This window comes from Xanthomonas sp. BRIP62409, from assembly GCF_003992965.1.
Lineage (GTDB): Bacteria > Pseudomonadota > Gammaproteobacteria > Xanthomonadales > Xanthomonadaceae > Xanthomonas > Xanthomonas euroxanthea.
In genome coordinates this window covers 1-57,385 of record NZ_QEZJ01000007.1, presented here as the reverse complement: position 1 = coordinate 57,385, position 57,385 = coordinate 1, and the positions used below count along the sequence as shown (strand labels likewise).

52 protein-coding genes (1 of these 52 cut by a window edge) are annotated in these 57,385 nt (G+C 66.4%); 28 read left to right on the top strand and 24 right to left on the bottom strand.

From position 1 onward, the window contains the following. Window positions 1–825 carry the 3' portion of a hemolysin family protein gene (locus EO170_RS00790; RefSeq protein WP_104582877.1) on the top strand. 516 nt of this gene lie to the left of the window's left edge, so 825 of the gene's 1,341 nt are visible here — the last part of the coding sequence; the start codon falls outside the window, past its left edge; the stop codon is at window positions 823–825. Next, the gene (locus tag EO170_RS00785) at window positions 809–1,480 is read left to right on the top strand and encodes an exopolysaccharide biosynthesis protein (RefSeq protein ID WP_164740856.1); all 672 of its coding nucleotides are present in this window, start codon (window positions 809–811) and stop codon (window positions 1,478–1,480) included. Before EO170_RS00790 ends, EO170_RS00785 begins: the two co-directional genes overlap by 17 nt. Window positions 1,481–1,512: 32 nt before the next feature. On the opposite strand, the gene EO170_RS00780 is transcribed toward EO170_RS00785, so the two are convergent. Both EO170_RS00780 and EO170_RS00775 read right to left on the bottom strand, forming a co-directional pair. Further along, complete coding sequence (locus EO170_RS00780; RefSeq protein WP_126941815.1) at window positions 1,513–2,013, bottom strand: pyridoxamine 5'-phosphate oxidase family protein; 501 nt, start codon at window positions 2,011–2,013, stop codon at window positions 1,513–1,515. A gap of 60 nt (window positions 2,014–2,073) precedes the next feature. After that, a complete protein-coding gene (locus tag EO170_RS00775) occupies window positions 2,074–3,075 on the bottom strand; it encodes an LLM class flavin-dependent oxidoreductase (protein ID WP_104582876.1) in 1,002 nt (333 codons plus the stop codon). Between the two features lie 367 nt (window positions 3,076–3,442). On the opposite strand from EO170_RS00775, the gene EO170_RS00770 reads away from it, so the two are divergent. Next, the gene (locus EO170_RS00770; protein ID WP_164740855.1) at window positions 3,443–4,852 is read left to right on the top strand and encodes an MFS transporter; all 1,410 of its coding nucleotides are present in this window, start codon (window positions 3,443–3,445) and stop codon (window positions 4,850–4,852) included. Window positions 4,853–4,884: 32 nt separating this feature from the next. Here EO170_RS00770 and EO170_RS00765 read toward each other — a convergent pair whose 3' ends face one another. Beyond that, complete coding sequence (locus EO170_RS00765; protein ID WP_126941813.1) at window positions 4,885–6,582, bottom strand: ABC transporter ATP-binding protein; 1,698 nt, start codon at window positions 6,580–6,582, stop codon at window positions 4,885–4,887. 118 nt (window positions 6,583–6,700) lie between these two features. After that, window positions 6,701–7,756 (bottom strand): serine kinase, encoded by a 1,056-nt coding sequence (locus tag EO170_RS00760; RefSeq protein WP_126941811.1) that lies wholly within the window; start codon window positions 7,754–7,756, stop codon window positions 6,701–6,703. Window positions 7,757–7,912: 156 nt separating this feature from the next. On the opposite strand from EO170_RS00760, the gene EO170_RS00755 reads away from it, so the two are divergent. Together EO170_RS00755 and EO170_RS00750 are read left to right on the top strand one after the other, a co-directional pair. Then, window positions 7,913–9,466, top strand: coding sequence for a radical SAM protein (locus EO170_RS00755; protein ID WP_126941809.1), 1,554 nt, complete (start codon window positions 7,913–7,915; stop codon window positions 9,464–9,466). A 57-nt stretch (window positions 9,467–9,523) separates the two neighbouring features. Further along, entirely contained in the window at window positions 9,524–10,738 is a 1,215-nt protein-coding gene (locus EO170_RS00750; RefSeq protein ID WP_126941807.1) for a nucleotidyltransferase family protein, read from the top strand. Between the two features lie 282 nt (window positions 10,739–11,020). On the opposite strand, the gene EO170_RS00745 is transcribed toward EO170_RS00750, so the two are convergent. The 11 genes from EO170_RS00745 to EO170_RS00695 all read right to left on the bottom strand — a co-directional run bounded on the left by EO170_RS00745 (window position 11,021) and on the right by EO170_RS00695 (window position 22,158). After that, on the bottom strand, window positions 11,021–12,133 hold the full coding sequence (locus EO170_RS00745) for a glycosyltransferase family 4 protein (protein WP_126941805.1): 1,113 nt from the start codon (window positions 12,131–12,133) through the stop codon (window positions 11,021–11,023). After that, window positions 12,130–13,260 (bottom strand): glycosyltransferase family 4 protein, encoded by a 1,131-nt coding sequence (locus tag EO170_RS00740; RefSeq protein ID WP_126941803.1) that lies wholly within the window; start codon window positions 13,258–13,260, stop codon window positions 12,130–12,132. The genes EO170_RS00745 and EO170_RS00740 overlap by 4 nt, the downstream gene beginning before the upstream one ends. Window positions 13,261–13,396: 136 nt before the next feature. Beyond that, complete coding sequence (locus tag EO170_RS00735; protein ID WP_115676767.1) at window positions 13,397–14,095, bottom strand: class I SAM-dependent methyltransferase; 699 nt, start codon at window positions 14,093–14,095, stop codon at window positions 13,397–13,399. Continuing rightward, on the bottom strand, window positions 14,092–15,324 hold the full coding sequence (locus EO170_RS00730) for an amidohydrolase family protein (RefSeq protein WP_164740854.1): 1,233 nt from the start codon (window positions 15,322–15,324) through the stop codon (window positions 14,092–14,094). The genes EO170_RS00735 and EO170_RS00730 overlap by 4 nt, the downstream gene beginning before the upstream one ends. 12 nt (window positions 15,325–15,336) lie before the next feature. After that, a complete protein-coding gene (locus EO170_RS00725) occupies window positions 15,337–16,179 on the bottom strand; it encodes a class I SAM-dependent methyltransferase (protein WP_126941799.1) in 843 nt (280 codons plus the stop codon). Between the two features lie 158 nt (window positions 16,180–16,337). Next, window positions 16,338–17,189, bottom strand: coding sequence for a Wzz/FepE/Etk N-terminal domain-containing protein (locus tag EO170_RS00720; RefSeq protein WP_126941797.1), 852 nt, complete (start codon window positions 17,187–17,189; stop codon window positions 16,338–16,340). A gap of 43 nt (window positions 17,190–17,232) precedes the next feature. Beyond that, entirely contained in the window at window positions 17,233–18,375 is a 1,143-nt protein-coding gene (locus tag EO170_RS00715) for a hypothetical protein (RefSeq protein ID WP_126941795.1), read from the bottom strand. Next, the gene (locus tag EO170_RS00710) at window positions 18,375–19,313 is read right to left on the bottom strand and encodes a glycosyltransferase (protein ID WP_126941793.1); all 939 of its coding nucleotides are present in this window, start codon (window positions 19,311–19,313) and stop codon (window positions 18,375–18,377) included. Before EO170_RS00710 ends, EO170_RS00715 begins: the two co-directional genes overlap by 1 nt. After that, window positions 19,310–20,563 carry an O-antigen translocase gene (locus EO170_RS00705; RefSeq protein ID WP_126941791.1) on the bottom strand — a complete coding sequence of 418 codons (1,254 nt, stop codon included), beginning with the start codon at window positions 20,561–20,563 and terminating at the stop codon, window positions 19,310–19,312. Before EO170_RS00705 ends, EO170_RS00710 begins: the two co-directional genes overlap by 4 nt. After that, a complete protein-coding gene (locus EO170_RS00700; RefSeq protein WP_126941789.1) occupies window positions 20,560–21,684 on the bottom strand; it encodes a DegT/DnrJ/EryC1/StrS family aminotransferase in 1,125 nt (374 codons plus the stop codon). Before EO170_RS00700 ends, EO170_RS00705 begins: the two co-directional genes overlap by 4 nt. Continuing rightward, window positions 21,685–22,158, bottom strand: a complete 474-nt coding sequence (locus tag EO170_RS00695) for an FdtA/QdtA family cupin domain-containing protein (protein ID WP_126941787.1) — start codon at window positions 22,156–22,158, stop codon at window positions 21,685–21,687. Between the two features lie 359 nt (window positions 22,159–22,517). Between EO170_RS00695 and EO170_RS00690 the strand changes: the two genes are divergently transcribed. The 14 genes from EO170_RS00690 to EO170_RS00625 all read left to right on the top strand — a co-directional run bounded on the left by EO170_RS00690 (window position 22,518) and on the right by EO170_RS00625 (window position 34,004). Beyond that, complete coding sequence (locus tag EO170_RS00690; RefSeq protein ID WP_184363505.1) at window positions 22,518–23,084, top strand: cytochrome b/b6 domain-containing protein; 567 nt, start codon at window positions 22,518–22,520, stop codon at window positions 23,082–23,084. Between the two features lie 83 nt (window positions 23,085–23,167). After that, the gene (locus EO170_RS00685; RefSeq protein ID WP_126941785.1) at window positions 23,168–24,511 is read left to right on the top strand and encodes a cytochrome C; all 1,344 of its coding nucleotides are present in this window, start codon (window positions 23,168–23,170) and stop codon (window positions 24,509–24,511) included. Between the two features lie 33 nt (window positions 24,512–24,544). Beyond that, a complete protein-coding gene (locus tag EO170_RS00680; RefSeq protein ID WP_104582860.1) occupies window positions 24,545–24,976 on the top strand; it encodes a c-type cytochrome in 432 nt (143 codons plus the stop codon). 451 nt (window positions 24,977–25,427) lie between these two features. Further along, window positions 25,428–26,150: a hypothetical protein gene (locus EO170_RS00675; protein WP_126941823.1), complete on the top strand. Its 723-nt coding sequence runs from the start codon at window positions 25,428–25,430 to the stop codon at window positions 26,148–26,150. Between the two features lie 63 nt (window positions 26,151–26,213). Beyond that, a complete protein-coding gene (locus EO170_RS00670; RefSeq protein ID WP_104582859.1) occupies window positions 26,214–26,795 on the top strand; it encodes a sigma-70 family RNA polymerase sigma factor in 582 nt (193 codons plus the stop codon). Beyond that, window positions 26,792–27,448, top strand: a complete 657-nt coding sequence (locus EO170_RS00665) for a zf-HC2 domain-containing protein (protein WP_164740853.1) — start codon at window positions 26,792–26,794, stop codon at window positions 27,446–27,448. The genes EO170_RS00670 and EO170_RS00665 overlap by 4 nt, the downstream gene beginning before the upstream one ends. Continuing rightward, complete coding sequence (locus EO170_RS00660; protein WP_126941783.1) at window positions 27,445–28,770, top strand: S8 family serine peptidase; 1,326 nt, start codon at window positions 27,445–27,447, stop codon at window positions 28,768–28,770. Before EO170_RS00665 ends, EO170_RS00660 begins: the two co-directional genes overlap by 4 nt. Before the next feature lie 10 nt (window positions 28,771–28,780). Next, complete coding sequence (gene ccmC / locus EO170_RS00655) at window positions 28,781–29,539, top strand: heme ABC transporter permease CcmC (RefSeq protein WP_115676752.1); 759 nt, start codon at window positions 28,781–28,783, stop codon at window positions 29,537–29,539. Continuing rightward, on the top strand, window positions 29,536–29,745 hold the full coding sequence (gene ccmD / locus EO170_RS00650; protein ID WP_126941781.1) for a heme exporter protein CcmD: 210 nt from the start codon (window positions 29,536–29,538) through the stop codon (window positions 29,743–29,745). The genes ccmC and ccmD overlap by 4 nt, the downstream gene beginning before the upstream one ends. Beyond that, entirely contained in the window at window positions 29,742–30,212 is a 471-nt protein-coding gene (gene ccmE, locus EO170_RS00645) for a cytochrome c maturation protein CcmE (protein ID WP_126941779.1), read from the top strand. Before ccmD ends, ccmE begins: the two co-directional genes overlap by 4 nt. A 63-nt stretch (window positions 30,213–30,275) precedes the next feature. Continuing rightward, a complete protein-coding gene (locus EO170_RS00640) occupies window positions 30,276–32,264 on the top strand; it encodes a heme lyase CcmF/NrfE family subunit (RefSeq protein ID WP_126941777.1) in 1,989 nt (662 codons plus the stop codon). Beyond that, window positions 32,261–32,803, top strand: coding sequence for a DsbE family thiol:disulfide interchange protein (locus EO170_RS00635; protein ID WP_126941775.1), 543 nt, complete (start codon window positions 32,261–32,263; stop codon window positions 32,801–32,803). The genes EO170_RS00640 and EO170_RS00635 overlap by 4 nt, the downstream gene beginning before the upstream one ends. After that, window positions 32,803–33,285, top strand: coding sequence for a cytochrome c-type biogenesis protein (locus EO170_RS00630; RefSeq protein ID WP_164740852.1), 483 nt, complete (start codon window positions 32,803–32,805; stop codon window positions 33,283–33,285). The genes EO170_RS00635 and EO170_RS00630 overlap by 1 nt, the downstream gene beginning before the upstream one ends. Beyond that, window positions 33,279–34,004, top strand: a complete 726-nt coding sequence (locus EO170_RS00625) for a C-type cytochrome biogenesis protein (RefSeq protein WP_206513958.1) — start codon at window positions 33,279–33,281, stop codon at window positions 34,002–34,004. Before EO170_RS00630 ends, EO170_RS00625 begins: the two co-directional genes overlap by 7 nt. Window positions 34,005–34,100: 96 nt before the next feature. Here EO170_RS00625 and EO170_RS00620 read toward each other — a convergent pair whose 3' ends face one another. Both EO170_RS00620 and EO170_RS00615 read right to left on the bottom strand, forming a co-directional pair. Further along, window positions 34,101–36,173, bottom strand: a complete 2,073-nt coding sequence (locus EO170_RS00620) for a PAS domain-containing sensor histidine kinase (RefSeq protein ID WP_126941771.1) — start codon at window positions 36,171–36,173, stop codon at window positions 34,101–34,103. Continuing rightward, window positions 36,160–37,674: an ATPase domain-containing protein gene (locus EO170_RS00615; protein WP_126941769.1), complete on the bottom strand. Its 1,515-nt coding sequence runs from the start codon at window positions 37,672–37,674 to the stop codon at window positions 36,160–36,162. Before EO170_RS00615 ends, EO170_RS00620 begins: the two co-directional genes overlap by 14 nt. 237 nt (window positions 37,675–37,911) lie before the next feature. On the opposite strand from EO170_RS00615, the gene EO170_RS00610 reads away from it, so the two are divergent. Next, window positions 37,912–38,256: a response regulator gene (locus tag EO170_RS00610; protein WP_126941767.1), complete on the top strand. Its 345-nt coding sequence runs from the start codon at window positions 37,912–37,914 to the stop codon at window positions 38,254–38,256. A gap of 37 nt (window positions 38,257–38,293) precedes the next feature. On the opposite strand, the gene EO170_RS00605 is transcribed toward EO170_RS00610, so the two are convergent. Beyond that, on the bottom strand, window positions 38,294–41,152 hold the full coding sequence (locus EO170_RS00605) for a PAS domain-containing protein (protein WP_126941765.1): 2,859 nt from the start codon (window positions 41,150–41,152) through the stop codon (window positions 38,294–38,296). 415 nt (window positions 41,153–41,567) lie between these two features. Between EO170_RS00605 and EO170_RS00600 the strand changes: the two genes are divergently transcribed. From EO170_RS00600 to EO170_RS00585, 4 genes are all read left to right on the top strand, one after another. After that, window positions 41,568–42,032, top strand: coding sequence for a MarR family winged helix-turn-helix transcriptional regulator (locus tag EO170_RS00600; RefSeq protein WP_126941763.1), 465 nt, complete (start codon window positions 41,568–41,570; stop codon window positions 42,030–42,032). Between the two features lie 36 nt (window positions 42,033–42,068). Continuing rightward, complete coding sequence (locus EO170_RS00595) at window positions 42,069–43,253, top strand: FAD-dependent monooxygenase (RefSeq protein WP_104582844.1); 1,185 nt, start codon at window positions 42,069–42,071, stop codon at window positions 43,251–43,253. 410 nt (window positions 43,254–43,663) lie between these two features. Then, window positions 43,664–45,775, top strand: coding sequence for a methyl-accepting chemotaxis protein (locus tag EO170_RS00590; protein WP_126941761.1), 2,112 nt, complete (start codon window positions 43,664–43,666; stop codon window positions 45,773–45,775). 385 nt (window positions 45,776–46,160) lie between these two features. Then, the gene (locus tag EO170_RS00585) at window positions 46,161–46,565 is read left to right on the top strand and encodes a hypothetical protein (protein WP_126941819.1); all 405 of its coding nucleotides are present in this window, start codon (window positions 46,161–46,163) and stop codon (window positions 46,563–46,565) included. Window positions 46,566–46,848: 283 nt separating this feature from the next. On the opposite strand, the gene EO170_RS00580 is transcribed toward EO170_RS00585, so the two are convergent. Continuing rightward, entirely contained in the window at window positions 46,849–47,691 is an 843-nt protein-coding gene (locus EO170_RS00580) for a PLP-dependent aminotransferase family protein (protein ID WP_241239364.1), read from the bottom strand. A gap of 569 nt (window positions 47,692–48,260) precedes the next feature. Here EO170_RS00580 and EO170_RS21665 point away from each other — a divergent pair. Beyond that, complete coding sequence (locus EO170_RS21665; protein WP_241239363.1) at window positions 48,261–48,536, top strand: carboxymuconolactone decarboxylase family protein; 276 nt, start codon at window positions 48,261–48,263, stop codon at window positions 48,534–48,536. A 390-nt stretch (window positions 48,537–48,926) separates the two neighbouring features. Here the strand turns inward: EO170_RS21665 and EO170_RS00570 are convergent, their stop codons facing one another. Further along, complete coding sequence (locus tag EO170_RS00570) at window positions 48,927–49,220, bottom strand: hypothetical protein (protein ID WP_104582839.1); 294 nt, start codon at window positions 49,218–49,220, stop codon at window positions 48,927–48,929. Window positions 49,221–49,765: 545 nt separating this feature from the next. Here EO170_RS00570 and EO170_RS00565 point away from each other — a divergent pair. Further along, window positions 49,766–50,317: a CPBP family intramembrane glutamic endopeptidase gene (locus EO170_RS00565; RefSeq protein WP_126941817.1), complete on the top strand. Its 552-nt coding sequence runs from the start codon at window positions 49,766–49,768 to the stop codon at window positions 50,315–50,317. A 118-nt stretch (window positions 50,318–50,435) separates the two neighbouring features. Next, on the top strand, window positions 50,436–50,810 hold the full coding sequence (locus tag EO170_RS00560) for a nuclear transport factor 2 family protein (RefSeq protein ID WP_126941759.1): 375 nt from the start codon (window positions 50,436–50,438) through the stop codon (window positions 50,808–50,810). Window positions 50,811–50,949: 139 nt separating this feature from the next. Here the strand turns inward: EO170_RS00560 and EO170_RS00555 are convergent, their stop codons facing one another. Together EO170_RS00555 and EO170_RS00550 are read right to left on the bottom strand one after the other, a co-directional pair. Then, window positions 50,950–52,743, bottom strand: a complete 1,794-nt coding sequence (locus EO170_RS00555; RefSeq protein ID WP_104582837.1) for a PAS domain-containing methyl-accepting chemotaxis protein — start codon at window positions 52,741–52,743, stop codon at window positions 50,950–50,952. A gap of 317 nt (window positions 52,744–53,060) precedes the next feature. Then, window positions 53,061–54,137, bottom strand: coding sequence for a catalase family protein (locus EO170_RS00550; RefSeq protein ID WP_126941757.1), 1,077 nt, complete (start codon window positions 54,135–54,137; stop codon window positions 53,061–53,063). A 290-nt stretch (window positions 54,138–54,427) separates the two neighbouring features. On the opposite strand from EO170_RS00550, the gene EO170_RS21400 reads away from it, so the two are divergent. Continuing rightward, window positions 54,428–55,066, top strand: a complete 639-nt coding sequence (locus EO170_RS21400) for a DUF6766 family protein (RefSeq protein WP_164740851.1) — start codon at window positions 54,428–54,430, stop codon at window positions 55,064–55,066. Window positions 55,067–55,311: 245 nt separating this feature from the next. Here EO170_RS21400 and EO170_RS00540 read toward each other — a convergent pair whose 3' ends face one another. Beyond that, entirely contained in the window at window positions 55,312–56,121 is an 810-nt protein-coding gene (locus EO170_RS00540) for an OBAP family protein (RefSeq protein ID WP_126941755.1), read from the bottom strand. 40 nt (window positions 56,122–56,161) lie between these two features. Next, window positions 56,162–57,385, bottom strand: a 1,224-nt coding sequence (gene ligD, locus EO170_RS00535) for a non-homologous end-joining DNA ligase (protein ID WP_206513956.1), incomplete at its 5' end; no start/stop codon positions are given.

The following is a 57,385-nucleotide window of genomic DNA, read 5'->3' as shown; positions in this document are numbered from 1 at the left end:
CGCATGCTCGGCATGGGCAAGGACGAATCGGCATCGGTGACCGAAGAGGAGATCCGCATGCTGGTGGCCGAAAGCCACGAGGCCGGCGTGATCGATGCGCACGAGCGCGACATGATGAATCGCGTGATGCGGCTGGGCGACCGCACCGCCGACAGCCTGATGACCCCGCGCAACCGCATCGCCTGGCTGGATGCCAATGCCGAGCCGGAACGCAATCTGCAGGTGATGCGCGAGCACGAATTCTCGCGCTACCCGGTCTACCGCGGCAGCGACCAGGACATCGCCGGCGTGCTGGAGGTCAAGTCGCTGGTCACGCGCATGGGTGGGCACGGCGAGAATCTTTTCCAGGCGCTGCGCGATACCTTGTTCGTGTCCGAGTCCACACATGCGATGAAGCTGCTGGAGATCTTTCGCGAAGAACAGCAGTCGATGGCGCTGGTGGTGGACGAATACGGCGAGATCCGTGGACTGGTGACCATCAGCGACCTGATGGGTGCGGTGGTCGGCCGTCTGCAGGCGGTGGAAAACACCGACGAGGATGCGCTGGTGGTCACGCGCGCCGACGGCTCGCTGCTGATCGACGGGTCGCTGCCGGTGGAGGAACTGCGCGAAGTGCTGGGCGCCGAACTGCCGGAAGCCGACGAAGGCGACTATCACACGCTGGCCGGCCTGTGCATCTACTACTTCGGGCGCATTCCGCAGGCGGGCGAATTCTTCGATTGGGCCGGTTGGCGCATCGAGATCGTCGATCTGGATGGCGCGCGCGTGGACAAGCTGCTGCTGAGCCGTGTCGGCGACGAGGGCAGCGATGACATCGTCGGATAACCGCGTACCGCCCTCGGATGGAGCGGACGGCGCGCAGATGCGCTATCGCAACGAAGGCATCCGCAGCCTGCTGGCGGCCTTCAGCGAGGGCGATCCTGCGCAGGTGTTGCGGGTACGCGAGATCCTGGCCGACCTGCAGCAGAGCGCATTCGGCGTGTTTCTGTTCCTGGCGATCCTGCCCTCGTTCATTCCCATTCCCGGCGTGGCCGGCGGCATCAGCGGCCCGCTGACGGTGCTGATCGGGCTGCAGATGCTGTGCTGCCTGCGCAAGCCGTGGGTGCCGCGTTTCATCGGCGAGCGCGGGCCGCGCCGCAGCACCAGCCAGCGTTTCGTCGCGCGGCTTGCGCCGACGCTGCAACGCCTGGACCGGCTGCTCAAGCCACGCCTGCACGGCATGCTGGACCGGATTCCGGCGCAGATGTTCACGGGCGTGCTGCTGGTGCTGGTCGGCGTCCTGCTGACGTTGCCGATCCCGTTCACCAACTACCTCTTCGGGCTGATCCTGCTGCTGTTCGCGCTGGCCCTGCTCGAGCGCGACGGCGCGCTGCTGCTGGTGGGCTGGGCCGCTGCGCTGATTTCGGTGGCGGTGTTCGGGGTCACGTCCGACCAGCTGCTGGATCTGGTGCGCGATTGGTGGCCGGCCGCCTGGCGCTGATGCGCGAGACGATCGGCCCCTGATCGTCGCGGTTACTTCAGATCGACCACACGGTTGTCGGACAGGCTGCCGGTGTCGTCGGTGACTGCCGTCATCACGAAGTACAGTGCCTTGCCCAGCAGCCCGCTCGGGCCGTCCCAGTACTCGGCCGATTCGGCACGCACATGGATCAGGCGCAGATTGGGGTCATCCTTGCCGCCGGGGAAAAACACCTTCATCGCCGGCGACCACAGCTGCTCGATCTTGGCGCGGTCATCGACCACGCGTGCGGTGCCGGCGACCGACACGTAGCTGTTCTTCGAGGCCGAGGCATAGGCCACGTTGACGCGCGGATCGGCAGCGATTTCGGCCACCTTCGGGCTGTCGGCGGCGGTGGCGAACCACAGGTCGCCATCGAATTCGACTTCCTGCGTGCCCAACGGCCGGCTCACCAGCTTGCCGTCGGCAGACACGGTCGTGAACATCGCGATGTCCACGCCGTGGATCAATTCCGCCAACTGCTTGATGCTCTCGCTGCGTTCCTGAAATTGCATGCTGGTCTTCCCAATGGAGGTGCATGCATCTGAGCGGATCGCCGCGCAAAGCGACGTGAATCACGCAGGAGTCACGTCCAGCTCGCGGCAGGCCATGGCGGCGATTTCGAACGAACGCAGACGCGCGGCATGGTCGTAGATGTTGGCGGTGAACAGCAACTCGTCCGGCGTATGGCGCTCGATGAACTCGGCCACGCCCCGCGCGATCTGCTCGGCATCGCCCAGCACCGTGCAGGCCAGCGCACGCTCCACGCCGGCACGTTCGTGCGGCTGCCAGAAGCTGTCGATGTCGTCGATCGGCGCGGGAATCTTGCCCGGCTTGCCGCGGCGCAGGTTGACGAAGCTTTGCTGCTGGGTGGTGAACAGGCGGCGTGCCTGTGCTTCGGTCTCCGCGGCCACCACGTTCAAGGCCAGCATCACGTGCGGCTTGGCCAACTGCGCGGACGGGCGGAACTCGCGGCGGTAGATCGCCACTGCCTCGTCCATCGCATCGGGCGCGAAGTGCGAAGCAAACGCGAACGACAGGCCCATCGCTGCGGCCAGCCGCGCACTGAACAGGCTGGAGCCCAGCAGCCATACCGGCACGTCGAGTCCGGCGCCCGGCACTGCCTGCACCAGTTGCCCCGGCACGGCGGGCGCGAAGTAGCGCAACAGCTCGGCTACGTCCTGCGGAAAATGGTCGGCGCTGTCGAAATAGCGACGCAGGGCGCGCGCGGTCGGCTGGTCGGTGCCGGGCGCGCGGCCCAGGCCCAGGTCGATGCGCTGCGGATACAGCGAGGCCAGCGTGCCGAACTGTTCGGCCACCTGCAGCGGCGCATGGTTGGGCAGCATGATGCCGCCGGCACCGACGCGGATGGTCTTGGTGCCGCCGGCGACGTGGCCGATCAGCACCGCGGTGGCGGCGCTGGCGATGCCCGGCATGTTGTGGTGCTCGGCCAGCCAGTAACGCTGGTAGCCCCAGCGCTCGGCGTGCTGGGCCAGATCGAGCATGTTGGCGAAGGCATGGGTGGTGTCGCTGCCTTCGCAGACCGGCGCCAGGTCGAGCACGGAAATGGGCGTCATCGGATGACTCCGGGGAATGAATGATGTGCAAGAGATGGGGCTGGCCAGGCGACTTTGCCACCTGCCCAGGTGGCGCTGGGGGGATTACAGCATTCCAGTGGTCGAACAACGGGAGGATCTGCAGTTGGACACTCCCCCGCTCCGTGCCCGGGCCCGCGCTTCGTTGCACCGGCACTGCACTGCACGCGCGGCAACAGCGCGCAAGCCATGCATTCGCCCCGGTGGGAGGGGCTTACGGCTACGCGCGATGGCTGTCGGTGTGTTGCGCGCGTTGGCTCGCCTGCGAATGCAGTTGCCAGGCCACGAAGCATGGGCGTCGGGTGACACCGTTGCTGGCTATGATGGTCACCGCACTGGCAGCGCCTGCATGACGATGGCTTCGACCGCTCCGCTTGACCCCGCTTCGGACACCCTGCACATCGCCGCGCGGATCGACCGGCTGCCGGCAAGCGCCACCCTGTGGCGGCTGGTCGGCCTGCTCGCGCTGGGCGGTTTTTTCGAGTTGTACGACCTGTTCCAGACCGCCTACATCAGCCCCGGGCTGATCCGCGACGGCATCTTTGCCAGCGGTGCCGATGGCGCATTCGGCATGTCCGACCAGGCCGCGTTTGCGGCGGCGACGTTTCTGGGGCTGTTCGTCGGCGCCGCCCTGTTGAGCCCGTTCGCCGACCGCTTCGGGCGCCGGCCGGTGTTCACCTTCGCCCTGGTCTGGTACACCGCCGCGACCGTGGCGATGGGCCTGCAGGACACCGCCGCCGGCGTCATCGTGCTGCGCCTGGTGGTCGGGATCGGCCTGGGCATCGAGCTGGTCACCATCGACACCTACCTGTCCGAGCTGGTGCCGCGGCATATGCGCAGCGCCGCGTTCGCGTTTGCATTCTTCGTGCAGTTTCTGGCGGTGCCTGCAGTGGCGCTGACCGCCTGGCTGCTGGTGCCGCATGCACCGCTGGGGGTGAGCGGATGGCGCTGGGTGGTGTTGCTGAGCGGGGTGTTCGCACTGGCGATCTGGTGGCTGCGCAGCCGTTTGCCGGAATCGGCGCGCTGGCTGGCAGCGCAGGGACGCCATGCCGACGCCGATGCGGTGCTGAGCCAGCTCGAAGCGCGCTGCGCGCGCGATCTGGGCGCGCCCCTGGCTGCACCGCAGTTGCCTGTCCCCTCGCCGGCCGGCGGCGTACAGACTGCGGCGCTATGGCGGGCGCCCCATCGCGGGCGCATCGGCATGCTGGTGGTGTTCCACATCTTTCAGGCGATCGGCTTTTTCGGCTTCGGCAACTGGCTGCCGGCCCTGATCTCGGCGCAAGGCACCGGCGTGACCAGGAGCCTGGGCTATTCCTTTGCCATTTCGCTGGCCTACCCGCTGGCGCCGCTGCTGTTGCTGCGCTTTGCGCAGCGCTGGGAGAACAAATGGCAGATCACCGCATCGGCGCTGGGCGCGGTGCTGTTTGGCGTGCTGTTTTCGCAGCAGCACCAGGCAATCGGCATGGTGGTGTGCGGGGCGATGATTGCGTTCTGCAACGCCTGGATGAGCTTTGCCTATCACGGCTATCAGGCCGAGCTGTTCCCCACCGGGCTGCGCGCGCGGGCAGTGGGCTTTTGCTATTCCTTCAGCCGCCTTTCCACGGCGGTAAGCAGCGTGCTGATCGGCTGGCTGCTCGCCCAGGTCGGCAGCCATGGCGTACTGGCCTTCATCGTGGTCAGCATGTCGATCGTGGCCGGCGTGATCGCGCTGTTCGGCCCCCGCACGCGCAACCGTGCGCTGGAAGAGATTGCCGGTTGAGCGTGGTGCCGACCCAATCCAGCCAGGTGGTATTACGCGCCTGAGCTTGCAAGCGCATCACCGTGGACGGCGGGCTGCGCGGCAGGCGCAACGCCCAGGGCTACCGTGCGATCGGCCACCGCCGCCAGGCTGGTGCGATGCGAGACCACCACCAGCACGGTCTGCGGCAGGCGTTGCCGCAGCATGCACAACAGCTGCTGTTCGGCCTCTGCATCCAGTGCGCTGGTGGCCTCGTCCAGTACCGCCAGGGCCGGCTGGCGCAACAGCACCTGGGCCAGCAGCAGACGCTGCGACTCGCCGCCGGACAGCCGCCCGTCCTGGCCGTTGATCGGGCTGTCCAGGCCTTGCCCGTCGCGCCGCAGGCGCGCGCTCAGGCCGACGTCGCCCAGCACCTCCCACATGCGCGCATCGGGAGCGCCGGGCAACGCCCAGTCCAGGCACGCGCGGACCGTGCGCTGCCACGGCCGCACCCCCTGGCCGAGGTAGGCGCCATGCCGTACCAGGGCGCGATACGCGGCAAAATCCAGCCGGCGCCCGCCCATGTGCGCGGTGAACTGCGCCGGCGCAGTCTGACCCGAGAGCACGTCCATCAGGCTGCTCTTGCCGACGCCGGAGGGCCCGACCACCAGGGTCAGTTCGCCGGGCAGCAGCAGCATCGGCGCGAGATCGAGCCTGGGCAACGGCGGCGCCAGGCCGATGTGTTCCAGATGCACGGCTGCTGGCAGCGGTGCTGCCGGCGCGGCCGCCGTGTGCGCGCGCGGCGTGCCCAACTCCGCATAGCGCCGCCACAACTGCAACGCCGGCCAGGCCGAGCGCAGTTGCTGCACGCTCTGGCGGGTGCTGACCAGATACGGCAGCAGGCGCCCGAGCAGCAGGCTGACGGTGATCAGCGCAGCGCGGTCCGCGCCCTGCCAGAGGTTGGCCAGCACCAGGATGGCGGCGATTGCCGCCACCGCGGTGGCTTCGAGCAGCAGCCGGCTGCCTGCCACCAGCGCCTGCTGCTGCGCATAGCCCTGCCCCAGCCGTGCGGAAATGCGTTCGTAATGGCGCGTTTCCAGCGCTTCGCGCTGGAACGAGCGCACATGCCGCAGGCGACGCGGGAAGTCTTCGCTCAACCAGAACAGCTGCGTCATGTCGGCCACATAATCGCGGCTGATGCGCGCCTGTTTGTCGCTGCTGGAGATGCGCAGGCCCAGCCACGCCAGCCCCAGCAGCAACGGCGCCGCCATCAGTAACGCAGGCGCGATCATGACCGCGATGCAGAGGCTCACCAGGGCGGTCATGCCGGCCACCAGCAGCTGCAATGCCGCACCGAAGCCCTGGGTGGCGATTTCGATGTTGTAGGTCAGCACATTGGCGATTTCCGCCGAGCTGGCGCCGGACAGCGCAGGCAGCGGTGCATCGATCAAGGCGGCATGTACGCGCTGGCGCAGCCCGATCGCGTAGCGGCTGGTCAGCCGCGCGGCCAGCCCTGCGCCATGCCAACGCAGTGCGGCAAACACCAGGCTCACAGCCACGAACAGCGCCACCTGCATCGCCAGGGCCTGCGGTAAGGCGAGCGCGTAGCCGGCCAGGCGGACGGCGTGCCCGGGCTGCACCAGCGGCACCAGGCTGACCGCGACGAGGCTGCCGGCCAGTGCGGCAAGCAGCGATACGCCGACGTAGAGCGCAATGGTCGGCACGTCCGCCGGCACCAGCGTGCCGACGAAATCGCGCCACATCGCGCGCATGGGCCTGCGCTCTGCAGCGGCGCGTATCTCAGTCACGTGTGGGGCGCACGGTGGCATGCGGCATGCCGCATGGCGTTGACCCTGCAGACGCATGCGTGCGGCGGCCGCGCGCATGCGCTCACCGCAACACCTGCAGCAGCGCGTGCAGCGAGGCCTGCGGATGCAAACCGCGGCGCAACGTGAACATGCCGATGCGCTGCACCTGCTCGACAAAGCGCGGCCAGCCCGGTTGACTTGCCGCATACGGCTGATCGCCTGCCAGGCAATTGGCGATGCGTTCGGCCGGCATCGCCAGCAGCAACTGCGCGGGATCGCTCGCCGGCGTCGCCGACAGCATCACCACCGCAGACAACGGCAGGGGCGCGCGCGCCAGCTGCGCGCGGCCGTGGCGAATATCGATTTCGAACTTTTCCACGCCGCTGCGGCGCCGGATGGTCGGCGAGGCGCTGATCCAGGCTCGGGTCTGCGCGTCGACCAGGCCCAGCGCGCCGGCGCGCAGGTGCAGAAAGTTGGCTACGCCAGTGGTGAGCAGGCTCTCCGGCGCCACGAACACGCCGTCTTCGGCGATGAAGTCCAGGCCATGCAACAGGCTGTGCAGCGCCAGGGTCGATTTGCCGGCGCCGCTGGCACCGAGCAACAGCACGCTGCGTCCGTGCCGGCCCACGCATGCGCCATGCAGGGGCACCAGGCCCATGCCGCGCGCGGCCAGCAGGAACACGGCAAATTCGATCAGCTCATACCGCACGTGATAGGCGTGGGCGAGCATGTCGTCGGAGATCACCAGCATGGCCCAGCGCGCGGGCACCGACAGCATCAGGTAATTGCAGGCATCCATGACGCCACACAGCAGGCCGCCGCTGGCATGGGTGCGCACCGGTGGCGGTTCTGCGCCGGGTGGCGCGTGCCCGCGCGTCACCAGATCCAGCGTGACATGGAACTCCGGCGCACCCGGCAAGCGATGCGCGGGCAGGCCCGCGTAGGCGTGGTCCACCAACGCCAGCAGCGCCTCGCTGTCGCTATCGAAGTGAAACAGCGCGCCGAGGATCTGCCGGCGCACGCCATGCCGACGCGGCCGATGTTCGCCAAAGGGATCTGCTGCCGTCGCATCCGGCGTGCCGGAACGTGCGTCATCGCCCACCGGCAGGAGTTGCGCCAACGCAGCCGACTGCGGCATGCCGTTCCATCCATTGCATCGATCAGCCGGTATGTGCCGATCGGTAAGGGAAAGGTTGCCTGGCCGGCATCGACGCGCATACCCGACGCGAGCCGGCAACCGGGTGCGCATCCGCACAACCAAAGCGGCCTGCATCCGCACCTACTGCCGAGCCGAATGCCGGTGTCTGCGCACGCCACCGCTGCGTCCACCTGGCGACAGAACGAGAGCCTTGTGCAGATGCTAAAGATCCAGGTCAGTCATTCGTATTTCCTGCGTTACGACCCCAAGCAATGGGAGCGCGGCAAACCCTATCCACCGCTGGCGACGCTGCAGGTCGCGGCGCTGCTGCGTGAGCGTGGGCATGCAGTGAGCCTGTTCGACGCGATGCTGGCCGAGGACGTGCAGGAGTATGACGGCGCCTTGCACCAGGCGCAGCCGGATGTGGTGGTGTTCTACGAAGACAACTTCAACTTCCTCACCAAGATGTGCCTGAGCCGGATGCGCGAGGCCGCCTGCCGCATGATCGCGCAGGCACGTGCCGCCGGTTGCCGCGTGCTGGTCGCCGGCTCCGATGCGTCCGACAACCCGGACGTGTTCCTGGACGCCGGCGCGCATGCGGTGCTGGTCGGCGAAGGGATCGCACCGCTGCTTACGCTGATGGAACGGCTGGAAGCCGATCCGGACATCGACGGCGACGCCTGGCTGGCCGGCGTGGCACGTCTCGCCACCGCGCAACCTGCCGCCACGCGCGTGCATCCCGGCGCGCAACCACCGGACGCGCGCCTGAGCGGCCTGCCGGCCTGGGACCTGGTCGACATGCCGCGCTATCGGCGTTTCTGGCAGCAACGGCACGGCTATTTCAGCCTGAACATGGCCGCTTCACGGGGCTGCCCGTTTCGCTGCAACTGGTGCGCCAAACCGATCTGGGGCAATCACTACAAGCGCCGCGCTGCGGACGACGTGGCTGCCGAAATGATCCATCTCAAGCGCAGCTTCCAGCCCGATCACCTGTGGATGGCCGATGACATCTTCGGCTTCCATATCGATTGGGTGGAAACCTTTGCGCAGCGCCTGAGCGAGGCCGATGGCGCGATCCCGTTCACCATCCAGACCCGTGCCGACCTGGCCAGCGAGCGCATGGCCGCTGCGCTGGCGCGCGCCGGCTGCGCCGAGGCCTGGCTGGGTGCTGAGAGCGGCAGCCAGCGCATCCTGGACAGGATGACCAAGGGCACCGAGGTTGGCGAGGTGATCGCCGCACGCCAGCGCCTGGGCGCACACGGCATCCGTGTGGGCTTCTTCATTCAACTCGGCTATCTGGGCGAAGAACTCGAGGACATCCTGGCCACGCGCGCACTGGTGACGCAGGCCAACCCGGACATCATCGGCGTCAGCGTGTCCTATCCCCTGCCCGGCACCAAGTTCTACGAGGAAGTGAAGAACCAGCTGGGCGGCAAGACCCATTGGCAGGACAGCGACGACCTGGCGATGATGTTCCATGGCGCCTACGACTCGGAGTTCTACCGCAGCGTGCGCGACCTGCTGCACACCCAGGTCGACCTGCAGCAGGCGCGTGCCACGCTGGGTGCCGATGCATTTGCGCAGGCCTCGCAGACGCTGGAAGCGCGCTGGTCCGCCTTGATCGCCAGCGAACGGCAGCATCGCACCGCGCCGCTTGCCGGCGCTGTCGAACGCCAACCGCGCCAGCTGGCCAGCGTGCTGGTCGGCTAGCGCGCAAGGCGCCGACCTCGCTTCCCCCCCTTACCTCGCCCTTCGGATCACAGCCGCATGCAGCCTTCCCTTCGCACCATCAAGCACGGCCTGCGCACGGCCACCGAACGGCTGGCCAGGGAGTTGGCGCAGCCCGGCGCAGCGGTGCCGCAGTGGGACCGGCTGCAATGGCAACTGGCTGCGGCAGCGGCTGCAGCGCATGGCGTGTCGCCGCTGCTGCAACGCCGCTCGTTGTGGCAGGACGCAGACTGGACCGCGTTCCTGAGTGAGCAACGCAACCATGTCGAAGACCGTCATCGGCGCATCGCGCTGCTGCTGGCTCGCATCGACGCGGCAGCGCGTGCGGCCGGCATCGCCCTGGTCGGCCTCAAGGGCACCGCCTTGCATCGGCTCGGCGTCTACCTGCCCGGCGATCGGCCGATGGCCGATGTCGATCTGCTGGTGGCGCCGGAAGATGCGCCCGCGGCGGCGGCGCTGCTGTGCGAACTCGGTTACGTGGCCTGCTTCGAACAATGGAAGCACCAGGTGTTCAAGCCGCTGCATGGCGAGGCGGTGGCGGGGCTGGGCGAGCATCGCGATGCGCCGATCAATCTCGAGCTGCATACCCGCATCCAGGAACGTCTGCCGCTGCGCAGCGTGGACATCACCGCGTGCATCCTGCCCGAGCGGCCGCAGCCGGGATTGAATCCCTACCCGTCGGTCGGCGCGCTGATGTGCCATCTGCTGCTGCATGCGGCCGGCGGCATCTGCCACCGCAGCATCCGCCTGATGCATCTGCATGACCTGGCACTGCTGGCCACGCGCATGGGGCCGCGTGACTGGGACCAGTTGTGGGACGACCCGGCCGTAGCGCCGTGGTGGGCGCTGCCGCCGCTGCTGCTGCTGCAACGCTATTACCGCAGCGTGGTGCCGCCGGCGGTGATGGCGCGGCTGCAGGCCGGGTGCCCGCGCGTGCTGCGCATGCGTGCGGCCCGCCAGACCCTGACCAGTGCCTCGTGCTCCAACCTGTGGTTGTCCGCCCTGCCCGGCATCGAATGGTCACGCTCGCTGGGCGAAGCGCAACAGTACCTGCGCAATCGCGTGGTGCCGACGGCCGAGAGCCGCAAGGAACGGGCGGACATGCTGCAGACCCAGTTGTGGCTCCAGGGCCAGCCCTGGGTGCGGCAGACCCAGCTGCGCCGGGTGATGACGCGCCTGACCCGGCCGGTGCCGCGCACCGACATGCTGTATGTGGTGCGTGCGGCGCTGGACGGCTATCTGCAGCCGGCCTGAGCGCGGCGGACACCGCTGCTGCGCTCAGCGTCAGGTCGGCACGGCCTGCCCGGAGTCGGCAGGTGTCCGCCGCAGCGTCCGAGTCCGGGCGCCGCCTGCACCCAGCTATCGGCTGCTCGCAGCAGCTTTGTTGGCGATCGCAGGCCCGCAGCAGGCGCGCAGGCTGGCGCTTGTGCAGCCGATCACCGTTGCGATCACGTCCCCACGTCTTGTTTGGCAGCCTCGTTGCTGCACCACGCGCGTTGCCTTGCGGCTGATGCGATCTGCGTCATTGCGCCGCAGTCAGCGCAGCGGCCGCGCCTCGCACAGGTGCCGATACAGCTGTTCGAACAGCCGCGTGGTCAACGCCGCGTCCTCGCGGACCGCGCGGCATTGCGCTGCCCAGGCCAGGCGCAAGCGCAGCTCGTCGTCGGCCAAGACCTGGCGGACGGCTTCTGCCAGCCCGGCCCAGTCGCCCGGCGGCACCGCGAGTGCGCACACCGGTGCCCATTCGACCAGGTGTCCGACCGCGGTGCCGACGGTGGGCACACCGGCGACCGCCGCTTCCAGCAGCACCAGCGGTCCGGCTTCGTGCAAGGACGACAGCACCAGCAGGTCGGCCGATTGCATGATCGGGCGCAGCTCGCGCTGGGTCTTGAAACCGAGAAAACGCACCTGCGCGCCCAGGCCGAGCTGTTGCACCAGGCGTTGCATGGCGCCATCCAGCGTATCGACGCCGACCATGTCCAGGGTAAAGGCGACCTCGGCGCGTTTGAGCGCTGCCATCGCCTGCAGCAAGGTGGTCTGGTCCTTGACCGGATTGAGGCTGGCCACATGCAGCAAGCGGGCGATGCCGCCCGTGCGTGCACGTGGCGCGGCCGGCGGCCAGGCACGCAGATCCACGCCCAACGGCACCCGCTGCGCATGGATGCCGAGCGCCTGCAGCGACGCGAGGATGGGCGCGCTGGCCGCGGTGACGCGGTCGGCCAGGCGCAGGATCACCGCTTCGCGCAGGCGCCCGCGCCAACGTCGCCGGCCGCCGTAGCCGATGCCATGCAACGCGACCAGCTCGCCACCGGCGATATGCACCACGCTTGGACGCCGCAACAGCCGTGCCGCGGCGACGGCGACCAGACCGCAATAGCCGGAAAAGATGGCCTGGATCACATCGAACGGAGCACGACGATGTTCGTCGGCAATGGCGGCGATCGCACGCGTGCGGGTGCGGCGCGCGCCGATGTTGTGCACGGTGGCGCCACGCAATGCCCAGGTGCCGGGCAGCGGCTCCTGGTGCAGCACGAACACATGCACCTGGTGCTGGCGCGCCAGCCATTCGATCAGGGTCAGGAATACCGGGATCACGCGGACCTCGCCGCTGCGATCCACGCCGCCCGGAACCACCAGGGCCAGTTTCATGCGGTTTGCCCTGGCGCGGCGGCCAGCAGCTGGATGTACGCTCGCTTCCAGCGCTGCCCCACGGCGGCAAACGACAGCCGTGCATCGAAATGCGCGCGCACCTGTGCGCGATCGGGGCGTTGCCGGACGACGCGCAGCAGCAGGTCCGCCAGGGCCGAGGCATCGCCGACCGGCCACAACGCGCCGACCGCCCCGCCATCGCTGAGCGCACGGAAGGACGGGATATCGGTCAGTAGCGGCAACGTGCCGCAGGCATAGGCTTCCACCGCGGCATAACCGCAGCTCTCCGCGTGGCTGGCGGAGACGAACAGGTCGCAGGCACGCAACAGGGTTTCCACGCGGGCATGCGGCACCCTGCCCAGCAGCTGCACGCAGCGTGCAAGCAGCGGATCGGCGCGCAGACGCTGCCGCACCTGCTCCAGCAACGGCGCCTGGTCGAACACGCACCACAGCCGCAGCCCCGGCAACACGCGGGCGGCCATGGCGACGGCATCGAGCACGCACAACGGATCCTTGGCCGCGCTCAGGTGCCCGACCCACAACACGCAGGGGTCGCCATGCAGACAGGTCTGCTCGCGTGCCTGCAGGCGATCGCCCGGCGAAAAGCGGCTGCTCGATTCGGGAACCGCAAACAGCTGCGTCTTTGCCTTGAACAGGCGCGCCTGGACGAACGGCTGCGCCATCTCCTGCGCGGTGAACGCGATCCCGGCGGCGGCCGCGTAGCGTAGGCGCCACACACTGCGGGCCCACCAGTGCGGCGGGCGGTTGGCGTGATCCTGCAGCAGGATCGGCATCTGCGGCAGCAGGCGGGCGAGACGGCGTGCATCGCCGGCAAATTCCAGGCCGTGGATGTGGACCACATCGGCACCGATCTCGCGCATCATCGCAGCAAGCAGACCGGCGCGCTGCGCACTGCCGCGCGCGCCGAGCTCGACGAAGCGGTAATCCACGCCCTGGCGAGTGCGCCGCAGGTTCAGTGCAGAGGCCTGGACCACCGATACGCGCACCCCGGCACTGGCGACGGCCTCGGCGATATCGGCCAGCGATGGCCACTGCGCGAACACCTGCTCGGCAGTCAGGCCGGCGGGAGTCGGCAGCAGATTGAGCTGCGCCACCTGCAGGCTCATGGCACCGACCGCGCCCGGATTGCATGCCCTGCCATGCTGACCAGGCCACGTGCCGCGCACTGCACCGCGCGCAAACGGCACCGCTCGCCTGCCACCGAGATGCTGCATGCACACGCCACCATGGCCAGTACGTTGGTCACGCGATGCGCCGCAGCCGCAGCACCAGCGCGACGGGCACCCGCAGCGCGGCCTGATCGAAGCGCGCACCGGGCGCAATGTCGGCCGGGTCCAGCATCGGCTCGGCCACCGCTTCGATCTCCATGCCCAGTGCCACACAGGCCGCATGCCAATGGCTGTAGAGATGTTGCGTATGCCGCACCGCGTACTGCCGGCCGTCGGCCTTGAAGTCGCGTTGCCAGCCCAGCGCATGGCCGATGGGGTGCACGTCGCTGCACAGCACCAGGCCACCGACGCGGGTGACGCGGTGCAGTTCTTCCAGCGCCGTCCATAGCTGCTGCAGATGGCCGACCACCAGACCACAGACGCTGAGATCGGCCACTGCGTCGCCCAGCGGCAGCTGCTCCAGGCTGCCCTGCTGCAGGCGCATGCGCGCCGACGGCCAGTCCTGCGCCAGCTCGGCGCGCGCACGCTGCAGCATCTGCGGCGACAGATCCACGCCGGTCACCTGCAGCGCGCCACGCCGCAAGGCATGCAGCATGTAGCGGCCGCTGCCGCAGCCGGCGTCGAGCACGTGCTGGCCCTGCAACACGTTCGGCATCAGCGCGAGCATGGCGCGCTCTTCGGCCAGCATCACCGGGTTGTGTGCGTGCGGCGGATACGCCTGCGCCCACAGTGCATACGCCGCTGCCGGCTCGAGGATCGGTACTGCGCTCACGACACCGCACCGCTGGCGGCCATGGCCACGCCGGGCTGGCGCGCAAGTTGGTGTGCAAGCTGGGGCACGCGCTGCAGGCCGGGTTCCAGTGCCAGTACCGCCGGATCGGCCAGCGTGGCGTCGAGCAGCTTGGGGCGTCCGTCCAGCAGCACCGGGACGGTGCGAATGCCGGCCGCGTCGAACCAGTCGGCAAAATCCGGGTCGGCGATGCGCGGCGCGCCATCGCGTATCACCGCACGCAGATCGCCGCGTGCACAGCCAACCACGCTGAGCGCGGGCTCGCCACCGCGGTCGCGCACGATTACCAGGTCCGCCGCCGCCCCCGGCGCCAGGCGTCCACGCGTGGCCATGCGCAGGATGCGCGCCGACTGATGGGTGACCAGGCCGAGCAGCAGATCCGCAGCCAACCCGCTGCTGGCAGCGATGCGCAGTTCTTCCAGCAGATCGCGCGCGCCGCTGACACGCGAATCGTTGCCCAACGCGAGCCGGCCCGCCATGCACAGGCGCCAGGGGTCGAGCGTGCGACCCAGCAGCGCAAGATTGCTCGACGGGCACCACACCACCGCCGCGCCGCGTGCGATCACCCGCTCGATATCGCACTCGCCCATGCCCACACCGTGGATCAGCACGCTGTTGGGCGCCAGGCAACCAAGCCGGTCCAGTTCTTCCAGTTCGGCGGCCGCCACCGCATCGGTGCCTTCGGCCAGATGGATCATCCAGGGATGCGCGGGCGAGGTTGCGGCAAAGCTGCCCTGCACCGGTGGGCCATAGCCGGTCCACCCCAGCGCATAGCTCCAGCCGAACTCGCGCAGCAGGCCAACCGGAAAGCCGGGCTCGTCCAGGGTGGCGTGCCACGGGTCGTGCTGGGCCACGCAGGTGACGCCGGCCAGCAGGTTCTTCAACCCACCATGACGCAGACGCACCGCCTTGGGCACACGCAGGGCAGCGACCACATCGGGATGCCGGAAATGCGCCTGGAACGCCTCGATCCATGCATAGCTGTTGGGAAACACCGCGCCCTGCGGCAGTGGCGGCACGCAGTTGACCTGCAGATGCTCGTGCGCGTTGATCAGGCCGGGCGCCAGCACATGCCCCTGCAGGTCCAGGCGCAGGCTGCCGGTGCCGAGCGTGCCGCCAAAGCGCCCTGCGCGGATGGTCAACGGCGCGCGCGACGGGCCCGCCAGGGTGATCGCGCGCGCGCCCTGCAGGCAGACATCGGCCATGGACATCGGCATCTCCACTCAGCGCTTGCGCAGCACGATCAGGAAGTGGTCGCCCATGTCGCGCAGCAGCGGCAGCCCGCCCAGGCGGTCGTCGCACCGGCCCAGACGCTCGGACAGGCGCGGATGCCGTTGGCAGAAATCCACCAGGTACGGCGGCGGCAGGAACAGGCTCAAGGCGCGATAGCGGTCCAGGACGAAGTGCCTGGCGAAGGCGCGGTAGAACTCGCGCGGCAGGTGGTACCAGGTCCAGATGGTGTGGCCGTTCATGCCCACGGCGGTGACCCCGCGCGCGGCCCGCACCGCGGCGCGCCTGAACCGCCCGCGCACGCTGTAGTGGCCGATTTCCCAGGGGCAGATGCGCCCGATCACCGAGAACACCAGGCAGCCATCGGCGCGCAGCAGGCGCGCGCATTCGGCCGCCACCGCCGGAAGATCCGGCGCGCAATTGAGCGGGCCGAAGTTGGAATACATGCCGTCGAAGCTGCCCTCCAGCTGGTCCAGCTGCTGGATGCCGACATGGGCGGCGCTCAGGCGCGCTTCCAGGCCTTGCGTGGCCGCGCGCTGGCGGGTGCGCTCGACCATTGCCGGCGACCAGTCGGTGGCCAGCACGCGGTAACCGCGACGTGCGAATTCGCCGGCATCCAGGCCGGTGCCGCACCCCAGGTCCACCAGCCGCGAGCCCACCGGCAACTCGGCCGCGACCGTGTCCCACAGCGTGGTGCGCATACGCTGGATCAACGCGTTGTTGCCGCGTGGGCCGTCGTAGTCCGGCGCCACGCTGTCGAACGCGCGTTGCGTCTCCAGCAGGCGCTCCGGGGCCACCGTGCCACCGCGCGCCGCATGCTCATTGGCCACCGACATGCGCAGCCTCCCAACCCGATCCAGCTGTTCTCACCACACTCTCCAGGCGCGACACCGCCGACGCGGCATCGCTTGATTGACCGGTGAGTGCCGCGTGCCGACGGTTTGGTTGCAGCGTCGGGCAGCGATGTCCACCGTGCCGCGCGCCGCGGCGCGGCTCAGCCGGCAGTCTGCGGCGCGGCGCCGGTACGCCGCCGCCAGGCATTGCGCAACACCGCGGCCAGCACCGCCAGCCCTGCCCCGCCGAGCAGGCCTGCGGCCAAGGCAGTGACGGCATTCGGAAACGCCCGCTGCTCGGGTACGTACAACGGCCATGCCAGCGAGGTCTGATAGGTGTAGCGCGTGGTCAGGCGGGCAATGAGATCGTCGCGCTCGCTCTTCAATGCGCGCACGGTGGCGTTGCTGTCGGTCAGCAGCACGCCCGCCAGGACCTGGGCCGGGGTCGCCGCAGCGGCGCCCTGCCCGGCCTGCACCTGCTGCTGCAGTTGATCGCGGTTGCGGGTGGCCACGCGCAGATCGTCGGTCAGGCCCTGCAGGCGCGTGCGCGCCAGTGCGAGCGCCACTGCGTTGGTATCACCATGCAAGCCCTGCAAGGCGCTCACCGTCGCCAGCGCCAGGCTGCGCGCCTGCGCCGACGATTCGGCCCGGATGGTCACCCCGATCAGGTTGGCATACGGGTCCGGATCCGGCTTGAGGCTGCCGCGATACAACTGCGCCGCGCGGCTTTTCAGCGGCACGCCGGCCTGGCGCAACACCGCGTCCTGGAACAGCCGCGTCTTCATGCGATCGATCACGCGCTGGAACGGTTCGACCTTGGGGTCGCGCCCAGCCGGCGTGGGGCCGATTTCGCCGACCTGGATCCAGGCGGTTGCTTCCCACTGCGGCCTGGCCAGGCGGGTAAAGGCAAAGGTCAGTGCAAGCACCACCACCAGTGCGGCCAGCGCCCAGCGCCATTCGCGACGCAGGATGCGCCACAGGTCGATCAGATAGATGTCGTCGTGTTGAGTCATGGTGCACCGGCTCTGGAACATGTGAAAACGAAGCTGCCGCGCATTACGCAGCAGCGGTGGGTGCGGCATTGCGGTTGGGCAGCAGCACCGTGCCGGCATGCAGCACCAGGCACAGCGCGATGAAGCCGAAATTGGTCCAGGTGAAAGCCTGCGGCGCGAACGGCGACATCAGGCAGGCATAGGCGATGCGCAGGAAGATCAGCACATGGAAGATCGACAGGCAGCTGTCGAGCAAGCGCACGCTCCACAGCAGGCCGGCATACAACGCCAGCAGCGCCAGCAACGCACCGGGCGCGCCCCAGGCCATCAGGAATGGAAAGAACTCGGTCCCCACATTGATGTTGGGCGCATCCAGCGGGATGCCGGTGCCGGCGGTGGCGATCGAACCACTGAACGGCACCAGCTGATTGACCAGGAAGCTGGCGTTGACATACCCCTTGGCCAGGATCGCGCCGAAGTTGTACGGCCCGGCGCTGATGTACAGCAGCAACCACTGCACGCCCTGCGGCATGGCGCGATACACGGCACTGAACGGCAGGGCGACCGTGGCCAGCGAGCCGGAACGCAGTGCGCCGAGGATGGAAAACACCCCGCCGCCGGCCAGCACCAGCAGGCCGATGGTCTTCCACGGCAGGCGGCGCGCCGGGTCGCGGCGCAACAGCATCACCAGCACGAACGAAAACAGCCCGGCAAAGATGCGGTTGCGGTCGATCACCACGATCGGGAACACGAATCCCAGCACCACCATCGCCGCGCGCAGCCCGCGATGACGCACGCACAGCAGCGCGACCGGCGGCAGGATCCAGCACATGTTGGAGATGTGCCGCACATGCGCGCGCAACGGGCTCAAGGTGGCATACGAGGACGGATCGCTGAACAGCGGAATCGGAAACAGCGCCACGTCTAAGAAGCAGAACACCCCCACCACCGCCGCCAGCGTCATCACCACGAACGCGTCGCGGGTGCCGGCATAGCGGTAGGCGCGAAAGCGCTCAAATGCCGGCAGCTTGATCCCAATCAGCACGTCCAGGACGAGCAGCAGCCAGGCCGCGACAATCAACAGGAAAATGCCGTTGAGGTAACCAACAGGCAGCTGATAGGTTCCCACAGCGACCAGGCAACTGATCACAAGCGATGGAAACAGATAGGTCGCAGGCCTACGTAGCCCCCCCCCCGTTACCGACATCACCGAATTCTCCCGCTACCATACAGACACCAGGCAAGCATTGACTTGGCAAAATACGCCAGCAGATGCGTCGACGCCCTGAAATAGCTTCTTTTCAAGAACCATATTTTTGCGTCAATCAGACTTTTCTGTGCTCGCAGGAACCAGTGTTCAAACCCCTCAAAAAGCGCAGAACTCCGCGACGCCACCAGTCCGAATTCAGCAAGGTTGTCCAGTCGCCTGGACACATCCCTGGTCTTACTGACGTTGGTTCCATGCAATCTGTATGCACACACTTTGACGTCAATGAAGCCGAGAGCATCACGCGCGACAAGCCGAAGAAAAAAATCCCAGTCTTCAATCCTAAGCGTCGCGTCCCAGACAGCCCCCGCGCCAAACGCGCTACGTCTGAGCATCGTGACAGCGCCACTTATCGCCCAATTGCAGATTACGGCACGACGAATCCCCGCATCAGAAAGATACAACTTTTTATCGGCGCCATGGAGATCACACATGGCGCTTTCGTACAACTGCCATCCCTCGGAATTGACAACAAACGCGTCACCGACCACGGCATCCTTACCAGGATTCAAATCCAGGTAGACAACCTGGACCTGCAAACTTCCCGGAACCAAATAATCGTCACTGGCGACAATGCGTAAATGCTCACCCCGCGCGCGCAGCGCCAACTCGTTGAGCGTGGCCGCCACACCGCGATTGGCGCGCTGGACGAACTGCACCGGCAGCCGGTGGCCGTGGGAAGCGATCCACTGCACGATCTTCTCGCCGGTCGCGTCGCTGGAGCCATCGTCGATGATGACCAGTTCCTTGCACGGGTATGGGTCTTCCAGCACGCTGTCCAGGCAGCGTTGCACGAAGCGTTCGTGGTTGAAGGCCGGAATCAGCACCGACACCAACGGCCAGCGCGCGCGCCGGATGGAATGGGTGGAATCGCTCATGCCGGCTGCACCAGATAGCGGCGCACCACCACGATGTTGAACAGCAGATACAGCACATAGTTGGCGACGAAGGCATACATCGCACCGATCAGCCCCCATTGGGCGGTGAACAGGTACACCAGCGCCAGGTAGCTGGCGGCAAACACGCATTCGGAGATCACGAACAGCCGTGTCATCGCCTTGGCCAGCATCACGTACGACAGCACGAAGGCCGCGATCTTGATCACATCGCCCAGCAACTGCGGGGCATACAGCGGCGTGGCCTGGGCAAAGCGGGCGTCGAACAACAGCCAGGTCACCCAATCGCGACTCACATACACGCCTAGCGCGATGACGATCACCGCCGGCATCACATGGCGATACGCGGTCCGCAGCTCGCGCCCGAGCGCTGCGCGCTGCTGCAGCGATGCCAGCTTGGGCAGGTAATACACGTTGATGGCGGTGGTGAAGAACAGCAGATACGCATCCGACACCCGGCTCACCGCCTGCCAGTAACCCACCTGCTGCCAGCCGAACTGCAGCGCCAGATGGTCGCGCACCAGGATGGCCACCAGTTGCGGCACCAGCGTGGCGGTCAGCGTCATCACCGAGAAGGCCGCCAGCCTGCGCGTCATCTGCGCATCGAAGCGCATGCGCAACATGTCGCGCCGAAAATAACGGCTGCGCCGCAGCGCCGGCACGCCGGCCAGCAACCACAGCACCTGGCCCAGCACCAGCGCCAGCAATGCGCCCTGCAACTGTGCCCGGCTGGACAACCATGCCACCAGTACCACGCTCAGCACTGCGCCGCTGACCTGCACCAACGCCAGGCGGCGCACGTCCATGAAGCCGTTGATCACCGCCAGGATGTAGTTGACCAGTGCGATGCCCAGCTGCGCCACGGCCACCACGCAGATCAGCGGCCGGTACGCCGCATCGCCTAGCAGGCGTTCGGCGATGGCGCCACTGAACAGCAACGCCAGCACCGCCATCACGCAAGCTGCGCAGAAGGCGTACCACAGCGCCGCGCTGAGCAGACGTGCCAGCGCGGCGGCATCGTCGCGATATTCGGCCACGTACTTGACGATGCCCGCGCTGATGCCGCCACCTGCCAGCACCGCCAGCACCGACATCAGATTGAGGAACTGGCCCAGGCGGCCGACCCCTTGCGGGCCGGCGTACACCGCCACCAGCTTCACCACCACCAGCGCGGCCAGCAGCTTGGCCAGCGTCGCAACGCCGGTGTAGGCGCTGCTGCGCACGAGATTCATGCAGCGGTGCCGAACGACTGGCATGCGGCAATCACACGCGCAACCGAGGCATCGTCCAGCGTAGGCCCCATCGGCAGGCTCAGCACTTCGCGGTGCAGCCGATCGCTCACCGGCAGGCAGGCATCGCCCAAGGTGGTGTAGGCCGGCTGCCGGTGCGGCGGCACCGGGTAATGGATCTGGGTCTGGATGCCCGCGCGCAGCAGATGCGCCTGCAAGGCATCGCGCTGGGCGCTGCGCACCACGAACAGATGCCAGACGTGCTGCGCCTCGGCCACCACCGTGGGCAGCGTGATCAAGGGGTTGTCGATGCCGTGCAGGTAGCGCTGCGCCACCGCGCGGCGGCGGGCGATCTCATCGTCCAGATAGCCCAGCTTGACCCGCAGGAACGCCGCCTGCATCTCGTCCAGCCGCGAATTCACGCCCTGGCAGAGGTGGTGATATTTCACCTGCGAACCATAATTGCGCAGCGCGCGTATACGCTCGGCCAGGCGCGCATCCGAGGTCACCACCGCGCCAGCATCGCCGAGCGCCCCGAGGTTCTTGGTCGGGAAGAAACTGAAGGCCGCCGCATCGCCGAAGGCACCGGCACGGCGCCCCTGCGCGCTGGCGCCATGCGCCTGCGCGGCATCCTCGATCAGCAGCAGCCCGTAGCGATGCGCCAGCGTCTGTAGCGCCGGCATGTCGACCAACTGCCCATACAGATGCACCGCCATGATGGCGCGCGTCCGCGGGCCGATCGCCTTCTCCACGCTGGCCGGATCGATGTTGAAGGTCGCAGGGTCCGGCTCCACCGGCACCAGCACCAGGTGGTTCTGGCTGATTGCCAAGAAGGTGGCGATGAAGGTGTTGGCGGGCACGATGATTTCATCGCCCTCGCGCAACACGCCCAGCTCGCGATAGCCGCGCAGGATCAGCGACAACGCATCCAGCCCGTTGCCCACACCCACCGCCTGCGCCGCGCCGCAGTAACTGGCGAATTCTTCCTCGAATGCAGCCAGCTCCTGCCCAAGCACATACCAGCCGGCATCGATTACCCGCGCCGCAGCAAGCTTCAGCGCATCGGCATAGCGCGCATTGACCGCGCGCAAATCCAAGAACGGCACATCCATCGGCGCAAGCATCTAGGGTTGAACTCCCAACAGCGCATCAGAGTGAGACGCGATGCCTTCAAACATATTCAAGGCCTTTCTGCCAGCGCGCGCCTCGCTGAGGAACTGGTCGTAATCCAGAATGTAGTCGGCGGGATCGTAGAACTGGTCGGCCAGCACCATCAGCACGCAGTCGGGGCTGAAGCGATGCAGGTCGCGCCACACCATGCGGCCGAGCAGCAGGCCCTGCGATGGATCGTCCAGCACCACTTCCTGCTGGCCGTGGCCATCGCCCTGGTCCAGCAGGATTGTCACCGAGCCATGCAAGGCCACCGCAAGCTGGTTGAGCTGACGGTGTGCATGCTGTCCGCGATGGACGCCGTTGCGGGTGCCGAACAGGTAATACACGCGACGTATCTCGAACGGGACATTGCGCTGCTGCTCCAACGAAATGAGCAGTCCGCGATCGTCGCCGTGGGTATGCAACTGGATGCGTTCGATGGCCATGATCGGAAGGGCGTAACCGCTGACTGCACGTAGTGCGACATGCCTGAGTGCGCCGGGATGCGCGAAAGGTTGCGCGCGGTCACGGCGCTGCGAAGCCAGGTGCGCACAAGCGCAGTTGCGCACGCCGCAGCGCCGCGATGTGCGGCGCATGCGAGCGAAATGCCGACTGCAACGCAACCTTTCTCCGACATCGCCGCACATATCGGTGCACGTTCACCTGGCCGCCGTTCGGCCGGCGTGGGGAGCCAGGCCTGGCAGCGCAGCGCACTGCCGGAACCAACGACCACCACCGGAAGACAGATCAGATGAGTCCATCCCCCCAGCCGCCCGCCAGTGCGTCCGCCAGCGGCGCAGGCCCCATGCCATTGCCGGAACAGGCGCCGGCAGCCGCGCGCGTGCTGCCGCTGCCAACCTCCATGCGTGTCCTGCACTGGCTTACCGTGCTGTGCCTGACCATGGCGGCCACGCTGATCCTGCTGCGCGCCGAACTGGATGGCCGCGCACTGCGCCAGTGGCTGCTGGAAGGTCACCGCCACTTCGGCCTGTTGGTGCTGGTGTTGTTCGCCTTGCGGGTCGGTTTGCGGCTGCGCCTGCGCACGCTGCCACCCGGCCCGCCCGCCTCGCTGCCGATGCGCCTGGCCGCTGGTGCCACGCATGTGGCGATGTACGGGCTGATGCTCGCGTTGCCGTTGCTGGGCTGGGCGCTGAGCGGTGCCTTCGGCAAGACGGTGTATTTCTTCGGCATCCCGCTGCCCGCGTTGGTCGCACCCGATGGCGACCTCGGCGACACCCTGGGCATGTGGCACTTGAATGCCGCCTGGGCGCTGCTGGCGCTGGTGCTGCTGCATATCGGCGCCGCGCTCTGGCATCACCTGGTCTTGCGCGACGGCCTGCTGCGTCGCGTGCTGCCGGGCAAGCGCGCATGAGCCGCCGCATGCCGCCCTCTGTGACCCGTTTCCTCGCCCGTTCCCGCACCGCTGCATCCCGCACTGTCGAACAAGGACTTTCCATGCCTGCTCCCCAGCCCGCTCCGCGTCGCACCGCCACGCGTCCCGCCTCCCTGACGTCCTTGTTGTGCGTGTCCGGCCCGTTGCTGCTGCTGGCCAGCACGCACGCCCAGGCGATCCCCTCGTTCGCGCGCCAGACTGGCTCGTCCTGCGCGGATTGCCACATCGGTTCCTACGGCCCGTCGCTCACGCCTTACGGCATGCGCTTCAAGCTTGGCGGCTTCACCGATACCAATGGCGAAGGCACCAAGATCCCGGTGTCCGGCCAACTGACCTGGGCGCGCAACAATCCCAGCCGTGGCGACAGCACCGCGCGGCTGACCCAGGCCGACCTGTATCTGGCCGGCCGGGTTAACGACAACATCGGCGGCTACTCCAAGATCCGCTCCAACAACAGCGGCAATGCCACCTTCGATACGCGCCTGGACGATGTGGACCTGCGCTTTGTCAGCAAACCGTTCCAGATGGCCGGCAAGGACACCATGCTCGGCGTCAGCGTCAACAACAATCCGGGCATCTCCGACCCGGTGCATGTGTTGCCGAATGCGTCCACCCTGACGCCGGCATCCAATGGCGGCGCGTCCACCATGCTCAGCTCCTCGTCCCTGTCCAACCGCGTCATCGGTGCCAGCGTGTACGGGCTGTACGACAAGAACTGGTACGGCGAAGTGGGCAGCTACAGCGCGTTGTCGCCCTCTGCGCAGGATCGGCTCGGCTGGCCGATCAATGGCGACCCGGGCAAGCTCAGCGACACCAGCTATGCACGTGTTGCGTACATGAAGGACATGAAGCGCCAGTTCTTCTCGGTGGGCCTGACCGCGCTCAACACGCGCCGCCAGCGTCCGCGCAACGGGCCCAGCGATGACCTCACCGATTTCGGCTACGACCTGACCTATCAATTCCTCGGCACCCGCGAACACGTGCTGTCGCTGGCCTACGTCAACATCTACGAGCGCCGCAGATACGGCAGCCCGCTGATTCCTTCCGACCCGACCATGCCCGCGCTCGACCGTGGCAGCGTGCGCGACCAGATCATCAGCATGAACTACGCGTTCAAGCAGACCTACGGCGTGCTGGCCGCGCACATGATCAACACCGGTTCGTTCGACGCCGCGCGTTATTCGCCGGTCGGCATCCCCGACACCACCAGCAATCTGATCCTGGTGTACTGGAGCCCGTTCGGGCGCGAAGGCACCTACACCACCAATGCCAACCTGCGCGTGTCGGCTGGCTGGTTCCGCTTCGACAAGTTCAACGGCAGCACCTCCAACGTGTTCCGCGGACCGCCGATCACCAATCCGCGCGACCTCGACAGCTTCACGTTGTCGGTGAACCTGGCGTTCTGATTTCCCCTGTTGCACGCAACCGTACGGACTCCCATGCCTTCATTTCCCAAGACCCTGTTGTGCGCTTCGCTGGCCGGCCTGCTGCTGGCCGGCGCCACCCTGACCGCCCCGGCGCGGGCCGCCGATGGCAAGAGCGTGTTCGCAAGCGAATGTGCCGAATGCCACAGCGCCGCCCAGGGCAAGAACAAGAAGGGCCCGTCCCTGTTTGGCATCGTCAACCGCCCTCCCGGCAGCGTGGCCGATTTCAGCGGCTACTCGCCCGACCTCAAAGCTTATTCGGCCGTGCTCAAGGGCCGCTCGACGGACCTGATGCCGAACAAGGGCGTCTGGGATGCAAACAGCCTAAAGGCATTCCTGAAGCAGGACTCCAAGAAGGCCCTGCCCGGCACCAAGATGAAGTACGAAGGGCTGGAGGACGAAAAGGAACTGGACGCGCTGATCGCCTACCTCGCTACCCTGCATTGAGACCGTCCGGCAGGCGACGGACCGGCCGCGCCGGCACCCCGGCGCGGGATGCCTGCCCCAGGGCGGTCCCGGCACCGGCCTGACGGCGCCGCCGGTGGGGAGGGATGCCCGCTTCAAGCAGCGTACAGCCGGCCGGCCGCAGTGTCCGCGTCCAGCACCGCCCCCCGGACCAGCACTGCACATGTGTGCCGGGCCGCGTTGCCTGAACCGGTCCCTTCGCGTATACGGACGAAACCGTCGCAGCCGCGGCGGTCTCGTCATGCGTGATGGGTGACTATCCCGCCCCGCCCTGTGCCGACGTCCTACGCCCTTGCCCACCGTGTCACCCGCCCAGCACGCCCCCTTACGACCGCGACGCCGCTGCGCCTGCGGCGGGCAGCCGTGGGGCGCGATCGGTGCACGCCCGACGCTGTCCGCCGTGTTTTTGTCGCCAGGCCTGCCTTGCACGTCTCTGCGCTGCGGGCGGTGCCACCGCGCGCCGTTGCGCCGCAGTCTGTTGCTGGCGCTGGTGCTGGGCCCGTGCGGCAACGCGCTGGCGGATAACCTCGGCGGCGCGGTCGCCGTGGCCTCGACCCTGATCGACCGCGGCATCTCGGTCGCCCCCAACCGCGTCACCCTGCAGGCAGCCGGCTACTGGCTGCCCTCCCCCGGCTGGTCGGTCTCGGTATCCACGGCACTGCAGTCGCCCTCGCTGAGCCGGCCGGTGGCGGTGACTGCCCAGGGCGCACGCGCCTGGATGCTGGACGACCGTTGGCAGATGCAGGCCAGCCTGTTGTATTACGCCTACCCCGCCGACCGCCAGTCGCGCACCTTCGACCGCCAGGAAGCGAGCCTGGCGTGGTCCTACCGCGACATGCTCACGTTCTCGCTGTCCACCTTCAATTTCCCGCGTGCGCAGCGCTCGCCCTGGAACAAGGTGATCGATGTCACCGCCAGCGTGCCGCTGTCGGCCAGTTTCAGCCTCTCGGCAGGCGCCGGCATCTCCGACTTTCCGGCCATGACCTACGGCGCCCAGAGTTCCGGCCGCTATCGGTATGGGCAACTGGGCCTGAAATGGAACCACGCCGCATGGACCGTGAAGCTGGACCGGGTGCTGACCAGCAGCAACACCCCGCGCGCGCAGGGCGGCCCCGGCGAAACGCCGTGGGTGGGCATGGTGTCGCGCGCGTTCTGATCCACCCGCAACCTTTTGCCCGCTCCCGGGCACCTAGAGGTGTCCTCTGCCGTGCGTGCCTTGATGAATGATTCCGACACCCTGGGTGATGCCACCGATCGCATGCTGCTGCGCCGCATGGCGGCGGGCGATCGCGCCGCGTTGTCCACCATGTACACCAGCTATCACGGCCGGCTGTGCCGGTTCCTGTCGCGCCTGACCCGGCGCCCGGACATCATCGAGGAAGCCATCAACGACTGTTTCTGGATCGCCTGGCAGAAGGCCGGCGACTTCCGCGGCGATTCGCAGGTCTCGACCTGGATCATGGGCATTGCCTACCGCTGCGGCCTCAAGTGCCTGCGCCAGCACGACGGCGAGGCCATCGACGATACCGCCATGGTGGAAGACCACGCCCCCAGCGCCGACGACAACGACGACCGCGAACTGCGCGACTGGCTCGACAAGGGCATGGAACGGCTGTCGCCGGACCAGCGCCTGGTGATCGAACTGGTCTATGGCGTCGGCCACAAGCTGGAAGAAGTCGCCGAGATCATGCAGTGCCCGGTGGGCACCATCAAGGCCCGGCTGTTCCATGCGCGGGTCAAATTACGCAATGTGCTGCCCGGCCTGGCCGGCGGCGCCCCCTATACGGAGACCATGCAATGAAGACGTTTTTCATCGCGCCTGGCAAGGAATGCTCGCACGCCTGGGAACTGATGCCCGCGGTCCTGCTCGACAGCGCCACCGAGGAAGAGAACACCTGGCTGATCGCGCATGTGGCCAAGTGCGCCTCGTGCAGTGCCGAGTTCGCCCAGCAGAACCGCCTGCGCCAGGCGCTGGCACTGCCGTCGGCGGTGAAGCTGGACCCCGACGCCGGCCTGCAGCGCCTGCTCGGCCGGCTGGATGCGCCGGAGCAGATCAGCGCGCCTGCGCCGCCGCCGGCAGCGCGCCGCTCCGGCAGCTGGACGGTCCGTGCCCTGGCGGCCGCGGCCCTGGTGCAGGCGATCGGCCTGGGCGTCATGGGCGTCAAGCTGGCCTCGCCGGCGCCCTCGCACGACTACCGCACGCTCAGCAGCGCTACCGCCCAGCCGGTGCCGCAAGGCGCCATCCGGGTGGTGCCAGACGCCAGGATGACCGTGGCCGACTGGGACCGCCTGCTGCATGCGCAGCAGTTGCAGGTGATCGGCGGGCCCAACGACATGGGCGCCTACACCGTGGTGCCGGCCGCACTGCAACCGCCGGCACAGCCGCAGCGGACCGTGCAACAGCTGCGCGCCAACCCCGGCATCCGGATGGCCGAGATCGTGTCCGCGCCATGAAGCGCATGCTCGCCATCGGCGTGATCGCCGCATGCATCGGCCTTGGCACGCACACCAGCGTGCAGGCCGCAGCGCAGGAGCCGGCGCACGTCGCCGCCGCCGGCAGCAGCACGCCACCGGCAGCCGATGCGCAGACGCCCGACAGCAGCCGCGACATCCTGCTGGCGGTGGCCAACCCGCTCAGTGCGCCGCCGGCGCGCGCCGGTTCCAGCCTGATCGGCTACGCCTCCAGTTACTACGGCGCCGGCCAGAAGGCGGCCGCGCGCATGGAAGCGCTCAAGCAGCGCTACAAGCTGCGCGAAGTCGCCGGCTGGCCGATCACCTCGCTGGGCCTGTACTGCGCGGTGTTGCAGCCGCCACCGGGCGTGTCGCGCGACGAACTGGTCACTGCGCTGGCCGACGACGACGGCGTGGAGCTGGTGCAGCCGGTGCAGGATTTCTCGGTGTTTTCCGCCGACGCGTCGGAAAAGACCACCGCGCTGTCCGGCTACAACGACCCGTACGTGGATCTGCAACGCGGCTTCATCGCCACCGATGCGGCCAGCGCGCAGACCGTCACCCAGGGCCGCGGCGTGGTGGTGGCGGTGGTGGATACCGGCGTGGACACCACCCATGCCGACCTGAAGACACGCATCCGCGATGTGCACGACCTGGTCGACGACGCGCCGGTGATGACCAGCAGCGACTCGCACGGCACCGAAGTGGCCGGCATCATCGCCGCCGGCAGCAACAACCATCAAGGCATCGTTGGCATGGCGCCCAAGGCCATGCTGAGCATCTACAAGGCCTGCTGGTATGCGCCCAGCGTCGGCGCCACCGCACGCTGCAACACCTTCACCCTGGCCAAGGCGCTGGCGGCGATCAACAACAGCTCCGCGCGCGTGATCAACCTGAGCCTGGGCGGCCCGGCCGACGCGCTGCTGAGCAAGATGCTGCAGCACCTGGTGCAGCAAGGGCGCATCGTGGTCACCGCAATGCCGCCGAACGGGCGCCTGGACGGCTTTCCCAACGATGTGCCGGGCGTGCTGGTGGTCCGCAGCAGCAGCTCCAGCGCCGCCATGCCCGGCGTGCTCAGCGCCCCCGGCAAGGACATCCTGACCACCCAGCCGAACGGCCGCTACGACTTCACCTCCGGCTCGTCGATGGCCACCGCGCATGTCAGCGGCATGGTCGCGTTGTTGCTGTCGCTGTCGCCCTCGCTGGATGCCAAGGCACTGCGCGAGCTGATGCAGCGCACCAGCAAGATCTCCGACGGCCAGTTGCAGGTCAACGCCGGCGCCGCCGTGCAGGCACTGGCGCCTCCCGCCCGACATCCCAACTGACGACACCGGCATGGCCAAGTGGATTCCCCTGTGGCTGCACAAACTCAGCTCGCCGCCCGTCTTCTATCGCGTCGCCGGACGCGTGCGCCCGTGGGCATTGGGCCTGGCGCTGCTGCTGGGTGCGGTGGCCGTCTACGGTGGGCTGGTGCTGGCGCCGCCGGATTACCAGCAGCACGATGCCTACCGCATCATCTTCATCCACGTGCCCAGCGCCTGGATGAGTCTTTTCATCTACGCGGCGATGGGCGTGGCGGCGTTCATCGCGCTGGTATGGCGGATCAAGCTGGCCGAGGTGGTGACCATGGCCTCGGCGCCGATCGGCGCGGCCTTCACCTTCATCACCTTGTGCACCGGCGCGCTGTGGGGCAAGCCGATGTGGGGTACCTGGTGGACCTGGGATGCACGGCTGACCTCAGAGTTGCTGCTGCTGTTTTTGTATCTGGGCGTGCTCGGCCTGTACCACGCAGTGGAAGAGCGCCGCCAGGCGATGCGCGCGGCCGGGCTGCTCGCGCTGGTGGGCCTGGTCAATCTGCCGATCGTGCATTACTCGGTGGTGTGGTGGAACACCTTGCACCAGGGCTCCACCGTGCGCCTGCTCGGCCCCTCCACGATGAGCGCAGACATGCTGTGGCCGCTGCTGACGATGCTGCTGGCCACCAAGTGCTACTACGTGGCCAGCCTGTTCGGCCGCGTGCGCGTGGACCTGCTCGCCCTGGACAGCGGCAAGGACTGGGCACGCCGCATCGTGTTGACCGGGCGCACCGCATGACCACCTTGCTGGCCATGGGCGGTTACGGGCAATACGTGTGGACCGCGTACGCCGTGTTCGTGCTGGTGCTGCTGGCCGACCTGGCATCGCCGTGGTTGCGTCGGCGCCGCCTGCCGCGCGAACTGCGCGGCCAGTTGCAACGGCAGACACCGCGGCGCCCACGCGATGTGGCGGCTGCAGCGCCGCTGGAGCGTGAGGCCCCATGAACGCCACCCGCAAGCAACGCCTGTGGCTGGTGCTCGGCGCGCTCGTCGCCGCCGCTTTGGCGGTCACGCTGATCGTGCTCGCACTGCAACGGAACATGAGCTATCTGTTCACGCCCAGCCAGGTGCATGCCGGCGCAGCGGCGAGTTATCAGCAGTTCCGCCTCGGCGGCATGGTCAAGGCCGGCTCGATCCAGCGCGCCACCGACAGCCTCACCGTCCATTTCACCGTGATCGACAAGCACGCCGCGACGCAGGTCGAATACACCGGCATTCTTCCGGACCTGTTTCGCGACAACCAGTCGGTGATCGCCAACGGGCGCATGCAGGGCGGGCGCTTTGTCGCCAACGAAGTGCTGGCCAAGCACGACGAAACCTACATGCCGAAGGAACTGAAGGACGCGATGGCCGAAGGCCATGTCGGCAAGCCGATGCCTGCCACCGCCGCGCCGCTGGCCGCGCCGCGTTGAGGCGGCATCGGCTGCGCTTCGCTCACTCGATGACCTCTTCCTGCTGCACGTTGCGACCTACCCATGACGCCTGAACTCGGCCAGATCGCACTGATCCTGGCGTTACTGCTCTCGCTGGCCCAGGGCGTGTTGCCGCTGGTCGGCGCCTGGCGCGGCAACACCGCGTTGATGGGCATTGCGCGGCCTGCCGCGGTCGGCCAGGCGCTGTTCGTGTGGATGGCGTTCGGCCTGCTCGCCTGGTCGCTGCTGTCGCTGGATCTTTCGGTGCGCTATGTCGCCGACAACGCCAACCTTGCCCTGCCTTGGTACTACCGCTTCGCCGCAGTGTGGGGCGCGCACGAAGGCTCGCTGCTGCTGTGGATCGCGATCCTGTCGACCTGGACGGTGCTGCTGGCCGCCTTCAGCCGGCATCTGCCGCAGCAGTTCGCCGCGCGCGTGCTGGCGGTGCTGGGGCTGGTGTCGGTGGGCTTTCTGGCCTTCATCCTGCTGACCTCCAATCCGTTCGGGCGGCTGTCGCCAATTCCGCTGGATGGCAACGAGCTCAATCCGGTGCTGCAGGATCCGGGCATGACCTTCCACCCGCCGGTGCTGTACACCGGCTATGTGGGGTTCTCGGTGGCGTTCGCGTTCGCGGTGGCGGCCCTGCTCGGCGGCGAACTGGAACAGGCCTGGGTGCGCTGGGCGCGGCCGTGGACCAACGTGGCCTGGGCCTGCCTCACCGCCGGCATCGTTGCCGGCAGCTGGTGGGCATACGCGGAACTGGGCTGGGGTGGCTGGTGGTTCTGGGACCCGGTGGAAAACGCCAGTTTCATGCCGTGGCTGGTCGGCACCGCGCTGATCCACACCCAGGCGGTCACCGAAAAACGCGGCAGCCTGCGCGCCTGGACCATCCTGCTGTCGATCCTGGCGTTCTCGCTGTCGTTGCTGGGCACCTTCCTGGTGCGCTCGGGCGTGCTGACCTCGGTGCATGCCTTCGCCGCCGATCCGCGCCGCGGCCTGTACATCCTGATCTTCCTGATCGCCGTGGTCGGCGGCTCGTTGCTGCTGTACGCGCTGCGCGCACCCAGGATCGCCAGCGGCAAACCGTTCGCCGCCGCCTCGCGCGAGACCGCGATCCTGATCGGCAACCTGCTGCTCACCGTGGCCGCGGCGATGGTGTTGCTGGGCACCTTGTTTCCGCTGGTGGCCGATGCCTTCGGCCTGGGCAAGGTGTCGGTGGGGCCGCCCTACTTCGGCTTGCTGTTCCCGCTGCTGATGGTGCCGGTGATGCTGTTGCTGCCGTTCGGCCCCTACCTGCGTTGGGGCAAGGCCGAGGCGGCGCCGTTGCGGGCACTGGGCACGCGCGCCGGCATCGCCGCGATTGCCTGCGCGCTGGTCGGCAGCCTGTTTGCCGATGGCCAGGTCAAGGCGATTGCCGGGATCGGGGTCGCCGCATGGGTGGCAGCCGGCACCGCGCTGTACATGCACAAGCGCTGGCGCGAGATGCCGCGCGGCCGGCGCTTTCCTGCGGAAATGGCCGGCATGCTGCTCGCGCATGCGGGCGTGGCGGTGTTCGTGGCCGGCGTGCTGCTGTCTGAAAGCCTGTCGGTCGAACGCGACGTGCGCCTGGCACCCGGGCAGACCGCCGAGATCGCCGGCTACGCATTCCGCTTCGATGGCGTGCAACTGATCGACGGGCCGAACTGGAAGGCCGAACAAGGCAGCGTGCAGGTCAGCCGCGATGGCCAGGTGGTGGCGCAACTGCATCCGCAAAAACGCCTGTACAGCAGCGAGCGCATCCAGACCGAATCGGCGATCGACCCCGGCATCACGCGCGATCTGTATGTCGCACTCGGCGAGCCGCTGGACGACCAACACATCGAATACGACTGGACGCTGCGGCTGTACTACAAACCCTTTATCCGCTGGATCTGGGCCGGCGGCCTTTTGATGATGCTGGGCGGTTTTGTCAGCGCCTGCGCCCGCCGTTTCCGTGCGCCGGCCCTCGCCGGCACGGCGGCCAAGGCACCGGCACACGGCGCCCTGGTCACCGCACAGGAATCGCACGCATGAACCGTCTGCTGCCCTTGCTGGGTTTCCTATTGCTGGCGGCGCTGTTCGGCTTCGGCATCTACTGGACGATGCAGCACAACCCGCGCGAGGTGCCCTCGCCGTTGATCGGCAAGCCGGCGCCGGCGTTCTCGCTGCCGCTGCTGGATCAGCCCGGGCAACGCGTCAGCCGCGATCAGCTGCTGGGCAAGGCCTACGTGCTCAATGTGTTCGGCAGCTGGTGCGCCGAATGCGTGCACGAACATCCGGTGCTGATGGCCCGCGCCAGCCGGCTCGGGGTGCCGCTGATCGGCTACAACTACAAGGACGCGCCTGCCGACGCCACCGCCTGGCTTGCGCAACATGGCAACCCCTATGCCTTGGTCATCGCCGATGAAACCGGCCAGACCGCGATCGACTTCGGCGTCTACGGCGCACCGGAAAGTTTCCTGATCGATGCGCAAGGCGTGATCCGCTACAAGCACATCGGCGTGCTCACGCCCGAGGTCATCGACGACGCGCTGCTGCCCGCCATCGCCGCAGTGCCCAGGACCACGCCGTGATGGCGGCGCGCCGCGCATGGCGCTGGTACTGGCGCATGCAGGGCCGGCCATTGCGTTTGCTGCTGGTGCTGCTGCTGGGCGCGCTGCTTGCACCGCCGCTGGCGGCGCAGGCGGTGGACCCGCTGCCGTTTAAGAACCGCAGCGACGAAGCGCGCTACCAGCGCCTGACCGCACAGCTGCGCTGCCTGGTGTGCCAGAACGAGAACCTGGCCGACTCCAACGCCGCACTGGCGCGTGACCTGCGCCATCAGGTGTTTGCGCAACTGCAGGCCGGCAGGAGCGATGCGCAGATCAAGCAGTACATGGTCGATCGCTATTCGGATTTCGTGCTGTACGACCCGCCGGTCAAGCGCGGCACCTGGCTGCTGTGGTTCGGCCCATTGCTGCTGTTGGGCGCCGGTGCGGGCGTGGTGCTGCATACCGTGCGCAAACGTGCGCGTGCCGGCACCCCGGTGGCGCCGCAGGCGGAGGAAGAGTGGTGATGACGGGTTTCTATGTCGCAAGCGCCGCGCTGGTGGTGGTTGCCTTGCTGTTGTTGCTGACGCCGTTGCTGCGCCAGCCCACGCGCAATGGCAACGCACGCTACATCTTGCCGCTACTGCTGGTGCTCGGCGTGCCCATCGCCACGGCCGGTCTGTATCGGCTGGTGGGCATGCCGGAGGCGATCGCGCGGCGCGTGTACGCGGCGGCGCAGCCCCTGGCGCAACCGGCCGCCGCGCCGCCGTCCATTGCCGGTGCTGAGCAAACGCGGGCCGCCCAGGCCGACGCTGCCGCTGACGCTGCGCAGGAGCAGAGGCTGGAAGCGTTGATGCAGCAAGCTAAAGCGCACGAGCAGGACAGCCGCCCCGCCGATGCGCGTGAAGCCTATGCGCAAGCGCTGAAAATCGCGCCCGATCTCAGCGCTGCCCTGGTCGGCTGGGTGGCCGCGGACATGGCCACGCGCAGCGATTTCGCCATCGACGCCGACGCACGCGCCCGCCTGCAACAGGTGGTCGCACGCGAGCCGGATCATCAACGCGGCCTGTGGCTGCTGGGCATCAGCGACTTTCAGCAGCACGACTACCGCGCAGCCAGCGCGCACTGGCGCCATCTGCATGGCTTGCTCGACGCCGGCTCGCCGATGCAGAAAGCGGTGGCCGACAAGATCGCCGTGGCCGAAGCCCTGGCAAGCACGCGGCAATCCAGGCGTGCAGCGCCCTGAAGCCAGCTGCGGACTGTGTCCGCGTTCAAAGACACCAAGATGCCAGCCGGCCGAAGCGCCGCCATGGCGGCGGCCGCAATCGACCGCGTGACGCACTCAGGCCGACGGCCCCAGCACCTCGTGCAGCTTTCCGCTGAACTCGCCCAGCGTAAATGGCTTGGCGATCATGCTCATGCCTTCGGCAAGAAACTCGCCGCGATCGCGCGCGGTTTCCGCATAGCCGGTCATGAAGATCACCGGCAGATCGCCGCGCGACTGCCGCGCGATCTCCGCCAGCTGGCGCCCGTTCAGTCCAGGCAGGCCCACATCGGTCACCAGCAGATCGATCCGCCGCGGCGAGGCCAGGATCGGCAGCGCCGCATCGGCATCGGCAACCACATCGGCCTGATAGCCCAACTCGTTGAGCAGCTCGGTCACCAGCAGCCGCACCTGTTCGTCGTCTTCCACCACCAGCACCTGCTGGCCGCGCCCGGCCACCACCGCGCCGGCTTGCGGCTGCGGCGACACCGCCTGCGGATGGAGACCGGCCGGCAGATACAGGCTCACCGTGGTGCCCTTTCCCAGCTCGGATTCCACCCATACCTGCCCGTTGGACTGCTGCATGAAGCCGTAGATCATCGACATGCCCAGGCCGGTTCCCTGCCCGATCGGCTTGGTGGTGTAGAACGGTTCGAACACACGCTCCAGCACATCGGCCGGCATGCCGGCGCCGCTGTCGGTCACCGACACCACCGCGTAATTGCCCGGCGCCAGCGTCACCCCGCGCCCGAGTGCCAGCGGCTGCCCTTCGACCTGCAACTGGCGGGTGGCGATGCGCAACCGCCCGCCGTCGGGCATCGCATCGCGGGCATTGATCGCCAGGTTGAGCAGCGCGCTTTCCAGCTGGTTTTCGTCCACATACGCCTGCGGCAGGTCGGCCTGCAGGTCGGTGTCCAGGCGCACCGATTCGCCCAGCGTACGCGCCAGCAACTCCTGCAGCGACACCACCAGATCGTTCAGATGCAGGTGCCGCGCTTCCAGCGATTGCCGGCGCGAAAACGCCAGCAGCCGTTGCGTCAGTGCAGCCGCGCGCAGGGCCGATGCCGACGCCACATCCAGGAAGCGGCCCAGCCCCTCGGTGCGACCCTGGTCGATGCGCAGGCGCGCCAGATCCAGCGCCGACAGGATGCCGGTCAGCATGTTGTTGAAGTCGTGCGCGATGCCGCCGGTCAGCTGGCCCACTGCTTCCATTTTCTGCGCCTGGCGCAATGCCGCCTCGCTGGACTCGCGCGCCAGCATCTGCTGCTGCAGCTCGGCGGTGCGCTCGGCCACCTTGATCTCGAGCAGACTGGCCTGCTGCTGGATCGATTCCAGCGCCAGCGCGCGCGCGGTGATGTCGGTGGCAAATACATGAAAGCCGTCCACCTTGCCGTCCGCATCCAGGCGCGGCATGTAGCGGATCTCCGCATCCCGCCGGCGCCCGTCGGCGTGCGGCCAACTCGCCTCCACCGTCAACGCCTGCCCGGCCAACGCGGCTTCGATCCAGGCGCGACGCTCCTGCACCACCGCAGGTCCGACCACGTCCACCAAGGGCTGCCCGATCACTTCTGCAGGCGGGATGCCGATCCAGTCCTCGTACGAGCGGTTGGCAAAGCGGTACACCAGGTCCTTGTCGATGAAGGCGATCAGCACCGGCAGCGCGTCGGTGACCCGGCGCAATTCGGCCTCGCTCGACATCAGTGCGGTCTTGCTTTCGGCCAACTGCGCCATCTGGTCGCGGATCACGAACTGCTTCTGTCGCGAGCGCAGTGCAGTGGAAATGGCGCTCAGCAACGACGACGAACTCAGCGGCCGTTCCAGCTCGATGACATTGGTCACTTCCGGCGGCAGCGTAGCCTGGCGCCCGCCGTGGGCGCTACGTGGTGCACGCAGCAGCACGAACGGAATATCCGACCAGGCAGCCTGGCTCTGCAGGATGTGCGAGAGCCGCTGCAGATCGCCGCCAACCGCTTCTTCGGTCAACACCACCACACCGGAGGCATCGAGCAGGTCGTCCGCCAGCGCTGCCAGCGAGCCATACACCCGGCGTGTCAGTCCGCGCTGGCCGACGATGCCGGCAATGCTTTCCGCATCGCGGCCGAATGGCGCGATGATGTGGACGATGGATCCATCCGGGTCACAGGTAGTCAACGGGACGATCCAGCAATGGCGTATCGTCCCCGACGAAGTGCGGCGTACCGGTCAGCACGCCGTGGAATTTCTCCAGCGGCTCGCTCAGATGGATACCGCTCGTCCCGATGCGCAACTCGCGGATCGAATCCTCATGCGCGCCACTGCGGTTCTTGATCACCGACAAGGCCTTGCGGATGCGCCCCTGCGCCTCGAAGAAGCGGAACAGGATGACGGTATCGGCCATGTAGGAGATATTGAGGTTGCCGGTGGACATGGTGCCGACCAGGCCATGCTGCGGATTGACCAGGAAGGTGGTCACGCCGCTCTGGTTGAGATAGGAAAGCAACTCGTGCATCTGCAGCATCAACTGCTTTTCCTGCGGCATCGAGGTGAGATAGCCGTTGATGCTGTCGATCACCAGCAAGCGGCAATCGCGCTCTTCCACACTGGCGCGCACTGCCCAGGCGAACTCGCCCGGGGTCAGTTCGGCCGGATCCATCTGATGCAGTTCCAGCAGGCCCGCGTCCAGATACTTGCGCAGATCCATGCCCAGGCTCTCGGCACGCGTCAGCAAGGTGCCGGTGCGCTCGTCGAACTCCAGGATGCAGCAATGCTCGCCGCGCTCGCAGGCGGCGGTGACGTACTGCAGCGCGATATTGGTCTTGCCCGACCCGGCAGGCCCGGTCAACAGCGTGCTGGTGCCGCGCAACGGCCCACCGTGCAGCAGCGCATCGACCCGCTCAACGCCACTGGACACCGCATCGCCAATGAACGGCACGTGGTGGTCGGAGGCGATCAGACGCGGATAGATCCGCATGCCGCCGGTGGTGATGGTGATGTCGTGATAGCCGGCGATGAAATCCACGCCACGCAATTTCTGCACCTGCATGCGCCGACGCGCTGCACCGAAATCCAGCGTCATGCGTTCCAGCGAAATCACCCCATGGCACAGGCTGTGCAGATGCGCGTCGCGTTCGCCATTCTCGCCGGTGAGGTCATCGACCAGAAACACGGTGATATTGCGCGGCGCAAAGAACTGCTTGAGCGCCAGCACCTGGCGCCGGTAGCGCAGCGAATCCTGTGCCAGCAGGCGCAACTCGGACAATGAATCGAAGACCACACGCGTCGGCTTGACCCGGTCCACCTCGGCCTGGATCAGCTTGATGGTGCCGTCCAGCTCCATTTCCCACGGATGCAGAATGGACTGCTGGCGTCCATCGCCCAGAAACGCCTCAGCCGAAGCGAGCTCGAAGATATGCAGCGCCTCCAGCGACCAGTCATGCGAGGTGGCCACCTCGTTGAGCTCGTCGATGGTTTCCGACAAGGTCACGTACAGGCAGCTCTCGCCCTTGGCCGCGCCATCGAGCAGGAACTGCAGCGACGCTGTGGTCTTGCCCGAGCCCGGCTGGCCTTCCAGCAGGTACAGGCGGTTGGGCGGCAGCCCGCCGCGCAAGATGGTGTCAAGCCCTGTCGTACCAGTCGTAATGCGGTTTGCGATCATCGGCTTCAGATTTCCCATGGACCTAAATTTATCACGGGCGCGTCATGCGCCGCTGCGCGCGCGTGAATCGATCAGCTTGCTTGGCGCGCCCTGCGCGCCTGCACTACCGGCATCGTGCCGTGATCGGTGCCGCGCTTTATGACAGTTCCGACACGTTCGTCACGCGCGCAGGCCTAGCGTTGCAGCTGAAGTGCATCGCGTGGTTGCGATCGCTCGAGGACTGCGGTGAATCACGCATCATGTAACGCCCGTATCTTGCTGGTCGAAGACGACGATGCCATTCGTGCGATGACCGCCGATATCCTGGGTGACGAGGGCTATCAGGTCACCGCTTCGCCCGATGCCGAGCAGGCGCTTGAGCATCTCAACCGGTCGTGCCCGTTCGATCTGCTGCTTTCCGATATCTGCCTGCCCGGCATGAACGGGCGCGACCTTGCAGACAGCGCGCGCCGCCTGTATCCCGCATTGCCCATCGTGTTCATGACCGGCTACGCCGGCTCCATTGCCAAGCGCGCGGATTTTCTCGATACCGGCATGCGCCTGTTGACCAAGCCATTTTCCTTGCGTGACCTGCTCGGCATCGTGCGCACCGCGCTGTAGGCGCACCCAACCGCCCGCAACGTGCTCCACCTCCGCGTCACGGCGCTTTGCGCTCCAGCAGTTGCGCCACACGGCGCTCCAGGTCCACCGCCAGGAATGGCTTGGTCAACACTTCCATGCCCTCGTCCAGCTGCCCGGCGCCCACCGCCGCCGTTGCCGCATAACCGGTGACGAACAGCACCGGCAGTGTCGGCCGGTACTGCCGGCCCGCGTCGGCAACCTGACGTCCGTTCAACCCGCCGGTCAGGCCGACGTCGGTCACCAACAGGTCGATCGCTTCCTGCGAACGCAGGCGCTCCACCGCCGCGCTGCCTTCGGCGGTCTCGATGACACGGTAGCCCGCTTCGCCCAGCACTTCGGACATCAGCACGCGGATCGCGGTTTCATCTTCCACCAGCAGCACCGTGCAGCTCTGCGCCGCCGAGTGCACCGGTTGCTCGCTCGCCGGCACCGTCTCGTCCTGCGGCAGCGCGCCGTTGAAGCGCGGCAGGTACAGCGCCATCGTGGTGCCCACGCCCACCTCCGAGTCGATCCGCACGTGCCCGCCGGACTGGCGGGTGAATCCGTAGATCATCGACAGCCCAAGACCGGTGCCCTGCCCGATCGGCTTGGTGGTGAAGAACGGTTCGAAGACCTTGGACATCACCTCGGCGCTCATGCCGGTGCCGGTGTCCTGCACGCTCAGGCACACGTACTCGCCGACCGGCAGGTCCAACTGCTGGGCGGCTTCGGCCTCCAACACCCGGTTGGCGATACCGATGGTGAGCTCGCCGCCATCGGGCATCGCATCGCGCGCATTGATGCACAGGTTCAGCAGCGCGTTTTCCAGCTGTGGCGCATCCACCAGCACTTTCCAGGCATCGGGTGCGGGGCGCAGCCGCAAGGCAATCGACGGCCCCAGCGTGCGCGCGATGATGTCGTGCATGCCGTGCACCAGTGCCTGCACCTCCAGCGCGGTGGGCGCCAGGGTCTGCCGGCGCGAAAACGCCAGCAGCCGCTGGGTCAACGCGGTGGCGCGCGCGGCGCTGGATTGGGCCATCTCCACATAGCGTTCCAGGCGGTCGTACTTGCCCTGTTCGATCCGCGTCTGCAACAGCTCCAGACCGACGCTGATCGCGGTCAGCAGATTGTTGAAGTCGTGCGCCAGCCCACCGGTCAGCTGGCCAACCGCCTCCATCTTCTGGCTCTGGCGCAGCTTCTCTTCGGCCAGCAGCAGCGCCGCGCTGCGTTCGCGCACACGCTCTTCCAGCGTTTCGGTCAGCTGGCGCAGCTGCTGTTCGGCCAGCCGCTTGTCGGTGATGTCGGCAGCGGTGCCGAACCACTCCACGATCTGCTCGCGTTCGTCCAGCAAGGGGATCGCGCGCATCAGGGTCCACCCCACCTGCTGATCGGCATCCAGCACGCGGTATTCCAGATCCAGCCCGGACTTGTTGACGATCGAATGCGCAATGGCTTCGGACAGCCGTACGCGGTCGTTTGGGTGCACCATCTCCTGCTGCCAGTTCAGGCTCGACGAGAGCGCATCGCTCAGCGCGCCCTCGCCCACCAGCTGGCGAAGCTCGCGCCAATCGGCGGTGGCCGAAAAAATCGATTGCGAGGACGCGCGCACCAATGCATCCAGCCGGCGCTCGCTCTTGCGCAAGGCTTCGCTGGCCAGCCGCTCGGCAGTACGGTCGCGCAACACCTTGACAAAGCCGATCGCCGCACCGGTTTCGTCGCGCAGCACCATCAGCGAACCATTCGCCCAGAAGCGCTGGCCGGACTTGCGCACATGCCAGCGCTCGTCCATGCCGCTGCCGCTTTCCAGCGCCGCCGCTGCCTCGATTAGGATCTGCCGGCGCTCCACGTCTTCCGGGGTGAAGGTGCGCTCCAGCGTCTGGCCGAGCATCTCGGCCTCGCTCCAGCCCAGGATGCGCTGCGCGCCCTCGTTCCAGGACGTCACCAGGCCGTACAGGTCGGTGGCGATGATCGCGTAGTCCATCACGCTGTCCAGGATCTGCCGGTTGCGCACTTCGGCTTCGCGCACCGCGCGTTCCAGGCCGATGCGATCGGTGATGTCCAGGCCCTGCACGAAGACGCCGGAGACGGTGCCGTCGGCACCGGCGATCGGCTGGTAGACCAGGTCCAGCAGGCGCCGCTCCACCCCGCCGCCCGGCTCCACCTGCACGTTGTAGGCGAGCGCGTTGGCCGTGTAGGCGCGCCCGGACTGATACACCTCGTCCAGCAGACGCAGATGCCCCTGCTCGACCAGATCGGGCAAGGCCTCGGCCAGGGGCTTGCCGATCACGTCGCGATGGCCGATCAGGCGCGAATAGCACGGGTTGGCAAACTCCACCCGATGCTGCGGACCGCTCAGGAACGCCATGAACATCGGCGCCTGCTCGAACAAGCGGATCAGCCGCTCGTGTTCATCGGCAAGCCGGTTCTGCGCCACCTTGCGGGCGGTCACTTCGTTGGTCACGCAAAACGCGCCGCCCACGCGTCCATCGTCCAGATAAATCGGCGAGAACGAGAACGTCCACCAGGTGTCTTCCGGCGTGCCGTAGCGGTTCATGCCGATCGGCACTTCATCGAAGCGCGAGGCGCGCCCCGCGAACGCGGCCTCGATCGGCGCACGCACGGCCTCCCAGGCATCGGCCCACAAGTCCCGCAACGGCGCACCCAGGGCGTGCGGCTGCCGCGGCCCCAGGATGGGCGCATACGCATCGTTGTAGAAAAAGGTCAGCGCATCGCCCCACACCACATACATGCTTTCCGGCGAGCTGAGCATCAGGCTGACGGCATTGCGCAACGGCGACGGCCACTGCGTGGTCGGCCCCAGCGAGGTTGCGGCCCAGTCGTATGCGCGCACGGCCTGGGCCATGGCGCTCTGGCCATAAGGAAACGGCGCGCTCATGCGGCGCCCGGGCGTGCTGCCGTCCAGCGGCAGGCGTCATGCGTGCAGCGCGCAACGCGGTGTGCGGCCAGCTTACCAGTCACCCAAACAAGCATCTTTGACAAAACCATTGAAGAGGAATCAGGGGCCAACGCCGCGCATCGCCGGCCGGCAGGGCCGGACATGCCGGCCTGACCTGCCAGCGCAACGCCCTCCGGCATCGCCGTCGGCACCGCGCGCAGCGTGCAGCGCCCGCCTACGTTACAACACCCAGGTGGCTGACGTGACCCGACTGCGCGCCGCCCACCGCACCGCGCGCGTCGCTGCCCGGCATGCTTGGCTGGGAGACCTCGCCATGGCGCGCAGACGGTGCCCCGTGGCGCGGGTGCCCGGATAAAATCGCCACCTGGCCCAAAGGCGTGGCACGGTAACGCAGATGCAGGATCGCGACATACTCATTCACCCCCTGGCCGCGGTAGCACCGGGGTATCTGGCCAACCATGCTGCGCGGGTCTTCAATCGCCTGGTGGATGCGCAACTGCGGCCGCACGGCATGTCGCTGGCACTGATCGGGCCGATCATGCTGCTGTCCTGGAAAGGGCCGATGCTGCAACGCGACCTGGTGATCGCCTCGGCCGTGAAGCAGCCGGCAATGGTGGCCCTGCTGGACAAGCTGGAGGGCCTGAAGCTGATCAAGCGCGCCCCGACGCCGCAGGACCGCCGCGCCGCGGTGGTGTCGCTCACGCCTGCCGGGCGCAGGATCGCCGAGATCGGCGGCAGGATCCTGACCGATCTGAATGCCGATGCGCTGAAAGACTTCTCCCCCGAGGAGGCGCAGCAGACCGTCGCGTTCATGCAGCGCCTGATCGCCAACCTGGAGCAGCGCGACCAGGGCATGTAATATCACCTCTGATATTAATTCTTCGGGTGATCTGTCATGCCGCGTCGCATCCTCATCACCGGCGCAAGTGTCGCCGGCAACACCGTGGCGTGGGCACTGGCCCAACAAGGCCTTGAGGTCACTGTCGTCGAGCAGGCTGAACAGTTTCGCGATGGCGGCCAGAACATCGACGTGCGCGGCGTCGGCCGCGAGGTCCTGCGGCGCATGGGCCTGGAGCAGGCCGCACTCGACCACGGCACCGGCGAGGAAGGCACCGCCTGGGTCGACGAACACGGCCACGCGGTGGCGACCTTCAAGACCGACGACATCGACGGCGATGGCCCGACCGCGGAACTGGAAATCCTGCGTGGCGACCTCGCCCGCCTGCTCTATGCGGCCGCCCGCCAGCACGCGGAGTATCGGTTCGGCGACCGCATCGCCAGCATCGCCGACGACGGCAATGCCGCCACCGTCCACTTCCAGAGCGGGCACAGCGAGCGCTTCGATGCCGTCATCGTCGCCGAAGGGGTCGGCTCGGCCACGCGCGAGCTGCTGTTTCCCGGCGAGAACGCGCCGCGCTGGATGGATCTGACCATCGCCTACTTCACCATCGCACGCACCGCCGACGATGACCGCCTGTGGCGCTGGTATCACACCACCGGCGGGCGCAGCATCTCCTTGCGCCCGGACCGGCACGGCACCACGCGCGCCATGCTCTCGCTGCAGAAAGCCTCAGAGGGCGAACAGGACTGGGACGTGGCGACCCAAAAGGCCTACTTGCGCGAACGTTTCGCCGACGCCGGCTGGCAGGCGGCGCGGGTGCTGGACGGCATGGACAGCACCGAGGATTTCTACTTCGACGCCTTGCGGCAGGTCCGCATGCCGCGCTGGCACGCCGGCCGTGTCGTGCTCACCGGCGACGCGGCCTGGTGCGCAACCCCGCTGGCCGGCATCGGCGCCACCCTGGCAGTCACCGGTGGCTATGTGCTGGCCAATGAGATCGCACGCGCCCAGACGCTGGAACAGGCGTTTGCCGCCTACGCCGCGGCCATGCGGCCGATGGTCGACAAGGGCCAGGGCGTGCCGAAGATCGGCCCACGGCTGATGAATCCGCACAGCCGGCTTGGCATCCAGCTGTTGCACGGCGCACTGAAATTCGCCAGCCAGCCCAGCATCCAGAACATCGCCACCAAGCTGATGACGCCGTCGATGCAGGCGCCGGACCTGTCGCGCTACGACTGAACCAAATGGATCAGTGGCTGCGCTGCCATGGCGGCAGTGCGCGTGCTGAGCTCCACACCGGCCATCGGCCGCAGTTCCCTCGCAGGCCGCCTCCCCGCGCCACACCTCATCGAGCTGGATCGGCGTATCTCCGGGGGCTGAGAGGCGCCGCAGCGCGTCACTTCGGCCATGCCCGCCGCTTGCGACCTCGCCCGCCCTGGCCAGGCGCCAGCGCGAGGCCAACCGTGGATGAATCCCTCCGGCCAGATGGTTTCATTTCCGATGGCCGAAGCCGCTAACGAACAGGTCGAGACATCCTTCGTGCAGCGGCAACGCTGCCGGCCCCATCGGTGTCCCGGGCGCATCGCCTCCCAGCTGTTGCTGGGATTCTCCCCGCTCTTCCGCTCGCCGGATCACCGATCAAACTCCCTATGTCCCTGCTTTCGAATCTGCGTATCGGTCAGCGCCTGGCCCTCGGCTTCCTCGCGATCATTGTCCTGATGGTGATCCTCACCGTCGTCGGCATCCAGCGCGTGCGCAGCATCGACCAGCAGCTCACCGCCATCAACGAAGTGAACAGCGTCAAGCAACGCTATGCGATCAATTTCCGCGGCAGCGTGCACGACCGCGCGATCGCCCTGCGCGATGTCGTGCTGCTGGACGACCCGGCAGACCGGCACACGGCAGAGCAATCGATCGACAAGCTCGCCGCGGACTACGCCCGCTCCGCCAAGCCGCTGGACGACATGATCGCGACCTCCACGGACGCGGAAGAAAAGGCCATCCTGCAGCGGATCAAGGCCATCGAGCAGCGCACCATGCCGTTGATCGCGCAGGTGCGTGCGTTCCGCGATGGCGCCGACAAGCCGCATGCCGAACAACGCCTGCTGCAGCAGGCGCGCCCTGCCTTCGTCGCCTGGCTGGCCAGCATCAACGCCTTCATCGACCTGCAGGAAGCCAAGAACCGCGCGGCTGCCAAGGATGCGGTCACCACTGCCCGCGGCTTTGCGATGCTGATGGTGGTCTCCACCGTCATCGCCTTGCTGCTGGGCGCAACGATTGCGTTGTTGCTGACCCGCAGCGTGGTGCTGCCGTTGCGGCAATCGCTGCGTCTGGCCGAGCGCATCAATGACGGCGACCTGCGCAGCCAGGACCTGCCCACCAGCAAGGACGAATCCGGCCAGCTGCTGCGCGCCATGCAGCAGATGCAGCGCCGCCTGCAGGATGTGATCTCCGCCCAACGCAGCATGGCGGCCCGCCACGATGCCGGCGAGATCAGCTACCGCACCGACGCCCAGCAGTTCCCCGGTGAATACGGGCACATGGTGCAGGACACCAACGCCCTGGTGCATGCGCACGTGCAGACCCAGCTGCGCATGACCGAGGTCATGGGCAGCTATGCCATTGGCGACCTGGCACCGGAAATCGAGCAATACCCCGGCGAAAAGGCCGCCATCACCGCCACCATGCAGCAGGTCAAGCAAAACCTGCGCGCCATCAACGCGCAGATCCAGCAGCTCACCCAGGCTGCATGCGCCGGCAACTTCGCGCTGCGCGGCCAGCCGGAAAAGTTCGAGCACGACTTCCGCCTCATGGTCGAAAACCTCAACACCATGATGGCCACCTCCGATACCAACCTGGCCAGGTTTTCCGACCTGTTGCGGTGCATCGCCGATGGCGACCTGACCGTGCGTATGACCGGCAACTTCCACGGCGTGTTCGCCTCCATGCGCGACGATGCCAACAGCACAGTGCATCGCCTGACCGACATCGTCACGCATATCCAGACCACCTCCAACAGCATCGGCTTTGCCACCGAAGACATCGCCAGTGGCAACCAGGAACTGTCCCGCCGCAGCGAACAGCAGGCCGCCAGCCTGGAAGAAACCGCCGCCTCGATGGAAGAGTTGACCTCCACCGTCAAGCAGAATGCCGAGCACGCCGGCCGTGCCAATCAGCTCGCGCTGGGCGCCGCCGCCATCGCCTCGGAAGGGCGCGACGTGGTCGGCCAGGTCATCGAACAGATGTCCGGCATCGAGGCCTCGTCCAGGCGTATCGCCGACATCATCTCGGTCATCGACGGCATCGCCTTCCAGACCAACATCCTCGCCCTCAATGCCGCCGTCGAGGCCGCACGCGCCGGCGAACAAGGCCGCGGTTTTGCCGTGGTGGCTTCGGAAGTGCGCACCCTCTCGCACCGCTCATCGGACGCCGCCAAGGAGATCAAACGCCTGATCGACGACTCCGTGCAACGCGTCGCCGACGGTGCAACGTTGGTGCACAAGGCCGGCACCACCATGGGCGAGGTCGTCACCAGCGTCCAGCACGTCACCGACATCATGGGCCACATCTCCGCCGCCTCGCTGGAACAGGCCGGCGGCATCGAACAGGTCAATCGGACCATCGCCCAGATGGACGAAACCACCCAACAAAACGTCAGCCTGGTCGAAGCGGCGAGCACCGCCGCACGTTCGCTCGAAGCGCATTCGACGCAACTGACGCGGGCGGTCGAGGTATTCAAGGTCAATGCGTCGGTGATCTAACCGGGCGGATAGCGTGGCCTGCCGCCGGTCCGGACCAGAGCCGACGTGCAGCGATTGGTGATCGGCCAACCTGCGCCGCCCGGCGCCGGATGGCCGCTCGGGTAAAGGGGGAAAACGACAACGGCAATCGCACGGGGATGCCGGGACGAGGTGGATCGGCCGCTGATGCGCTGGTTCATGACATCCCGGCTCGCCGGGTCACACAGTGTCGTTGCCAGGTACACAGATCAGTCGGCCCGCCTTCGCTGCCAGCGCTCGCACACTGCTGGCGCCTGCGCGAGAGCACCACGGCGAAGTGACGCCACATCGCCGTGATGTGATTGCTACCCAGGTGCAGCTCGCCGAACATCAGCTTTTATTTGGACAACATGCGAGCATGACCGCCATGCAACGTATCCGCCTCTTCCGCAGACCAGTACTTGTAACGCTTCTGGCCGTTTCACTTGCCGGATGCGCGGCGGCTGGCCCCATCACTGCCCGGCCCATCGAAGGTCCTGTACGGCTGGGAGACATCGCGGCGGTCGATGGCCCCAGGGTACGTCCCGACCGCGTCATCGAAGACAGCCGTTGCCCGGCCGAGGTGCAGTGCGTCGTGGCGGGCCGGTTGATCGTCAGGGCAACCGTGCTCGGCGGGGGCTGGTCCAAACAGATCGATCTCACGCTTGGCGTGCCGGTGCCTGTCGCCGATGGCCAGTTGACGTTGGTCGACGCCACTGCTCCACCAGCAGACTCGGCAACGGCCTCCACGTCGGCCATGCGCTTCACCTTCCGCTTTCAGGGTGGCCGTTAATCACACTACTTCAGACCCTCGGCGATGCAGCACGAACACGGGGTCCTACAGGTGCCAGCACGTCATCCAGCGCTGCTCGTAGCCGTTGAACCGAGGCATATGCCTGCTCTCGCGTTGCAAAGCTCGAGAATCCCATGAGCAAACCGCCCGTCGATGAGGGCCGGATTCGCCACCTGCTCAATGCCTGAAGTGGCAGTCCGTGGGATTGGGCGGCCTGCGCCAGCAACGCATCATGTTGCCCTGTCGCGGGATAGGCCAGCACCTGGAGTCCGCCTGCCTGGGGCTAGATCGCCATGCGGGAACCAAAGATATCGGTGAGCGCATCGACCAAATAGCTGCGCCTCTGACTGTAGAGCGCACGCATCTTGCGCAAGTGACGGGAGAAGTGCCCTTGCTCCATGAACTCGGCGACCGTGGCCTGTGAAACGAAGGATCCCACGCCGCCAAGCTGCCCGGCTGCCCCGGTGAAACGTTCGATCTGGGCCTTGGGGACAACCAGATAGGCCAGGCGAAGACCAGGGAAAAGCACCTTGCTGAAAGACCCCGTATAGAGCACGCGATCATTGTCATCCAGGCTCCCGAGCGCCGGGAGGGGCCTGCCGTGGTAACGAAATTCGCTGTCGTAGTCGTCTTCTATCACCCATCCATTGGCCTGGCTGGCCCAGTCCAGCAGTTGCAGGCGGCGAGGCAATGACAGTGCCACGCCCGTCGGGCTTTGATGGGCAGGTGTGACCACGGCGAATCGAGCCCCGGGGCTTTGCTCAAGACCTTCGCCTACGTTCAAGCCCTCCTCGTCTACTGGCACCGGCTGCAGCTGCAACCCGTAGCGCTGCAAGAATTGACGGGCGAACAGATAGCCTGGATCTTCGTACCAGCCGGCATCCCCTGTTTTCAGCAGGGTGCGACAGATCAAGTCCAGGGCACCCGGGTAGCCTGAAGTCACGAACACCTGCTCGTAAGTGCAGGCAACGCCTCGAGAGCTGACCAGGTAGTTGGCAATGGCACGGCGTAGTGGCTCATAACCTGCCGCTTCGGGGTAGGCCATGGCTGCCGTATCCAGCGAGCGCAGATGGCGCCCCGCCAGGCGTTTCCACACCTTGCTGGGGAATGCATCGAACGCCGGCACGCCGAGTTGGAAGGGCCTGCTGGGCACGCCTGCAGACGACGTGTCCAGCGAAGGCGCCGCGCGCGGCGGAGAGTGACGCTGACGCCGGCCAGCGCCCACGCTGCATGCCATGGGCGACACCACGGTTCCGGCTGCCCCCCTGGTCAGAAGGTATCCCTCACTCAAGAGCAGCTCGTAAGCCTTCTCTACCGTTCCACGCGCAACCCCCACTTCGCTGGCAAGAGTGCGTACCGAAGGCACCCGGTCACCCGGGCGCAGCCCGCCTTACGCAATTGCGTCCCGGTAGCGCCAATACAACTGCAGAAACATCGGCAAGTCGCGCGCCGGCTCGCACTGCCCCCTGTCACTCATGTCCTACTCGAATCTTCAATTCTTGCCCCATCCAGCCAGGACATCAGTCTCCTAAAGTAGCCGTGGTCGCACAAGATGCGGCTGAAGTTCCGCCGGGCACCCGAACATTGCTCGCCGCTCATTCCTGTTCTGCGGCCCCATTGGCGCAGCGGCAGCGGCAGCGGGTTTGCCTCCTAAAAACGGCTGCTTGCTGCCACTGACTCAAGACTGGATTCTGCGTGAACACACGTCGTTTGCCTTACCAAACCCTATCTCCAGAAGCCTATAAGGGATTTGGCATCACCAAGAAGGCACTGGAGAAGAGCAGCCTCGGCAAGCCCTTGATTGAACTTGTCTACCTGCGCGTTTCGCAACTCAACGGCTGCGCCTTCTGCCTGGAAATGCACGCTGCTGCGTTACGTGCCAGCGGCATGCCCGACGCCAAGTTGGACAGCCTGGCCGGGTGGCGGGTGAGTCCGCACTTCAGCGAACGTGAGCGCGTGGCCCTGGAGTAGACCGAGTCACTGACAGATATCGCAAACAGCCGAGCCCCTGACGATGACTTTGCTCTTCTGAAAGCCCATTTCAGTGACGCCGAGATCGCTGACCTGAGCTTTGCCATCGCGCTGATGGCCGCCTTTAATCGTTTGGCGATTGGCATGCGTCAGTAAAGTCCAGCGCGTCGATGCAGGCTGCCCGCTCTGTCTCGCAACGCTGACAGCGCATCAGGGCTCAGAACAGGCGCTTGGCGGCCGGCTAGCGCCCGGCGCCAACACACTGCACTGCTGGCGACTGCTCATTGTTGCCTTCGCTGATCCAGGCGCGGCGTATGACTACGCTTCGCACTGGATGGCCAGGTGCTGTGCATCAAGCGGATGGCAAGCGCTGCCTTGCAGTAGCCCAGGCTAGGATTGACCTCTGGCCTGGGGAAAACAGCGCTCCATTCGATCCGTCCACGCTGCCAGCTGCTCGAGCGTATACGCCTCGATGGGCTTTGCCATTGTCGACGCGGCTTTATGTTGTGAAGCAGTTGCAATCAACGACGAAGAAAGGCGATCCCAGCAACGCATGAGCAGCACGGGAGATGGATGCGAAGCAACCACTGCCTCAAGCACCGCACCTTGAGCCACCCTTGCTGCCTGCAGGTCGCTCAACGCATCCACAACCGCTGTCATCCATTGCTCGTTCAACTGCTCCATACCTGTCAACAACGCTGTGGGAAGCGCATAGCGTATCCGGATCCACAGGCTATTGGTGGCGCCATGTGTTCCTCGTTGCAAACACAGCTGAACCAGCAAGGTGATGCGGGGTTCAAGCAGAGCGTTGGCCCGACATACGTCTGCAGGCACCGGTGGCCGGCGCAGTCGCTGCGGCATAGACCCATCGCGCGAAGAGATACATGCCAGTGCTACACCGGGCGGGCGTGTTGATGATCGACGCCGGCTGACTGCCTGCGTCATTGGCCGGCCCCATGACGGTGACCGGATCATGGCCGAGACCCTGTCCATGCACCATCCCTCTTCGCAGATAGCAGCCCATGCCCTCTGGCACAGGACGCTTGTCGCTCCTGTTGCTACCGTTCAAGGACCTACTCGATCCTCCTTCCAGCATGTTTCAACAAGGCGACGCAACCGCATATCCCCGCCCGGGCAGTCCTGCGCTGGGACATCCTTTGGCACGCATCGCAGCGATCGCAGTCATCCTCGCGCTGGCACACTACCGCTGGTTGCAGTTTCCCTGGCGGATGCCGGTGGTCGGCGTACTAGGGATCGCGTTGGTCTGGCTGGAAACGCGCTCGCTGGGTGCCTGCGGACTGCAGCGCCGGTCCTTTCGCGCCTGGCTTGGCTGGACACTGCTGCTGCTCGCGCTCGTCATCGGCTTGGTCAATCCGTTCGTACAACCGCTGATCGATGCCCTGACCGGGACCAAGGCCGATTACAGCGGCTACGGTGCATTGCGTGGCAACTTCAACGCGGCCGCCCAGCTGGCAGGCGGTGCCTGGCTCAGCGCCGCGCTGGGCGAAGAACTGGTCTTCCGTGCGTTCTTGACGCACCACCTCGATCACGTGCTGGGCCGCTACCGTGGGGGCCAGGTGATGGCGGCAGTGGCAGGGGGAGCACTCTTCGGCGCGATGCACCTGAGCCAAGGCATCTCGGGGGTGCTGCTGACCGGGCTTGTCGGCGCCTTGTTTGGCTATGTCTACCTGCGATCAGGACGCAACCTGTGGGCGACGGTCCTGGCGCATGGGTTGATCGATACCTGGGGCATTGCGACGCTGTACCTGGGTTGGTATTAGGAAGCACGCGCCATGATCCGCTTGCTCCAGTGCTTGACTGCCAGGAGTCCTTGCCACGTCGTCCGCACCTGCTGTGCGATGACGACTTGCCTTCCCGACATGAGCAGATTGCCCAGACATGACCACCGATAACGTGCTCTCGATCGTCCAGGCGCAGCTGGACGCCTACAACGCCAAGGATATCGATGCGTTGCTGGCGACCTATGCCGACGATGCCGAGCATTACACCCTGCACGGCCCCCGACTGGCGAAAGGACACGCCATGCTTCGCGAGCGCTTTCTCGCCCGCTTTGAAGAGCCGGACCTGCATGCGCGGCTGTTGTCGCGGACCGTCGTCGGCAACATCGTCGCCGATTCGGAGCTGATCACCCGCAACCTTGCTGACGGGACCAGTCTTGTTGAGATGCTCTGCATCTACGAGGTGGCCGATGGAAAAATCCACAGGGCCTCATTCGCTACCGGCGCACGTATTGGCACTGCACCTGCGCGATGAAACATCCCAGGCGAGCGGTTTGCACCGTGCGCCTTTTCAGGCCGAGCGTAAAAAAGCCAGCGACTGCATTCTGGTTTTCAGCGCACCGCCCTGCATTCCGGCATCACCAGGTCGCAGGGCGGCGCGCTGGCTGCATGCGTCATGCAGCCAGTGCGAGCTTCGCCTTGCCACTGACGCTGCGTGAACTGTTCGCAACACTCTCCACCAGCGCGGTCGCCTGATCTTCCAGTGCGCGGGCCGACGATGCCATGGTGTCGACGAGCGCGGAGTTTTGCTGCGTGGCCGCATCCATCTGGGAGATGGTTTGATTGATCTGCTCGATGCCGGCGCTCTGCTCGTGACTGGCCGCCGCAATGCCACCCATGATGTCGTTGACCTGCCTCACCGACGACAGCAGCTCTTCCATGGCCTTGCCCGCCACGTTGACCTGCTCCGCGCCCTGCCCCACCTTCGCGCCTGAATCGGCGATCAGGTCGCGGATCTCCTTGGCGGCCATGGTGCAGCGCTGAGCAAGGCTGCGCACCTCCGAAGCGACGACCGCAAAGCCGCGTCCCTGCTCGCCTGCCCGCGCCGCTTCCACGGCCGCATTCAGGGCAAGGATGTTGGTCTGAAACGCGATGCCGTCGATGACGGTGATGATTTCGCCGATCTTGCGCGATGACGCCTGGATCGCTGCCATCGTGCTGACCACCCCATTGACCAGCTCGCCGCCATGCAGCGCGGTCTCTGCGGCCTGGCTCGCCAGCGAATTGGCCTGACGCGCGCCTTCGGCGTTCTTGCGAACGATGCTGGTCATCTCCTCCATGGAACTTGCGGTTTCCTCGAGGGCGGCCGCCTGCTGTTCCGTGCGCCGTGACAGGTCATCGTTGCTGCGCACGATATCGCCTGCCGCGTTGCTGAGCGTGTTTGCCACCTCGCCCAACTGACGTCCGGCTTCCACGTCCATCAACGCGCCCACCGCGCGCAGTGGCGTGCCATCTGCCGCGCGCTTGGTCAGACCGCGTGCGCGGAACCAGCGGTACTGGCCGTTCTTGAGCTGCAGGCGATACTCGATGTCGAAGTTGGTGCGGCCACTGCGGTCGTTCAGATGCGCTGCGAACGCATTCAGAGAACGCTCCTTGTCTTCCGGGTGAAGCCGTGACGCCCAGCTATCGAGCACATTGGGGAACTCCTGCTCGGACTCGAAGCCAAGCAGGTGGCGAAACTGCTGCGACCACCAGAACTCGTTGCTCGGATTGATCGGGTCACCCGCGATCACGCTCATGTCCCACAACCCATCGCTGAGCATCTGCGAGCCGAGCTCGAAGCGCGTCAGCGTGATGTCGAGGAACTGCTCCCGCTCACGGCGCTCGGTGATGTCGGTGAGCGAACCGGCCACACGCAGCGGCAGGCCTTGCGCATCGCGCTCGGTCGTGCCGAATGCGCGGAACCAGCGGTATTCGCCGGACTTCAGGCGCAGGCGGTTTTCCACGTCGTAGGGAGTGCGACCACTGCGATCGGCAAGGTGCGCCGCGAAGGCATCCAGCGTCGGCTGCTTGTCGTCCGGGTGCAGGCACGCGACCCAGCTGTCCAGGACATTGGGGAAATCCTGTTCGGACGCAAAACCCAGCAGCCGGCGCATCTGCGGCGACCACCACACCGGGCTGTCCGGATGCGTGGGATCTCCGCCGATGACGCCGATATCCCAGAGCCCGTCAGTGGTGCCGCTGGCGACCAGTTCGAAGCGCCCCTCCAGATGGCGCAACGCGGTCGTCGCCTCTTCCGCCCGGGCCTGTGCCAGATCGCGTTCCTGCTGCGCCGCATGCAGCGACTCGGCCAGCTTCCTGAGAAGCAGAGCCGGCCCGTTGTTCGGCCATTGCGCAGTGCCGCCGTTCAACGTGGCATCAACCGCTTTGGTCAGCGCGTCCACCTTGTGGCTGTCGGAGAAAAACATGGCGACCTCTGCTACTTGCGTTAGGGATGCGTCCCTAGCGGCAGCGATCGGTCCTTCTTGAGAGTGGTGTCTCGATCTGACAGCCCGGTTGGGTCCAGCATTCAGCTGGACGCGACCGGCAGCGCTGTTGGAGAGGGGCTGACACCTGCAACTTCCTTGCCACGCGGGGCCGGGCCAACACCGGCACGCCAAGTGGACTGACGTCGTCGTCCATCTCTTGCGAGTTCTCAAACACTCCTGGCTGGCAGCTGCAGTCCGGGGCACGCAGACCACGCGGAGGCCTCGGGGCCACACGGCAAGGTCAAGCAACGACCGCGCTAGACGCCAGTTGGCTCGTGGATCGGGCAGCGATTGAACTCGGCGCGGAATCGGCGTGATGCTGCCATCACGACACGGCGCGCCCGGTTGATGGCGCCCAGCGGCCGGTGAGCGGCCAAGGCATGCCACGGCGAGAAGGCGATGCGGTCTTCCAGCGGTTGCGAGTTCTCCCCGTCCCAGCCGGCCTGGCGCTCGACGACCACACGCGCCACTGCGACAAAGGGGCTGATGGATTGCGGCCACTCCGTCGAGGCATCCTCGACCGGCATCTTGTCCACATCCCGGCACAGCTGCACGCGCAGCTCCCACTCGGCTGGGCTGTCCAGGGTGCTGATGGCGTGATGAACGGCATCGCGTTGCGCGTCCTGGGAGTCGCCCACGTCCTCACCATCCAGTGCGAGGAGGTTGCTGGACACCGGCGCAAGCGAGAACTTGGCGATATAGCGGCCGTAGAGATACGGCACCTGCGAAAAGAAGGTTTCGCCCAGCGGATGAATCTGCGGCTGCCCGCCCAGCTGCTTGATGCTGCCACTTCCAGCGCCGATCTTCTCAAGGCTGTTTTCCACCCCTCGAAGCACTTTTGAGAGCGCTGCCTTGGCACGTGGCGCCTTCTCAGTGGTCGTCGCAAGAACACGAAAATTACGCAGAAAACCGTCAGGACCCGGCGTGGTGAAGGAAGGGCCATTGACCATCAAAAAATCCTGACTGTGCTTTTCGTCTCCACCCTCCACGCGCTCGCCACTCACGCCCAAGACCTTCAACGCCAATGCACGCGGAGTCGAAACCGCATCGCTCAACTGTTCTGCAGGCGGCGATGACAAGCGGATATATGAATCGTATTGCCCGGGTTCTGCGAACAGGCCTTGCCGTAGCTCTTCCGGCAGATCGTTGAACACGGTGAGTTTGGCGGTCAGCAGGCCCTGCCCTTTCGCATGGACCGCGCGGTGCGCATGCCCCTCCTTCTCAGCCACGGTCGTTGCCATGTCAACGAACAGCGCTTCCAGGGAACGGATGGTTTCCTGCTCACTGACGCTGGGCGTTTCCAGATCGGGGCGGTATTCGACGGGCGGGTTCATGCGGTTCCTGGCTTTATGGCTGGTAAGGCCACTGTGCTACACGCCCTGTTTACGCCCCGTCGAAACCAGCAAGCGGATCAACGGTGGATGCTGCACATGTCGCCTTGCCCGGCCGCCACCGATGGGCGCTCCTGCCCAAGCCCGCCATGCTCACCGACCTGATCAACGCGGCAGGGTTCCCAGATCCCGGAGTGCCCGTTGAGGGGCGGCACGCGATGCCGCTCCTTCACGAATTCCTGCGCTGGCGGGACTAACGTAGGATCGCTCGCTTACCTCTAGGGCGTATGGGCATGTGGAAACGAAATGGCTTATCGATCGTGCTCCTCTTCTTGCTTCTCTGCTTCTTTGGAGGCCAGGTGTGGACCGGCTTCCTGGCACACAATCAAGAACTCGCTGATAAGCACCGTGCGACATTGGATCTGTGGAACTACCTGCACAGCGGGCACTTCGTCAGCGCCACCTTCGAGAACTGGGAAAGCGAGTTTCTTCAGATGGGCATGTATGTCCTGCTGACCGTCAGCCTCCGCCAGAAGGGCTCGGCTGAATCACGCCCCTTGGACGAAGCTCAGGAAAAACAGCGCATCGAGGCTGGAACGACGCCTTGGGCCGTTCGCAAAGGTGGGATCTGGAAGACCTTGTATGGTCATTCCCTGGCAATTGCCTTCGGGGCCCTGTTCCTCATGAGCTTCTCCTTGCACCTGGCGGGCAGCTGGCGTGCGGAAGTCGATGAGCAGGTGGCGCTTGGACAGCCTGCCCCCACGTGCTGGGAACACCTCTGGAGCAGCAGCTTCTGGTTCGAGTCCTTCCAGAACTGGCAAAGCGAATTTTTGGCTGTGCTCTCATTGGTCATCTTGACCATCTTCCTACGCCAGAAGGACTCGCCTCAGTCAAAACCACTGGCCGCCCCGCACAGCCAGACGGGCGATTGAGGGAGTCAGGCCGTCCCGCTTTGCTGATCATCCACATGTCCCCTGTCTTGTCACTTTGCCGGGGCCAGCAGGGGTAGATAAAACGCGCAGAAGAGCCGCGTTTACGAGATCCGCTTCATGCACGATAGTCCGGGCTTGGCGAGGACCCGCGTCACCCAGCGGCCCCTATCAACAGACTGCAAGCACCATGCGAGCGGAGCGTGCGCCGGGTGTGGCCGACCACGTCCCACTCAGGCACTGCACAGCTACCGGTCGGTCGAACCATTGGACGTCGCGTTCTCCTTCCGATCGGAGGGCTGCTTATCCCGGCTCTCGGCTCCGTGCGCGTGTCCACCGCTTGGGTCCTGGATTTGGATCACCGTCCCCTGTTGCCAGGCGTCTGCCCCCGGATCTATGTTCGGCACGGGGATATCGGTGCGACGCTTTCGCTTGTCCTCGCTACTGACGCCAAGCCGCGCATCGCGAGTGGCCACCATCTCCGGGTTTGCTTGACCATCGGCAGTGAAGCCCATCATCAACTGCGGCATGCCTCGCGGAAGGTCCTTGTCCAAGTCGGTGTGCCAGGTGTGCCAGGTTTTCCCGTACGTGCGGATGAGCTTTTCCATGAGCTCATGCTCGGCCACCTCCGGGATCCCTGGCGCAACCAGCTGCCCCGATGTCACCTCCTGGACGTGGCTATGCCAGAGCGCCTTCTCCTGCTCAGGCAGGCCCGCGAACAGCTTCTCACTGATGATGTACTCCACGCCCATGAGCTTGGCGTCTTTCACATTGCCATCGTAGATGGTGCACTGGATGACATCCTCATTGAGGATTGAGCAGTAGTGATGCGCCTCCATCTGCGCCTTCATCTGACCATTGTAGAAATGAAAGCCGTCCAGGTAGGCGTTGACGGCATCGATCGGCGGCCGATCCTGCATCACTGCCGCACCTGTTTCCAGGGCCTTCGTCTTGGCCGTTTCCTCCGCTCCAGGCGCTTGGACACTGGACTGGGTGTTTCCGCCCCCGCACGCGGTTAGGACGACGGCGGCCGCAGCGGATAGGATGGATCGACGCATCGGTTTCTCTCCCAAATCAGTATCGAGGCAGGCGGCCAGGTCAGGCGTCTTGCGCCCACCGGGCCAGGTTTTGCTGGATCGTGTTGATGTCCGCCCAAGGATCTTTCTTGCGTCTGGCCAACTTCGCCGGCACGTCCTTCATGGTGAACGCGTCCGCACGGGTCAGCTTGGCAAGCTCGCTCCAGGCGATGGGCATGGCCACCGGGGCGCCAGGGCGACCGCGCAGGGAATACGACGCGACCGCTGTCGCCCCGCGGCCGTTACGCAGGTAGTCCACAAAAATGCGTTTGTTGCGAAGGCTCTTGGTTGACGTGGCCAAAAAGCGGGTCGGCTCCGATTGTGCCAACGCGTCGGCGAACCCCTTGGCAAAGCGCTTGGTCAGGTCCCAATCGCATCCCGGGTTCAACGGCACCACCACGTGTAACCCCTTCCCTCCTGACACCCGCAGGAACGACGCCAGTTCCAGCTGTTCGAGCAGCTTGCGGATATCCACGGCTGCCTTTTTGACTTCGGAAAAGGGCACGTCAGGGCCGGGATCCAGGTCAAAGACGACGCGGTCGGCCCGATCGGGCGCTTCCGCGTGGCTGCCCCACGGGTGGAACTCCAGCGCGTTGAACTGCACCAGCTCAAGCAGGCTTGCCGCGTCCCTGACCACCAGGTAGTGGGCGTTGATCCCGCTGTCTTCTTTCAGCCGCACCGCATCCACGAGCTCCAGGCCGGCGGTGTGGTGCTTCTGGAAGAAGCACGGTTTGGCGGTACCGCTGGGGCACCGGATGATCGACAAGGGGCGGCCGATGACCTCGGGCAACACGTGGTCGATCACGTCGGTGTAGTAATCCCACACGTCCTGCTTGGTGGCCTTGATGTCAGGAAAGATCACCTTGGTCGGACTGGACAGCCGAGGGGGCGTGCGGCCTCGGGTTCCTGTCGGGGCCGTGCTGTGCTTTGAAGCATTGCCGTGCTTTGAATCGCTCTTGAGCTGCTTGCCAGGGGGTTTGAGCTTGGAGGCGTCGACGGGCTCTTCGACTGCGGCAGCCCTGTCGGAGTCCGCCAAATCGGCCACATCCTTGTCTCGCCTGACCGCCTTGAGCGAGGCCTGGCGCAGCAATTGCTGCCCGCCGATGCCGCGATAAAACACCTCCACCACAAACCTCGGCTCAAACCACGTGGCCGAGCGAAGGTCGGTGTCCTTGGTGGGAACATGAGCACTAGGCGTCTTTCCGCCGGCTTGGCCAACCAGTTGGCCCACCTCGTTGATCAGCGC

Bases quoted from the DNA above. Each gene is read 5' to 3' on its own strand.
- ccmD (WP_126941781.1), top strand. From the start codon at position 29,536: ATGACCACCTTGCTGGCCATGGGCGGTTACGGGCAATACGTGTGGACC.
- EO170_RS00705 (WP_126941791.1), bottom strand. From the start codon at position 20,563: ATGAATCTCGTGCGCAGCAGCGCCTACACCGGCGTTGCGACGCTGGCC.
- EO170_RS00595 (WP_104582844.1), top strand. From the start codon at position 42,069: ATGCCGCGTCGCATCCTCATCACCGGCGCAAGTGTCGCCGGCAACACC.
- EO170_RS00560 (WP_126941759.1), top strand. From the start codon at position 50,436: ATGACCACCGATAACGTGCTCTCGATCGTCCAGGCGCAGCTGGACGCC.
- EO170_RS00700 (WP_126941789.1), bottom strand. From the start codon at position 21,684: ATGCTTGCGCCGATGGATGTGCCGTTCTTGGATTTGCGCGCGGTCAAT.
- EO170_RS00780 (WP_126941815.1), bottom strand. From the start codon at position 2,013: ATGCAATTTCAGGAACGCAGCGAGAGCATCAAGCAGTTGGCGGAATTG.
- EO170_RS00740 (WP_126941803.1), bottom strand. From the start codon at position 13,260: ATGAGCCTGCAGGTGGCGCAGCTCAATCTGCTGCCGACTCCCGCCGGC.
- EO170_RS00640 (WP_126941777.1), top strand. From the start codon at position 30,276: ATGACGCCTGAACTCGGCCAGATCGCACTGATCCTGGCGTTACTGCTC.
- EO170_RS00745 (WP_126941805.1), bottom strand. From the start codon at position 12,133: ATGAAACTGGCCCTGGTGGTTCCGGGCGGCGTGGATCGCAGCGGCGAG.
- EO170_RS00590 (WP_126941761.1), top strand. From the start codon at position 43,664: ATGTCCCTGCTTTCGAATCTGCGTATCGGTCAGCGCCTGGCCCTCGGC.
- EO170_RS00750 (WP_126941807.1), top strand. From the start codon at position 9,524: ATGCAGCCTTCCCTTCGCACCATCAAGCACGGCCTGCGCACGGCCACC.
- EO170_RS00540 (WP_126941755.1), bottom strand. From the start codon at position 56,121: ATGCGTCGATCCATCCTATCCGCTGCGGCCGCCGTCGTCCTAACCGCG.
- EO170_RS00635 (WP_126941775.1), top strand. From the start codon at position 32,261: ATGAACCGTCTGCTGCCCTTGCTGGGTTTCCTATTGCTGGCGGCGCTG.
- EO170_RS00765 (WP_126941813.1), bottom strand. From the start codon at position 6,582: ATGCGCGCGATGTGGCGCGATTTCGTCGGCACGCTGGTGCCGGCGGAC.
- ccmC (WP_115676752.1), top strand. From the start codon at position 28,781: ATGGCCAAGTGGATTCCCCTGTGGCTGCACAAACTCAGCTCGCCGCCC.
- EO170_RS00670 (WP_104582859.1), top strand. From the start codon at position 26,214: ATGAATGATTCCGACACCCTGGGTGATGCCACCGATCGCATGCTGCTG.
- EO170_RS00690 (WP_184363505.1), top strand. From the start codon at position 22,518: ATGCCATTGCCGGAACAGGCGCCGGCAGCCGCGCGCGTGCTGCCGCTG.
- EO170_RS00565 (WP_126941817.1), top strand. From the start codon at position 49,766: ATGCCGGTGGTCGGCGTACTAGGGATCGCGTTGGTCTGGCTGGAAACG.
- EO170_RS00725 (WP_126941799.1), bottom strand. From the start codon at position 16,179: ATGTCGGTGGCCAATGAGCATGCGGCGCGCGGTGGCACGGTGGCCCCG.
- EO170_RS00555 (WP_104582837.1), bottom strand. From the start codon at position 52,743: ATGTTTTTCTCCGACAGCCACAAGGTGGACGCGCTGACCAAAGCGGTT.
- EO170_RS00600 (WP_126941763.1), top strand. From the start codon at position 41,568: ATGCAGGATCGCGACATACTCATTCACCCCCTGGCCGCGGTAGCACCG.
- EO170_RS00715 (WP_126941795.1), bottom strand. From the start codon at position 18,375: ATGTCGGTAACGGGGGGGGGGCTACGTAGGCCTGCGACCTATCTGTTT.
- EO170_RS00770 (WP_164740855.1), top strand. From the start codon at position 3,443: ATGACGATGGCTTCGACCGCTCCGCTTGACCCCGCTTCGGACACCCTG.
- EO170_RS00785 (WP_164740856.1), top strand. From the start codon at position 809: ATGACATCGTCGGATAACCGCGTACCGCCCTCGGATGGAGCGGACGGC.
- EO170_RS00660 (WP_126941783.1), top strand. From the start codon at position 27,445: ATGAAGCGCATGCTCGCCATCGGCGTGATCGCCGCATGCATCGGCCTT.
- EO170_RS00710 (WP_126941793.1), bottom strand. From the start codon at position 19,313: ATGAGCGATTCCACCCATTCCATCCGGCGCGCGCGCTGGCCGTTGGTG.
- EO170_RS00605 (WP_126941765.1), bottom strand. From the start codon at position 41,152: ATGAGCGCGCCGTTTCCTTATGGCCAGAGCGCCATGGCCCAGGCCGTG.
- EO170_RS00680 (WP_104582860.1), top strand. From the start codon at position 24,545: ATGCCTTCATTTCCCAAGACCCTGTTGTGCGCTTCGCTGGCCGGCCTG.
- EO170_RS00615 (WP_126941769.1), bottom strand. From the start codon at position 37,674: ATGGGAAATCTGAAGCCGATGATCGCAAACCGCATTACGACTGGTACG.
- EO170_RS00570 (WP_104582839.1), bottom strand. From the start codon at position 49,220: ATGGAGCAGTTGAACGAGCAATGGATGACAGCGGTTGTGGATGCGTTG.
- EO170_RS00775 (WP_104582876.1), bottom strand. From the start codon at position 3,075: ATGACGCCCATTTCCGTGCTCGACCTGGCGCCGGTCTGCGAAGGCAGC.
- EO170_RS00760 (WP_126941811.1), bottom strand. From the start codon at position 7,756: ATGCCGCAGTCGGCTGCGTTGGCGCAACTCCTGCCGGTGGGCGATGAC.
- EO170_RS00695 (WP_126941787.1), bottom strand. From the start codon at position 22,158: ATGGCCATCGAACGCATCCAGTTGCATACCCACGGCGACGATCGCGGA.
- EO170_RS00730 (WP_164740854.1), bottom strand. From the start codon at position 15,324: ATGTCCATGGCCGATGTCTGCCTGCAGGGCGCGCGCGCGATCACCCTG.
- EO170_RS00665 (WP_164740853.1), top strand. From the start codon at position 26,792: ATGAAGACGTTTTTCATCGCGCCTGGCAAGGAATGCTCGCACGCCTGG.
- EO170_RS00630 (WP_164740852.1), top strand. From the start codon at position 32,803: ATGGCGGCGCGCCGCGCATGGCGCTGGTACTGGCGCATGCAGGGCCGG.
- EO170_RS00585 (WP_126941819.1), top strand. From the start codon at position 46,161: ATGCAACGTATCCGCCTCTTCCGCAGACCAGTACTTGTAACGCTTCTG.
- EO170_RS21400 (WP_164740851.1), top strand. From the start codon at position 54,428: ATGTGGAAACGAAATGGCTTATCGATCGTGCTCCTCTTCTTGCTTCTC.
- EO170_RS00755 (WP_126941809.1), top strand. From the start codon at position 7,913: ATGCCGGTGTCTGCGCACGCCACCGCTGCGTCCACCTGGCGACAGAAC.
- EO170_RS00685 (WP_126941785.1), top strand. From the start codon at position 23,168: ATGCCTGCTCCCCAGCCCGCTCCGCGTCGCACCGCCACGCGTCCCGCC.
- EO170_RS00550 (WP_126941757.1), bottom strand. From the start codon at position 54,137: ATGAACCCGCCCGTCGAATACCGCCCCGATCTGGAAACGCCCAGCGTC.
- EO170_RS00720 (WP_126941797.1), bottom strand. From the start codon at position 17,189: ATGACTCAACACGACGACATCTATCTGATCGACCTGTGGCGCATCCTG.
- ccmE (WP_126941779.1), top strand. From the start codon at position 29,742: ATGAACGCCACCCGCAAGCAACGCCTGTGGCTGGTGCTCGGCGCGCTC.